The organism is Photobacterium sagamiensis (genome assembly GCF_050337085.1).
GTDB classification, from domain to species: domain Bacteria; phylum Pseudomonadota; class Gammaproteobacteria; order Enterobacterales; family Vibrionaceae; genus Photobacterium; species Photobacterium sagamiensis.
In genome coordinates this window covers 1-50,114 of the sequence record NZ_JAKJSP010000053.1, presented here as the reverse complement: position 1 = coordinate 50,114, position 50,114 = coordinate 1, and the positions used below count along the sequence as shown (strand labels likewise).

Annotated in this window: 46 protein-coding genes, 8 tRNA genes, 2 rRNA genes and 1 pseudogene; 20 read left to right on the top strand and 37 right to left on the bottom strand. The window is 47.2% G+C overall.

Annotation, left to right across the window (positions count from 1 at the left end):
• The 5 genes from L4D76_RS22390 to L4D76_RS22370 form a co-directional block, all read left to right on the top strand.
• Nucleotides 1–213: ribosomal RNA gene (locus L4D76_RS22390) — 23S ribosomal RNA — on the top strand; the annotation flags it as partial.
• Nucleotides 214–388: 175 nt separating this feature from the next.
• Nucleotides 389–504 (top strand): 5S ribosomal RNA (gene rrf / locus L4D76_RS22385).
• Nucleotides 505–603: 99 nt separating this feature from the next.
• Nucleotides 604–680, top strand: a tRNA-Asp gene (locus L4D76_RS22380).
• Between the two features lie 38 nt (nucleotides 681–718).
• A tRNA-Trp gene (locus L4D76_RS22375) sits at nucleotides 719–795 on the top strand.
• Nucleotides 796–1,678: 883 nt separating this feature from the next.
• Complete coding sequence (locus tag L4D76_RS22370; RefSeq protein WP_428443085.1) at nucleotides 1,679–2,521, top strand: endonuclease/exonuclease/phosphatase family protein; 843 nt, start codon at nucleotides 1,679–1,681, stop codon at nucleotides 2,519–2,521.
• Here L4D76_RS22370 and L4D76_RS22365 read toward each other — a convergent pair.
• The 3 genes from L4D76_RS22365 to gloB all read right to left on the bottom strand — a co-directional run bounded on the left by L4D76_RS22365 (nucleotide 2,511) and on the right by gloB (nucleotide 5,594).
• Entirely contained in the window at nucleotides 2,511–3,200 is a 690-nt protein-coding gene (locus L4D76_RS22365; RefSeq protein ID WP_428443084.1) for a Yip1 family protein, read from the bottom strand. The two genes, L4D76_RS22370 and L4D76_RS22365, sit on opposite strands and share 11 nt — an antisense overlap.
• The gene (locus tag L4D76_RS22360) at nucleotides 3,197–4,765 is read right to left on the bottom strand and encodes a LysM peptidoglycan-binding domain-containing protein (protein ID WP_428443083.1); all 1,569 of its coding nucleotides are present in this window, start codon (nucleotides 4,763–4,765) and stop codon (nucleotides 3,197–3,199) included. Before L4D76_RS22360 ends, L4D76_RS22365 begins: the two co-directional genes overlap by 4 nt.
• A gap of 70 nt (nucleotides 4,766–4,835) precedes the next feature.
• On the bottom strand, nucleotides 4,836–5,594 hold the full coding sequence (gene gloB / locus L4D76_RS22355) for a hydroxyacylglutathione hydrolase (protein ID WP_428443082.1): 759 nt from the start codon (nucleotides 5,592–5,594) through the stop codon (nucleotides 4,836–4,838).
• A 41-nt stretch (nucleotides 5,595–5,635) separates the two neighbouring features.
• Here gloB and L4D76_RS22350 point away from each other — a divergent pair, with 41 nt between their 5' ends.
• Nucleotides 5,636–6,379 (top strand): methyltransferase domain-containing protein, encoded by a 744-nt coding sequence (locus L4D76_RS22350; RefSeq protein WP_428443081.1) that lies wholly within the window; start codon nucleotides 5,636–5,638, stop codon nucleotides 6,377–6,379.
• A 31-nt stretch (nucleotides 6,380–6,410) separates the two neighbouring features.
• Here the strand turns inward: L4D76_RS22350 and rnhA are convergent, their stop codons facing one another.
• Nucleotides 6,411–6,875 (bottom strand): ribonuclease HI, encoded by a 465-nt coding sequence (rnhA, locus tag L4D76_RS22345; RefSeq protein ID WP_428443080.1) that lies wholly within the window; start codon nucleotides 6,873–6,875, stop codon nucleotides 6,411–6,413.
• 51 nt (nucleotides 6,876–6,926) lie between these two features.
• On the opposite strand from rnhA, the gene dnaQ reads away from it, so the two are divergent.
• Complete coding sequence (dnaQ, locus tag L4D76_RS22340) at nucleotides 6,927–7,655, top strand: DNA polymerase III subunit epsilon (protein WP_428443079.1); 729 nt, start codon at nucleotides 6,927–6,929, stop codon at nucleotides 7,653–7,655.
• Nucleotides 7,656–7,662: 7 nt separating this feature from the next.
• Entirely contained in the window at nucleotides 7,663–8,904 is a 1,242-nt protein-coding gene (locus L4D76_RS22335) for a TIGR03503 family protein (RefSeq protein ID WP_428443078.1), read from the top strand.
• A gap of 64 nt (nucleotides 8,905–8,968) precedes the next feature.
• On the opposite strand, the gene fadE is transcribed toward L4D76_RS22335, so the two are convergent.
• Complete coding sequence (fadE, locus tag L4D76_RS22330; RefSeq protein WP_428443077.1) at nucleotides 8,969–11,425, bottom strand: acyl-CoA dehydrogenase FadE; 2,457 nt, start codon at nucleotides 11,423–11,425, stop codon at nucleotides 8,969–8,971.
• Nucleotides 11,426–11,634: 209 nt separating this feature from the next.
• On the opposite strand from fadE, the gene L4D76_RS22325 reads away from it, so the two are divergent.
• From L4D76_RS22325 to L4D76_RS22310, 4 genes are all read left to right on the top strand, one after another.
• On the top strand, nucleotides 11,635–11,805 hold the full coding sequence (locus L4D76_RS22325; protein WP_428443076.1) for a hypothetical protein: 171 nt from the start codon (nucleotides 11,635–11,637) through the stop codon (nucleotides 11,803–11,805).
• Nucleotides 11,806–11,853: 48 nt separating this feature from the next.
• Nucleotides 11,854–13,581: a C4-dicarboxylic acid transporter DauA gene (gene dauA / locus L4D76_RS22320; RefSeq protein ID WP_428443075.1), complete on the top strand. Its 1,728-nt coding sequence runs from the start codon at nucleotides 11,854–11,856 to the stop codon at nucleotides 13,579–13,581.
• Nucleotides 13,582–13,643: 62 nt separating this feature from the next.
• Nucleotides 13,644–14,222, top strand: coding sequence for a D-sedoheptulose 7-phosphate isomerase (gene lpcA, locus L4D76_RS22315; RefSeq protein ID WP_428443074.1), 579 nt, complete (start codon nucleotides 13,644–13,646; stop codon nucleotides 14,220–14,222).
• A 158-nt stretch (nucleotides 14,223–14,380) separates the two neighbouring features.
• Nucleotides 14,381–15,160 (top strand): class II glutamine amidotransferase, encoded by a 780-nt coding sequence (locus tag L4D76_RS22310; protein ID WP_428443073.1) that lies wholly within the window; start codon nucleotides 14,381–14,383, stop codon nucleotides 15,158–15,160.
• A 98-nt stretch (nucleotides 15,161–15,258) separates the two neighbouring features.
• Here L4D76_RS22310 and purN read toward each other — a convergent pair whose 3' ends face one another.
• The gene (purN, locus tag L4D76_RS22305; RefSeq protein WP_428443072.1) at nucleotides 15,259–15,903 is read right to left on the bottom strand and encodes a phosphoribosylglycinamide formyltransferase; all 645 of its coding nucleotides are present in this window, start codon (nucleotides 15,901–15,903) and stop codon (nucleotides 15,259–15,261) included.
• A gap of 4 nt (nucleotides 15,904–15,907) precedes the next feature.
• Complete coding sequence (gene purM, locus L4D76_RS22300) at nucleotides 15,908–16,948, bottom strand: phosphoribosylformylglycinamidine cyclo-ligase (protein WP_428443071.1); 1,041 nt, start codon at nucleotides 16,946–16,948, stop codon at nucleotides 15,908–15,910.
• Nucleotides 16,949–17,144: 196 nt separating this feature from the next.
• Between purM and upp the strand changes: the two genes are divergently transcribed.
• On the top strand, nucleotides 17,145–17,771 hold the full coding sequence (gene upp, locus L4D76_RS22295; RefSeq protein ID WP_428443070.1) for a uracil phosphoribosyltransferase: 627 nt from the start codon (nucleotides 17,145–17,147) through the stop codon (nucleotides 17,769–17,771).
• A 158-nt stretch (nucleotides 17,772–17,929) separates the two neighbouring features.
• Here the strand turns inward: upp and L4D76_RS22290 are convergent, their stop codons facing one another.
• Complete coding sequence (locus tag L4D76_RS22290) at nucleotides 17,930–19,183, bottom strand: uracil-xanthine permease family protein (protein WP_428443069.1); 1,254 nt, start codon at nucleotides 19,181–19,183, stop codon at nucleotides 17,930–17,932.
• Nucleotides 19,184–19,476: 293 nt separating this feature from the next.
• On the opposite strand from L4D76_RS22290, the gene L4D76_RS22285 reads away from it, so the two are divergent.
• Entirely contained in the window at nucleotides 19,477–20,709 is a 1,233-nt protein-coding gene (locus L4D76_RS22285) for a DUF2066 domain-containing protein (RefSeq protein WP_428443068.1), read from the top strand.
• 108 nt (nucleotides 20,710–20,817) lie between these two features.
• Here L4D76_RS22285 and L4D76_RS22280 read toward each other — a convergent pair whose 3' ends face one another.
• The 4 genes and pseudogenes from L4D76_RS22280 to bepA all read right to left on the bottom strand — a co-directional run bounded on the left by L4D76_RS22280 (nucleotide 20,818) and on the right by bepA (nucleotide 23,287).
• The gene (locus L4D76_RS22280) at nucleotides 20,818–21,255 is read right to left on the bottom strand and encodes a DUF2069 domain-containing protein (protein WP_428443067.1); all 438 of its coding nucleotides are present in this window, start codon (nucleotides 21,253–21,255) and stop codon (nucleotides 20,818–20,820) included.
• Between the two features lie 46 nt (nucleotides 21,256–21,301).
• Nucleotides 21,302–21,409 (bottom strand): annotated as a pseudogene (locus L4D76_RS22275) (transcriptional regulator); the annotation flags it as partial.
• The gene (gene arsC, locus L4D76_RS22270) at nucleotides 21,409–21,759 is read right to left on the bottom strand and encodes an arsenate reductase (glutaredoxin) (protein ID WP_428443066.1); all 351 of its coding nucleotides are present in this window, start codon (nucleotides 21,757–21,759) and stop codon (nucleotides 21,409–21,411) included. The gene arsC and the pseudogene L4D76_RS22275, both read right to left, overlap by 1 nt.
• Nucleotides 21,760–21,832: 73 nt before the next feature.
• Nucleotides 21,833–23,287 carry a beta-barrel assembly-enhancing protease gene (bepA, locus tag L4D76_RS22265; protein ID WP_428443065.1) on the bottom strand — a complete coding sequence of 485 codons (1,455 nt, stop codon included), beginning with the start codon at nucleotides 23,285–23,287 and terminating at the stop codon, nucleotides 21,833–21,835.
• 363 nt (nucleotides 23,288–23,650) lie between these two features.
• Here bepA and L4D76_RS22260 point away from each other — a divergent pair, with 363 nt between their 5' ends.
• Nucleotides 23,651–23,878 carry a sulfurtransferase TusA family protein gene (locus tag L4D76_RS22260; RefSeq protein WP_428443064.1) on the top strand — a complete coding sequence of 76 codons (228 nt, stop codon included), beginning with the start codon at nucleotides 23,651–23,653 and terminating at the stop codon, nucleotides 23,876–23,878.
• Nucleotides 23,879–23,886: 8 nt separating this feature from the next.
• A complete protein-coding gene (locus L4D76_RS22255; RefSeq protein ID WP_428443063.1) occupies nucleotides 23,887–24,963 on the top strand; it encodes an AI-2E family transporter in 1,077 nt (358 codons plus the stop codon).
• Nucleotides 24,964–25,045: 82 nt separating this feature from the next.
• Here L4D76_RS22255 and bcp read toward each other — a convergent pair whose 3' ends face one another.
• Both bcp and L4D76_RS22245 read right to left on the bottom strand, forming a co-directional pair.
• Nucleotides 25,046–25,516 (bottom strand): thioredoxin-dependent thiol peroxidase, encoded by a 471-nt coding sequence (gene bcp / locus L4D76_RS22250; RefSeq protein ID WP_428443062.1) that lies wholly within the window; start codon nucleotides 25,514–25,516, stop codon nucleotides 25,046–25,048.
• Between the two features lie 11 nt (nucleotides 25,517–25,527).
• Nucleotides 25,528–26,067, bottom strand: coding sequence for a glycine cleavage system transcriptional repressor (locus L4D76_RS22245; RefSeq protein WP_428443061.1), 540 nt, complete (start codon nucleotides 26,065–26,067; stop codon nucleotides 25,528–25,530).
• Between the two features lie 161 nt (nucleotides 26,068–26,228).
• On the opposite strand from L4D76_RS22245, the gene dapA reads away from it, so the two are divergent.
• The gene (dapA, locus tag L4D76_RS22240; protein ID WP_428443060.1) at nucleotides 26,229–27,110 is read left to right on the top strand and encodes a 4-hydroxy-tetrahydrodipicolinate synthase; all 882 of its coding nucleotides are present in this window, start codon (nucleotides 26,229–26,231) and stop codon (nucleotides 27,108–27,110) included.
• A 30-nt stretch (nucleotides 27,111–27,140) separates the two neighbouring features.
• The gene (bamC, locus tag L4D76_RS22235; RefSeq protein WP_428443059.1) at nucleotides 27,141–28,169 is read left to right on the top strand and encodes an outer membrane protein assembly factor BamC; all 1,029 of its coding nucleotides are present in this window, start codon (nucleotides 27,141–27,143) and stop codon (nucleotides 28,167–28,169) included.
• A gap of 75 nt (nucleotides 28,170–28,244) precedes the next feature.
• Here bamC and lipA read toward each other — a convergent pair whose 3' ends face one another.
• The 12 genes from lipA to leuS all read right to left on the bottom strand — a co-directional run bounded on the left by lipA (nucleotide 28,245) and on the right by leuS (nucleotide 41,197).
• Nucleotides 28,245–29,213: a lipoyl synthase gene (gene lipA / locus L4D76_RS22230; RefSeq protein WP_428443058.1), complete on the bottom strand. Its 969-nt coding sequence runs from the start codon at nucleotides 29,211–29,213 to the stop codon at nucleotides 28,245–28,247.
• Nucleotides 29,214–29,858 (bottom strand): lipoyl(octanoyl) transferase LipB, encoded by a 645-nt coding sequence (gene lipB, locus L4D76_RS22225; RefSeq protein ID WP_428443057.1) that lies wholly within the window; start codon nucleotides 29,856–29,858, stop codon nucleotides 29,214–29,216.
• A gap of 164 nt (nucleotides 29,859–30,022) precedes the next feature.
• Nucleotides 30,023–30,301 (bottom strand): DUF493 family protein YbeD, encoded by a 279-nt coding sequence (gene ybeD, locus L4D76_RS22220; protein WP_428443056.1) that lies wholly within the window; start codon nucleotides 30,299–30,301, stop codon nucleotides 30,023–30,025.
• 215 nt (nucleotides 30,302–30,516) lie between these two features.
• Nucleotides 30,517–31,692, bottom strand: coding sequence for a serine hydrolase (locus L4D76_RS22215; RefSeq protein WP_428443055.1), 1,176 nt, complete (start codon nucleotides 31,690–31,692; stop codon nucleotides 30,517–30,519).
• Nucleotides 31,693–31,895: 203 nt separating this feature from the next.
• Nucleotides 31,896–32,699, bottom strand: a complete 804-nt coding sequence (locus tag L4D76_RS22210) for a septal ring lytic transglycosylase RlpA family protein (RefSeq protein ID WP_428443054.1) — start codon at nucleotides 32,697–32,699, stop codon at nucleotides 31,896–31,898.
• Nucleotides 32,700–33,821, bottom strand: coding sequence for a peptidoglycan glycosyltransferase MrdB (mrdB, locus tag L4D76_RS22205; RefSeq protein ID WP_428443053.1), 1,122 nt, complete (start codon nucleotides 33,819–33,821; stop codon nucleotides 32,700–32,702).
• The gene (gene mrdA, locus L4D76_RS22200; RefSeq protein WP_428443052.1) at nucleotides 33,818–35,764 is read right to left on the bottom strand and encodes a penicillin-binding protein 2; all 1,947 of its coding nucleotides are present in this window, start codon (nucleotides 35,762–35,764) and stop codon (nucleotides 33,818–33,820) included. Before mrdA ends, mrdB begins: the two co-directional genes overlap by 4 nt.
• A 6-nt stretch (nucleotides 35,765–35,770) precedes the next feature.
• A complete protein-coding gene (rlmH, locus tag L4D76_RS22195; protein WP_318927499.1) occupies nucleotides 35,771–36,241 on the bottom strand; it encodes a 23S rRNA (pseudouridine(1915)-N(3))-methyltransferase RlmH in 471 nt (156 codons plus the stop codon).
• A 6-nt stretch (nucleotides 36,242–36,247) separates the two neighbouring features.
• Nucleotides 36,248–36,565, bottom strand: coding sequence for a ribosome silencing factor (gene rsfS / locus L4D76_RS22190; RefSeq protein ID WP_428443051.1), 318 nt, complete (start codon nucleotides 36,563–36,565; stop codon nucleotides 36,248–36,250).
• A gap of 129 nt (nucleotides 36,566–36,694) precedes the next feature.
• Complete coding sequence (gene holA, locus L4D76_RS22185) at nucleotides 36,695–37,726, bottom strand: DNA polymerase III subunit delta (RefSeq protein WP_428443050.1); 1,032 nt, start codon at nucleotides 37,724–37,726, stop codon at nucleotides 36,695–36,697.
• Nucleotides 37,723–38,448 (bottom strand): LPS-assembly lipoprotein LptE, encoded by a 726-nt coding sequence (locus tag L4D76_RS22180; RefSeq protein ID WP_428443049.1) that lies wholly within the window; start codon nucleotides 38,446–38,448, stop codon nucleotides 37,723–37,725. The genes holA and L4D76_RS22180 overlap by 4 nt, the downstream gene beginning before the upstream one ends.
• Before the next feature lie 172 nt (nucleotides 38,449–38,620).
• A complete protein-coding gene (leuS, locus tag L4D76_RS22175; RefSeq protein ID WP_428443048.1) occupies nucleotides 38,621–41,197 on the bottom strand; it encodes a leucine--tRNA ligase in 2,577 nt (858 codons plus the stop codon).
• 185 nt (nucleotides 41,198–41,382) lie between these two features.
• Here leuS and L4D76_RS22170 point away from each other — a divergent pair, with 185 nt between their 5' ends.
• A complete protein-coding gene (locus L4D76_RS22170) occupies nucleotides 41,383–41,865 on the top strand; it encodes a zinc ribbon-containing protein (RefSeq protein WP_428443047.1) in 483 nt (160 codons plus the stop codon).
• A 99-nt stretch (nucleotides 41,866–41,964) separates the two neighbouring features.
• On the opposite strand, the gene lnt is transcribed toward L4D76_RS22170, so the two are convergent.
• The 5 genes from lnt to miaB form a co-directional block, all read right to left on the bottom strand.
• Nucleotides 41,965–43,518, bottom strand: a complete 1,554-nt coding sequence (gene lnt / locus L4D76_RS22165; RefSeq protein WP_428443086.1) for an apolipoprotein N-acyltransferase — start codon at nucleotides 43,516–43,518, stop codon at nucleotides 41,965–41,967.
• Nucleotides 43,519–43,520: 2 nt separating this feature from the next.
• Nucleotides 43,521–44,393, bottom strand: coding sequence for a CNNM family magnesium/cobalt transport protein CorC (gene corC, locus L4D76_RS22160; protein WP_428443046.1), 873 nt, complete (start codon nucleotides 44,391–44,393; stop codon nucleotides 43,521–43,523).
• Between the two features lie 80 nt (nucleotides 44,394–44,473).
• Nucleotides 44,474–44,938 (bottom strand): rRNA maturation RNase YbeY, encoded by a 465-nt coding sequence (gene ybeY, locus L4D76_RS22155; protein WP_428443045.1) that lies wholly within the window; start codon nucleotides 44,936–44,938, stop codon nucleotides 44,474–44,476.
• On the bottom strand, nucleotides 44,938–46,104 hold the full coding sequence (locus tag L4D76_RS22150) for a PhoH family protein (protein WP_428443044.1): 1,167 nt from the start codon (nucleotides 46,102–46,104) through the stop codon (nucleotides 44,938–44,940). Before L4D76_RS22150 ends, ybeY begins: the two co-directional genes overlap by 1 nt.
• A 74-nt stretch (nucleotides 46,105–46,178) precedes the next feature.
• Nucleotides 46,179–47,603 (bottom strand): tRNA (N6-isopentenyl adenosine(37)-C2)-methylthiotransferase MiaB, encoded by a 1,425-nt coding sequence (gene miaB / locus L4D76_RS22145; protein WP_428443043.1) that lies wholly within the window; start codon nucleotides 47,601–47,603, stop codon nucleotides 46,179–46,181.
• Nucleotides 47,604–47,854: 251 nt separating this feature from the next.
• Between miaB and L4D76_RS22140 the strand changes: the two genes are divergently transcribed.
• Nucleotides 47,855–49,015: a 2-octaprenyl-3-methyl-6-methoxy-1,4-benzoquinol hydroxylase gene (locus L4D76_RS22140; RefSeq protein WP_428443042.1), complete on the top strand. Its 1,161-nt coding sequence runs from the start codon at nucleotides 47,855–47,857 to the stop codon at nucleotides 49,013–49,015.
• Between the two features lie 160 nt (nucleotides 49,016–49,175).
• On the opposite strand, the gene L4D76_RS22135 is transcribed toward L4D76_RS22140, so the two are convergent.
• The 6 genes from L4D76_RS22135 to L4D76_RS22110 form a co-directional block, all read right to left on the bottom strand.
• Nucleotides 49,176–49,260, bottom strand: a tRNA-Leu gene (locus L4D76_RS22135).
• Between the two features lie 46 nt (nucleotides 49,261–49,306).
• Nucleotides 49,307–49,381 (bottom strand) — tRNA-Gln (locus L4D76_RS22130).
• 43 nt (nucleotides 49,382–49,424) lie between these two features.
• A tRNA-Leu gene (locus L4D76_RS22125) sits at nucleotides 49,425–49,509 on the bottom strand.
• Nucleotides 49,510–49,645: 136 nt separating this feature from the next.
• Nucleotides 49,646–49,730 (bottom strand) — tRNA-Leu (locus L4D76_RS22120).
• A 69-nt stretch (nucleotides 49,731–49,799) separates the two neighbouring features.
• Nucleotides 49,800–49,874 (bottom strand) — tRNA-Gln (locus tag L4D76_RS22115).
• A 44-nt stretch (nucleotides 49,875–49,918) separates the two neighbouring features.
• Nucleotides 49,919–50,003: transfer RNA gene (locus tag L4D76_RS22110), tRNA-Leu, on the bottom strand.
• Nucleotides 50,004–50,114: the final 111 nt, after the last annotated feature.

Sequence of the window (50,114 nt, the reverse complement as noted above, 5' to 3'; positions counted from 1 at the left end):
GGGTTGTTACGCCAGTAGCATTGCCCGGTAGCTAAGTTCGGAATCGATAACCGCTGAAAGCATCTAAGCGGGAAGCGAGCCCTGAGATGAGTCATCCCTGATACTTTAAGTATCCTAAAGGGTTGTTGAAGACTACGACGTAGATAGGCAGGGTGTGTAAGTGCTGCGAGGCATTGAGCTAACCTGTACTAATTGCCCGTGAGGCTTAACCATACAACACCCAAGGGGTTTTGTACTGAAATCGTTCCAGACGATTATCAGTATATCCTACATCCTTGTAGGTCACGGACTCCATAAGCACTTGAATGGTGTTTGAGAACGATTTGAAAAACTAGTTAACTTTCCAAGATTGCTATTTTCGGCTATTGCCGGGAATAAACAGAATTTGTCTGGCGACCATAGCGCTGTGGCCCCACCTGATCCCATGCCGAACTCAGAAGTGAAACGCAGTAGCGCCGATGGTAGTGTGGGGTCTCCCCATGTGAGAGTAGGTCATCGCCAGGCGCCAAATTTAGACTTTCATGTTGAACTGTGAAAGTTGCATGCGGTGTTATCGCTCCTAGCCATCCATGGCTTTGCGATATTAGAACATCCATGTTCGTCGGAGTGGTAGTTCAGTTGGTTAGAATACCGGCCTGTCACGCCGGGGGTCGCGGGTTCGAGTCCCGTCCACTCCGCCACTTATTTAGAGTCGTATCGCTCTTTAAACTCATACGATAGGGGTGTAGCTCCAATTGGCAGAGCAGCGGATTCCAAATCCGCGTGTTGGGAGTTCGAATCTCTCCACCCCTGCCACTTTAGAAAGCCTCAGCAGAAATGCAGGGGCTTTTTTCGTTGTATCGCTTCAATTGGCAGAGCAGCGGATTCCCCTAATACCAAAACAGCGCGTGTGGGAGTTCGAATCTCTCCACCCCTGCCACTTTAGAAAGCCTCAGCAGAAATGCTGGGGCTTTTTTCGTTGTGTATTCCAATTGGCAGAGCAGCGGATCCCCCTCATACCAAAACAGCGCGTGTCGGGCGTTAGAATCTCTCCCCCCCTGCCACTTTAGAAAGCCTCAGCAGACATGCTGGGGCTTTTTTCGTTGTGTATTCCAATTGGCAGAGCAGCGGATCCCCCTCATACCAAAACAGCGCGTGTGGGAGTTCGAATCTCTCCCCCCCTGCCACTTTAGAAAGCCTCAGCAGAAATGCTGGGGCTTTTTTCGTTGTGTATTCCAATTGGCAGAGCAGCGGATCCCCCTCATACCAAAACAGCGCGTGTCGGGAGTTCGAATCTCTCCACCCCTGCCACTTTAGAAAGCCTTAGCAGAAATGCTGAGGCTTTTTTCGTTGTGTAGCTCCAATTGGCAGAGCAGCGGATCCCCCTAATACCAAAACAGCGCGTGTTGGAAGTTCGAATCTCTCCACCCCTGCCACTTTAGAAAGCCTCAGCAGAAATGCTGGGGCTTTTTTCGTTGTGTGATTCCAATAGGCAGAGCAGCGGATCCCCCTCATACCAAAAACAGCGCGTGTTGGGCGTTCGAATCTCTCCCCCCCTGCCACTTTAGAAAGCCTCAGCAGACATGCTGAGGCTTTTTTCGTTTATTCCTTTCCCAACATATCCTGCCCTTCTATCACGACAGTGGTATGATTTCAGATATCAGTGTGTTTATACTTATAACTGTCGGAAATAATCGAAATGAAGCGTGGGCTTAAGGTTTTTGTTGGTGTTTGCATCCTTGTAACAAGCATTGGATTAGGGTTTATTTCCTGGTCATTTGATGTTGCCAAGGCCCCGGAAGTAACGGCAGAGATCGCGAAACCCAATTATTCCTATCATTGTATTGATGGTGCCTCCGACCAGCCTTTAGATCAAGATGGTGTGTTGACTGTTTCTGTTTGGAATATCTATAAACAGCAACGAGAAAATTGGCTCCAGGCGATGGAATTGTTTACGGCTGATAGTGAACTGGTCTTATTGCAAGAAGCGAGTTTAAATACGTCATTAAAGAACTATTTAGATACATCACAGTGGCAAGTGGCAATGGTAAATGCCTTTAAATTCTTAAATACGTCTGCCGGTGTTATGAATCTGTCGTCTGTCGAAGCCATTGAAACGTGTGCTTATCTTGCTATGGAGCCCTGGCTGAGGTTACCTAAATCAGCCCTGCTAGCGCGCTTTTCTCTTTCTAATGGCCAGACACTGGCTGTCGTTAACTTGCACGGTGTGAATTTCACGTTAGGACTGGAAGAGTATAAGGCACAAATGGACCGGCTGGCTGAGGTACTCAGTAAACATCAAGGGCCAGTGATCTTAGCGGGTGATTTTAATAGCTGGAGGCAAGAGCGGATAGATGTCGTCAGAGATTTTGCTGAAGGTTTGCGGCTGAAAGCCGTAGTGCTGAGTATAGATCAGCGGATTACGGTACTGGGCAAGCCGCTTGATCATCTGTATTACAGAGGTTTGAGGTTAATGGAAGCAGAGGCACCCAAAACGGAAGCCTCTGATCATAACCCGATTATTGCGACATTCAGGCTGTAATAATCATTACCGGCCAGACAATTAAAGTGAGTATCCAGGGCAGGATGGCAACGATAATCGCCTTAGCACGGTCAAAGTCAGTCCAGGCCCCTACTGCCGCATAGGTCAGGGCTATATACCAAGGTGCCAATAGCGGTACCGTGGTGGCAAACGGTGACCATGGGTGGTTGAGTGGCAGTTTTAATAATCCGTTCAAACTATTCAGATCGGCGGCATTAGGCAAAATGTCACTTGGGTTAAACATGATATTAGTATAACTCGCAATATCACCGATGATTGCAGGCAGCATAATAAAGCATGATGCTGCAAGCCATTTACCGAAGCCGTGTTGATAGCTGTTTCCTTTGGTTGCTAGATTTAACCAAAGGGCTAGAACAAAAATACAAGCTGTTCGGCCTAAAATGTCACTGAATACTTCACCCGCGAGTAAAACTTCTTTAGTTAGCCAGGCTTCCTGAACGTCTTGTTCAACATTAGATAATTGAACAGTCAGTTCCTGCTGCAGCCATGCCATATTGACGTGATCAAAGTATGTTCCCCAAAGGATAAAAGAGCCTAAGAGAATGACTAAATAAGGAAGAATCGCCCACTTAGGGCGTTCGTGTACTGCAGCAAAGCAGTCAATGGGTGATCGGAACAGATCCCATAAAGCGATTAATGGGTTTTTTGACGGTGTCATACACTTACCTTGGTTACATCAATGTACAATTTCAGCTTTTGTCCAGGTTTTAAATACTTGCTGGAACTGATTTTATTCCATTTTACAACATCAGAAACTTTTACTTTATAACGCTGAGCAATTTTACTGAGGTTATCACCCTGGCGAATTTCATAATATACCGTGCGAATTACGCCGCCATTACTATTGGTTTTCCAGATATTCAGTTTCTGACCGATACGAAGAGATTGGTTTTTAGAGATGCCATTCCACTTTGTTAGCTGGTCGATAGTCACTTTCTGACTGCGAGCGATGGTCCATAGGCTGTCGCCTGACTTGACCTGATAAACGGTTCGGTAGCCACTGCCGTGGCTCTTCTGGGTGCGAACTTGCTGTGCCTTTCCTGCTGATGGGAATCCGTCACCGTCTTTCATCGCGACCGGGATCAGGATGTGCTTACCAGCCCGAATACTGGTTCCGGTTATTTTGTTGGCACGCTGGATTTGCTTCACTGTCGTTTTATGTTTGGTCGCCAGTACGCTTAAACTATCACCGGGTTTCACCTGATAACGGACCACATTCATTCCCTGATGGCCATTTTTAGCCAGCTGAGTATTGAAGGCATCCACTTTGTTGGTCGGCAGGAGTAAATGGCTCGGACCATCCGGTGCGGTAGCCCACTGGTTATAGGCCGGATTCAGGCTTTGCAGTTCCGATAGCTTCAAATTGGCATATTGTGCTGCCATAGCCAAATCCATCTGGATACCGGGTTCAACAAGTTTGACTGCCGGTTTATTGGTAATGGCCGGGATCTCTATACCGTATGTTTTATGATTTCTGATGACATCAGCTACGGCATACAGTTTGGGTACATAACCGCTGGTTTCTTTCGGTAAGTCCAGTGACCAGAAATCGGTAGGTTTACCCGCCGCTTTATTTTTCCGAATGGCTCTGAATACCCGCCCTTCGCCGGTATTATACGCGGCTAACGCATGCTGCCAGTTTCCGTCGAATTTACGATTCAGGTATTCCAATAAATCCAGCGCGGCGCGAGTTGACTCCACCACATCACGGCGACCGTCATACCACCAGTTTTGCTCAAGACCAAAGCTGCGGCCTGTTGGTGGCGTAATTTGCCATAAACCAGCAGCTCGGCCATGCGAGTAGGCAAATTGATCAAAAGAGCTTTCAACAATAGGCAGTAAAGCGAGCTCTAGAGGCAGTCCACGCTTTTCAATTTCTTCAGTGATGTAATAAAGAAAGGGTTCGGCACGCTTAGAGACAGTTTTCAGATGCGCAGGATACTTCAAGTACCAGTTACGATAATACTGAACCTGCTTGTTGTTTGGGATCTCAGTCGTGATTTGCATACTGATCCGCTGCCAAACATCATCTTGTTCCTGAGGCGTCGGTATTTTTTCTTCTTTTACAATAGGCTTAGCAGCAACTATCTGAACAGGTTTTTCTGTTACCTGGGTTTGAGTTGGCTTTTCATTTTTATTGGTACTTGCTTGCTCTTCTACTGTATTCGTTATTTGGCAACCAGCCAGTAATAGCGCACTCGCTAATAAAATTCGTGACTTCATGACACCTGCCTATAGCCAAAATGGTTGATGATAATACTTGTCCAACCACCTTGGTTACAAGTGACCTGGGTCAAAATTTGTCCTTCCATCTTCTCAGTGCGGCAAATGTCTCCAGATCACTATCGTCAAATGCTTTATCTGCAACGGATTTTTTGATACTTGGCTGATCGCAGCGCAAAAACGGATTGACCAATTTTTCTTGCCCCAGCGTTGATGGAATGGTGCTAATACCTTGTGCTCGCGAGCGACTGACCTCTTCTCTGTAACGCTGCAGGTGAGGGTTGTCTTGTTCTGCAACTAACGCGAAAGATAAGTTACTGGTCGTATACTCGTGGGCACAGTAAACTTCGGTTTCATCCGGTAGCGAGGCAATTTTCTGCAGTGAGCTGAACATCTGAGCCGGAGTGCCTTCAAAAAGGCGTCCACAACCTGCTGAAAAGAGAGTATCGCCACAGAAGAGTTTACCATCGCCTACGTAAGCAATATGTCCTAACGTGTGGCCCGGAACGCCAAGGACCATAAAACGCTCGCCAAATAACTCGACCTGATCGCCATCTTCAACCGATTGGGAAATACCGGGGACAGGCTCAGCTGCCGGGCCGACAATATTGATTTGCGGATAGCGGCGTTTTAGTTCGCTAATACCACCAATATGATCATGATGATGGTGAGTGATTAATATTGCCTCAAGGGTGAGTTGTTGCTCTTCTAATGCCTTGATAACCGGAGTTGCATCACCAGGATCGACAACGACACAATGATTATCCGGACTGTGAATCAGCCAGATGTAATTGTCATTAAATGCGGGTATGCTTTGAACAGTTAGCATGTATTTCGTCTCCAGCCTTTGAAGGTGTTGAGCAATAACGTATGAAGCCAGCACGCACATTAAAACATATTGAAGCGCCTAACACCTGGTCACAAATAACAAATGGTGAATGGGCGGCTGAATTACTTCAGGCACAGCTCGATGAATGGTGTCCGAAGCTGTTTGGCTATCATATGTTGAAACTGGGTGGTTTAAGCTGTGAGTTAGCGAGCGGCCATTGTAACATCCAGCATCAGATATGTATTGATAAGTACAATCCTCTGCATAACTTGATTGCCGAGCCTTTTGAGCTGCCTTTTATCGAAAAATCATTTGATGCTTGTCTCATTGCTCATCAACTTGATTATTGTCCCGATCCCCACCGTTTACTACGTGAAGTAGACCGAGTGACGGTTGATGACGGCTATATGCTGATCAGTGGTTTTAACCCGGTAAGCCTTCTTGGCCTAAAGGGATTGTTGCCATGGAACCGTAAAAAGTATCCCTGGTCCGGACGGATGTTTATGCCGATGCGGATAAAAGACTGGCTAGGGGTGTTGAATTATGAAGTGGTTTATCAGGATGACTTTGCGGTTTTGCCGGCAACGAAACACCGGGCATGTGCGGCCTGGGCCGAAAATATGGTTGCGGATCCACTTTCAGTTGTTGGGAGTATGTATTTTATTGTCGCCCGCAAGCGTACGTTTCCGTTAAAGCCAATTAAACCCAGCTGGAAATTACGCCGTCAGTTAGCGCCGATGGGGGTTAATTGCCATACCAAGGCCAGTCAAAAAGTGAAAAGTTAGCCAGATGTCATCTGACTAACCTAACTGTTGTTCAGGCTTGATAACCGACATCGTCCTTGGTCGGTGATTCTGCCGCGCTACGCGCCAGTTCGTCGCAGCGTTCATTCTCGGTATGGCCAGCGTGACCTTTTACCCAATGCCAGTTAACTTCGATATGACGCTGAGTTTCTTTATCCAGGCGCTGCCAGAGATCGGCATTTTTTACCGGTTGCTTACCCGCTGTTTGCCAATTGCGTTTTTTCCAGTTATGGATCCATTGAGTGATCCCCTGACGGACGTATTGACTGTCAGTGGTCAGGTCAACGTTACATGCCTCTTTTAAACTGGATAGACCAACAATGGCCGCCAGTAATTCCATTCTGTTATTTGTTGTCATGAAAAAGCCTTCGTTAAGCTCTTTTTCATGTTGCTTGTAACGTAAAACAGTACCGTATCCCCCGGGCCCCGGGTTACCTAAGCAAGAACCATCGGTGAAAATCTCTACCTGCTTCGTCATATTTGGTAGTATTCGTTTTAGGGAAAACTTGAGTCTGACATGATCGCTACTATGAAAGCTACTAACGAACGAATTATTGTACTCGATACCGAAACCACGGGTATGAATATGACCGGCCCTCACTATGAAGGCCATCGTATTATTGAAATTGGCGCGGTTGAAATTATCAATCGTAAATTGACGGGAAATACCTTCCACGTTTATATCAAACCTGATCGCACCATTGAAGATGAAGCGGTTGGTGTCCATGGTATTACCGATGAGTTTCTGCAAGATAAACCCGTTTATAAGGAAGTCCATGATGAATTTCTGGAATTTATTCGTGGTGCAGAGTTAGTCGCCCATAACGCGCCCTTCGATGTGGGCTTTATGGACTATGAGTTTCGAAAGCTTAACCGTTCAATAGGTAAAACAGAGGATTTCTGTAAAGTTACCGATACCCTGGCCATGGCGAAGAAAATCTTCCCGGGTAAACGTAACAACCTCGATGTGCTTTGCTCTCGTTATGGTATCGATAACTCGCACCGTACACTCCACGGCGCTTTACTCGATGCCGAGATCCTGGCCGATGTTTACCTGTTGATGACGGGTGGACAAACGTCTTTGGCACTTAATGCCGGAAGTGGAGAGAGTGACGCTGGTGCAGAAAGTGGGATCAAACGTCTTGCTTCAGGACGGAAATCATTAAAGATCATCCATGCCTCTGCCGATGAAATACAAGCGCATGAATCGCGTTTAGATATTATTAGCAAAAAAGGTGACGTCCTGTGGCGTCAGTAGGAGATCTATGCTGCAACGGTTATTACTACTGGTGATGTTATTACCTGTACTCTCTTGGGCAAAAGAGAGTACAGCAATGTCGTGGCTGGATAACCGTTTTCGTGTTGATCCTACGGTGGATCAGGTCTCATTTATGGTGCAAAGAGAAAAGCAGAGTAGCGCTGTGGTACTTGTGCGTCCTGATGGCACGAAATATTACCCCTGGCGTCATCCGGAGAATGTCTCATGGTATGAAGAGCCAGAGATGGACATTATTTCCATTGAAAATCCAATGCCGGGTCCCTGGCAAGCTGTTGGCAAGATAACACCGAACAACCAGGTGAAAATATTATCGAATTTGAAACTAGAAATCGATGATTTGCCTTCCAGATTATATCAGTCAGAAACCCTTAAATTTACCGCTCGGCTGAAGCAAGATGGCAACTTGCTGACGTTAAGAGATTTTCTAGATCGCATTAAGCTCACTGTGGTTTTTTACGAATACGTTGAAAATGTAGAATTATTGCCGAAGGATGCATTGCCCGGCCCGATTAAGCTCGGTGAATTTGCCGATGATGGCTTAGGGCTTGATGAAGAACCTGGAGATGGCATTTTTACTGTCGCTTTGCCGGTCGAGACCCTTCCCGGCAAATACAGGGTAAAGATAACATCCAGTAACGGGATCTTCCTGCGTACGGTCGAGCAAGAAGTATTAGTTTACCCGCCACCACTGACGGTTAGTTTTATCCAGGGACGAGACCGCAACGAATCTCACGAGGTAGCCGTAACGGCTGAAGAAGGGACGTTAGTGCCTGGATCGTTTGCCGCTCATATTGAGCAAAAAGATCCGGAAGGACACGTTACGATCAGTCAGGGGCATGCGCAGGTTGATGAAGATGGTTTGCGAGTTCCTATCCCGCATGGGAAAATACCGGGACGTTATAGCTGGTCAGGTTGGTTATATGCGACTGATACCCTGAGTGAGCGAGAGTTGATTTTTAAATTACCGAAAAACAACTTTGCGGTGGTGGCTGAATTACAGCTTGATAAGAACCTGGAGGTTTTCCGTTCTCAGCAAGAAGCAAAAGCACAAGCTGAAGAGCAAAGGCGTAAGGATGAAGAGCAGAAAGCGGCTCGATCTAAAGCCATGAAGATTGTGCTGGGAAGTAATTTAGCCGTTATATTGCTGGTTGTAATCGGGGTTTTTCTCTGGCGTAAGCGTCAGGTTAAAAAAGCGCTAGCTGAAGAATTATTAGTGATCCCAAGTTAATCTCATAAAAATCAAACAAAAAAGGGAAGCAAGATGCTTCCCTTTTGTTTTACGTCGATTAGGGCTAGGCGGCATTACCGATATCGTCTTCGATAGACTGGTAAGGTTTGGCAGCAAGCTCTTCCGAGGCGAAGTCATCGACATTGATTGTACGTAAACGACCTTCTTCCGCTTTACGTAACAGATCAGCTTCTTCCTCATTGATGGCGTTAAGCTCTAAACCGGTCGCCGCAACCTTATCAAGCTGCATGAACGGTAGCTTTTTGCCTGCGGCCTGGCAGACACGATCATAGATGGGTTCAGCAGTCAGAATATCTATCAATGCCAGCTCAATCATACCGACTGGATTATTTTCCGTCGCTTCCAGGAACTGACCTTGACCAATTCGGCTACGTGTATCACAAGGGGTCTGGATAATACGAGCCACTTTATGATCAAGCTTGTCACTTGGTTTTACTCGACCCTGACCCAGCGGGAAAATAATGGCACGCAGCATACCTGCAATAAAGCGATTCGGGAAGTTAGCCAGGAATTGATCCAGTGCTTCTTCGGTCTGATACAAGGAATCCTGCAGTCCCCAATGAACAAGTGGCAGATCTTCTTGTTTACAGCCGTCATCAGCAAAACGTTTTAGCGTCGCTGAGGACAGATAAAGCTGACTTAACACATCTCCCAAGCGAGCAGACAGACGTTCTTTTCGTTTCAGTGAACCACCCAATACAGCCATTGAAATATCGGCCAGTAAGGCGAGGTTAGCACTGTAGCGATTCATTTGCTGATAGTAACGGACTGTTGGATCTTTTCGTGGTGCTACAGAGCCACGACCATCCGTTAAGCCTAGCCAGAAAGAACGAACCATGTTGCTTATCACAAAGCCGACATGACCGAACATGGCTTTATCAAAATCAGTTAACGCCTGCTCCTGATTGTCATTGTAGGCTGCATTCATTTCGTCCAATACATATGGATGGCAACGGATAGCACCCTGGCCAAAGATGATCAATGAGCGAGTAAGGATATTAGCGCCTTCAACGGTAACGGCAATGGGCGCCCCTTGATAACCACGAGCCAGGAAATTACTTGGCCCCATACAGATCCCTTTACCACCGACGATATCCATTGCATCGATAACACTGCGTTGACTGCGGTGAGTACAGTGATATTTGACAATGGCTGAGATCACCGATGGTTTTTCACCTAAATCGATGCCCGCGACAGTGAGATTGCTAGCAGCATCCAGGACATAAGCATTACCGGTCAGACGTGCAAGCGGCTCTTCAATCCCTTCCATTTTACCTATCGGCAATTTGAACTGGCGGCGAATACGGGCATAGGCACCGGTTGCCATTGCGGCTGTTTTAATTCCCCCGGTAGAGTTTGACGGTAAGGTAATACCGCGGCCGACAGACAGGCATTCAACCAGCATACGCCAGCCCTGTCCCGCCATTTCTTGGCCACCAATGATGAAATCAATCGGCACAAAGACTTTGTTACCCAGAGTTGGACCATTCTGGAAAGGAACATTCAGAGGGAAGTGGCGTCGGCCGATTTCAACGCCTTGGATTTCGGTTGGGATCAAGGCACAAGTAATGCCGGGCTCTTCTTCATCGCTAAGTAGATGGTCAGGGTCAAAGAGCTTAAATGCCAGACCCAATACTGTCGCTACAGGCGCTAAGGTGATGTAACGTTTATTCCAGGTCAGCTCCATGCCCAGCACTTCCTCGCCTTGCCAGATCCCTTTTTTCACGATACCGAAATCAGAAATCGAGCCGGCGTCAGAACCCGCTTCAGGGCTGGTCAGGGCAAAACATGGGATCTCTTTTCCTTCCGCCAGGCGAGGCAGGTAATGATCTTTTTGACTTTGGGTGCCATAGTGCTGCAGCAGCTCGCCGGGGCCTAATGAGTTCGGTACACCGACTGTCGATGACAGCACGGCAGAAACTCCAGTCAGTTTTTGTAACACAAGGGATTGCGCATAAGCAGAAAACTCCAGCCCACCGTATTTTTTCTTGATGATCATCGCGAAGAATTTATGGTCTTTCAGATATTGCCAGACTTCAGGAGGTAGATCGGCCAGTTCATGGGTTACCTGGAAGTCGTTAACCATGCGGCAGACTTCGGTAGCAGGCCCTTCCAGAAAGGCTTTTTCTTCTGCGCTTAGACGCGGCGCCGGGATGTCATGTAGTTTGTTCCAATCAGGATTTCCACGGAACAGATCCGCTTCCCACCAGACAGTACCCGCATCAATGGCCTCTTTTTCGGTGCGGGACATTTCAGGCATGACGCCTTTAAACAGTTTTAAAGCGGGCTGGCTGAGGAAACTTTTGCGCAGGGAGAATATATTGATTGGTACCGCAATGATGAGGAACACCAGCCAGCTATATTGACCAATCACATCAAGTACAGAGCCGATTGCCAGTACCGCAGCCAGGGCCAGAGTAAAGGTTTTCAGACTTGTTCTATGGTAGGCGAGTATGCCTGTTATACCTATGAATCCTAGTAGGTACATGAGTGTTACCATGGTGATTCTCCTTATTGGTGGAGCGTTGATTTTTTATTATCGGGCACATTCTATGCAAGGTAAGAGGTCTTACCACTTGTTACCAGTGTAAGTCCTTTTTTAATGAAATGTAAAATATTTTTCTATTTGGAAATAGTCCGGTTACATAGTGGTGACTTCTTATTCATTGATATAATTGGGGTTGATCAAAATCAGTGAGTTGCATTTTTGTGCTTGCGAAAATAATCCAGCCTATTAATATAGGAGCATATTGCGATGTTGTTCACGTTAATATCACGGCTATCGACTTCCGTCTGGCAGTGGTGAGCAACATTCTGTCATCTGTTGCCTTTCCCGATCTCCGACTGACACATGCCCGCCGGATCCCTCTTTCGGGTTGACAGCTATTCCTGTTTTTTCTTGTGTACGTAAAAGTGCAGGGGTTTGTCGTGTTGCTATTTCATGCTTTATCACAAGCGTGGAAGGATGGTTATTCCTTCTCTAAATTTCGTTCTGATATCGTTGCGGGTGTGACGGTCGGGATTGTTGCTATTCCTCTTGGCATGGCTTTGGCTATTGCCGTTGGTGTGCCGCCACAACATGGCTTGTATACCGTTATCGTAGCGGGTTTTCTGGCGGCATTATTCGGCGGCTCTCGATTTAACATCACAGGTCCAACGGCGGCATTTGTGGTGATCTTGCTACCTATCACCCAGCAATATGGCCTGAGCGGTTTAATGCTGGCGACATTAATGTCGGGAGTGATCCTGGTTTTGATGGGCATTTTGCGCCTTGGTCAGCTGGTGGCTTATGTCCCTTACCCGGTGACAACGGGTTTTACTGCCGGTATTGGTCTGGTTATTGCCTTTCTGCAATTAAAAGATCTGCTGGGATTATCGGTGGCAGGAAATCCTATTCATTTCCCGGAAAAAGTGATGGCTTATGCCAGCGCATTACCAAGCGTGAATTTTGCCGATACGACTGTTGGCCTAATTACCATCACCGTTTTTATTGGCTGGAGTAAATTAAAGACCCGCATTCCGCCACATGTTGTTGCCCTGGTGAGCGGTACATTGCTGGCTTTGCTGATGAATCATTTCGGCTCCTCTCACGTTGGATTACTGGGTGAAAAATTCCATTATCAGATCGGAGATTTGATTGGTCAGGGGATCCCTCAGGTCTTGCCTCAATTTAATCTGCTCTGGCACAACGACAGTGTGAATTGGTCGCTGGTCGTCGAGTTGCTGCCTGCCGCTTTTACTATTGCGATGTTAGGCTGCATTGAGTCGTTGCTCTGTGCCGTTGTTGCTGATGGTATGACGGGCAAGAAGCACAATCCCAATGCAGAGCTCGTTGGCCAGGGTTTGGCGAATATCGTGGTGCCATTTTTCGGCGGTATTCCGGCAACGGCTGCTATTGCCCGTACCGCAACCAATATCCGTTCAGGCGCCTTCTCTCCGGTTTCAGCGATCATTCACGCCCTTTTCGTGCTGGCTGCAATGATTGCTCTGGCGCCAATGTTGTCTTATGTGCCAATGAGTGCGTTAGCTGGCCTGTTGATCATGGTCGCCTGGAATATGTCAGAAGCCCCGCACTTTGTGCATACCCTGAAAGTGGCGCCGCGTCGTGATGTCGCAGTACTGTTAACCTGTTTTACACTGACCGTCGTGTTCGACATGGTGATTGCTGTGGTGGTGGGGTTGTTGTTAGCCGGGGTGTTGTTTATCCAGCGTATTGCCAGCCTGACCACCGTTACCGTGGTAGGTGATCAGCATGAACATCTTGATCTTGGTTCTGATGTGGTTGTTTACGATATTAACGGTCCGCTCTTTTTTGCAGCGAGTGAAAAAGCATTTTCAGTGATTGATCGTTCATCGATTGATACTCGTGCCGTTGTATTGGATTTCACGGATGTTTCTACCATTGATATTACGGCGATTCATGCATTTGAAAATGCATTAGATCGTATTCGTCATTATCCGGTGTACTTATTGGGAGTGGCCCCGCATGTTAAGACTAAGCTGGTGAATGCGGGCGTTTTGGCGGCAGACAATATTACTCTTTATGCTTCTGCTCCGTCATTACGTGAGCATTTGGCAATAAACCATCACAATGTGTCCTTTCAGGAGTCGACACCCTCGACCGTTTCTTTGTACACTGCAGATACAGGCGTATAGCAATTCAGGTGTGCAGAATGTGCCCTGAAAAATCTATTTAATGAATAATCAGAGATAAGCCTATGTATCAAGATATGATTCGTGCAGAGTTAAGCGAAGCTGCCGAAGTGTTAAACCGCTTTTTGAGCGACGATAAAAATATTGCTGATATTGAAGCGGCAGCAAAGTTGCTGGCTGATTCATTTAAGCAGGGTGGTAAAGTATTATCATGCGGAAACGGTGGTTCTCATTGTGATGCGATGCATTTTGCAGAAGAACTGACTGGCCGTTACCGAGAGGATCGTCCTGGTTATCCGGGTATTGCGATTTCGGATCCAAGTCATTTGTCATGTGTCAGTAATGACTTTGGCTATGATTACGTGTTCTCTCGTTATCTTGAAGCTGTTGGCGCTCAGGGTGATGTGCTGTTTGGTTTGTCGACCTCAGGTAACTCTGGCAATATTCTTAAAGCGATTGAAGCCGCCCATGCAAAAGGCATGAAGGTGATTGCGCTGACGGGGAAAGACGGTGGCAAGATGGCGGGTTTGGCCGATGTGGAAATTCGCGTTCCGCACTTTGGTTTTGCCGATCGTATTCAGGAAGTGCATATTAAAATTATTCATATTTTGATCATGCTGGTGGAAAAGGAAATGGCTGCGTAACTCTCCATTTCATTGCCATTTCGCACAATTACAGCGTCAAAAGTGCTCATTTATACTTATAAACTCCGCGCTTTTTCCTTGTTCTTGCACGAAATGGCTGCGAATGGGATAGTTACTTATGTTTATACTTCGGCTTAAATATATAGGGCATAAGGAATATGTGTGAATTGCTTGGCATGAGCGCAAATGTGCCAACAGATATCTGTTTTAGTTTTACTGGCCTGATGCAGCGAGGCGGAAAAACGGGCCCTCATCGTGATGGTTGGGGGATCGTCTTCTATGAAGGTAAAGGGTTCAGAACATTTAAAGACCCTAATCCGAGCTATAAGTCTCGTATTGCCGAGTTAGTACAGGAATACCCGATCAAAAGCTGCGCAGTGGTCAGCCATATCCGGCAGGCTAATCGGGGAGGGGTCAGTTTAGAAAATACCCATCCTTTTACCCGGGAGCTATGGGGGCATTACTGGACTTTTGCCCATAATGGTCAGCTGACAGGCTATGACGCGCTTGATACCGGACGCTTTAAACCCGTTGGGGATACCGATAGTGAAATTGCTTTTTGTTGGTTGCTAAACCAGTTAGAAGCAAAATTTCCAGATCTGCCCGATGACTTAGCGCCGGTGTATGACTATATCGCACAGTGTTGCGATCGCTTGCGCCAGCTTGGTGTGTATAACATGCTGCTAAGCAACGGTAGCTGTGTTGTGACTTACTGTACCAACAACTTGCATTGGATCACCCGCCGCGCCCCATTTGGGCAGGCATCGTTGATCGATGAAGATGTCACGATTGATTTCCATAAGGAAACAACACCCAATGATGTGGTCACCGTGATTGCGACTCAGCCTCTTACCAATGATGAGCGTTGGCATAAAATGCAGCAAGGGGAGTTTAGCGTGTTCCACTTTGGTGAACTCGTGCATAACCGGACCCTGTAGACGACAGTTGCCGCTCAAGGCGTTGTGATGTAATAGCTAATGTCGGGTCTGAACAATTTGGCGAATAAATAAAAACGCGGCCAGCTGGCCGCGTTTTTTTATTCGTCGGCTGCGTAGCCTTGGGGAGGCAGTGGTTCACGGTCTAATACCGCGGCTTCATTCTCCATCACTAAACGATCTTGCAAGAACCAGTTCGCAACTAAAGGATAAATGCGATGCTCTTGCTGCTGTACTCTGGCTGTTACTTCTTCAACCGTATCCTCAGCAAAAATAGGCACTTTTGCTTGCAGGATCACCGGGCCACCATCTAACTCTTCGGTGACAAAGTGGACACTGGTACCATGTTCTTTATCACCAGCATCTAAAGCGCGCTGGTGGGTATGAAGACCGGTGTATTTCGGCAACAAAGAAGGATGGATGTTAAGCATTTTGCCCTGATAGTGACGAACAAACTCATCACTGAGGATACGCATGAACCCGGCCAATATGACAAGTTCTGGCTCGAAGCTATCGATTTGCTCTGCCATTGCCTTATCGTAAGCTTCGCGATCAGCGTAGTCACTCGCGGCAAGAGGCACCGCTTCAATTCCGGCCTGGCGAGCGCGCTCAAGACCATAAGCATCAGCTTTGTTTGATAGCACGGCCGCGACTTTTGCGTCTTCAATGGTCCCATTCTGACAAGCATCAATGATGGCTTGAAGATTTGAACCATTACCAGAAATTAGGACAACGATGTTTTTCATCGACTTACTTGATCTCCACCTGCTCTTCGTTGGCGTCAGCGTTAGCAATTTCACCGAGTAGCCAGGCGTTTTCGCCTTCCGCCTTCAGAATTTCAATTGCTTGTTCTGCTTGGGCTTGTGGTAGGGCAATCACCAGGCCTACACCACAGTTGAAAGTACGGTACATTTCGTAGGTTTCAACATTGCCGGCTGTTTGCAGCCAGTTGAAGATTGCAGGCCACTGCCAGCTGTTACCATCAACAACCGCTTTAGTTCCTTTTGGAAGTACACGTGGAATGTTCTCCCAGAAACCACCGCCAGTGATATGAGAAATCGCGTGAACGTCACAGGACTCCATCATTTTCAGGGTTGATTTCACATAAATCTTAGTTGGGGTTAGCAGGTGATCCGCGAGTGATTTACCTTCCAGCTCCTGGGTAAGATCAGCTTGTGACACTTCGATGATTTTACGGACGAGTGAATAACCGTTTGAGTGCGGGCCACTTGAGCCAACAGCGATGAGTGCATCGCCAGCTTTCACTTTAGAGCCGTCGATGATGTCAGCTTTCTCAACAACCCCAACACAGAAACCAGCAACGTCGTAATCTTCGCCATGGTACATGCCCGGCATTTCAGCTGTTTCACCGCCGATTAACGCGCAACCCGCCAGGATACAACCTTCACCGATACCCGCAACAACAGCGGCTGCCGTATCAACTTCCAGCTTGCCTGTTGCGTAGTAGTCAAGGAAGAACAGAGGTTCGCCACCTTGAACAATCAGGTCATTGACACACATTGCAACGAGATCAATACCGATCGTGTCATGCTTGTTCAGATCCATCGCTAAACGAAGTTTAGTGCCCACGCCGTCGGTGCCTGATACCAATACAGGCTCTTTATATTTGGTTGGTAGCGAGCATAGCGCCCCGAAACCACCAATGCCGCCCATTACCTCAGGACGGTGGGTGCGTTTTACCACCCCTTTAATACGATCTACTAATGCATTACCTGCATCGATATCTACACCAGCATCTTTGTAACTAAGAGAAGAGTTATTGCCGCTCACAGGAGGTCCCTCAACGTATTAAAGTAAAAAAGCGAGGGTATGATAACAGCAGTCAGGGCGGAAAGGGAAACGTTTGCGTCAATAAATCTTGCTGGCTATTTCCTGAGCAAACGATACCTATTCCCCTATCAGAAGGTTAATGGTCTAGTGTATAATGGTTCGATTTTTTTAAATTTTGTTTGCTTAGGAGTCAGAAATGAAAGTCGTTGAGGTTAAACACCCACTGGTTAAACATAAGATTGGTCTTATGCGCGAAGGCGACATCAGCACTAAGCGTTTTCGTGAGTTAGCAACGGAAGTAGGCAGCCTACTGACGTATGAAGCGACTTCAGACTTCGAAACAGAAAAAGTTACCATTGAAGGTTGGAATGGTCCAGTTGAAATTGACCAGCTCAAAGGTAAAAAGGTAACGGTTGTACCTATTCTTCGTGCCGGTCTTGGTATGATGGACGGCGTGCTTGAGCACGTACCAAGTGCACGTATCAGCGTGGTCGGTATCTACCGTGACGAAGAAACATTAGAGCCTGTTCCTTACTTCAACAAGCTTGCATCAAACATTGATGAGCGTATTGCTTTGGTTGTTGACCCAATGCTAGCGACTGGCGGTTCAATGATAGCAACACTGGACCTGCTAAAAGAGAAAGGCTGTAAGCAATTTAAAGTCTTAGTACTTGTTGCTGCGCCTGAAGGGATTGAAGCACTGGAAAAAGCGCATCCAGATGTTGAGTTGTACACAGCTGCTATCGATGAGAAGCTAAATGACAAAGGCTACATCGTTCCTGGTCTGGGCGATGCGGGTGACAAAATCTTCGGTACTAAGTAAGACCGAAGTCTTGATAGAAAAAAGCCGAACGTAGTTCGGCTTTTTTATTCTCGGTGTAAACCCAAATCTATTAATTATCAGAGTAGTCAGAAAATTAATGGAATTGGTAGAAAGGCTGCAATTAAGATTGCGGCCTTTTTTGTTATAATTACAACGTCTTAACTCTCTGTGGTGTTTTCCATCTGAGCATTATCAACAACGTGATTCTCACCCAGATCGTCAGGCAGGATCAGGTTCAGCAAGATGGCAACAATACCGCACAGGCTCACACCCTGCAGGCTGAATTCGCCGATACCGAAAGCCATCCCGCCAATACCAAATACCAGTGTTACCGCCACGATAACCAGGTTACGTGCTTTGTGCAGATCAACCTGATTCTTGATTAGCGTATTGAGACCAACGGTTGCAATTGAACCAAATAGCAGGATCATGATGCCGCCCATAACCGGGACCGGAATAGTTTGCAGTATTGCCCCTAGTTTGCCGACAAAGGCCAGTACCAGTGCGGCTACTGCAGCCCATGTCATGATGATTGGATTGAATGCTTTGGTTAGCATAACTGCGCCAGTCACTTCTGAATAAGTGGTGTTAGGCGGTGCACCAAACATTGATGCGGCAATCGTTGCTATCCCATCGCCCGCCATTGTGCGGTGCAAACCCGGTTTCTTCAGGTAGTCTTTACCCGTTACGTTAGATATTGCCAGTATGTCGCCCACGTGCTCTACCGCAGGGGCAATAGCGACAGGGATCATGAACAAGATGGCGTTGATATTAAACTCTGGGAATGTGAAATTAGGTAAAGCCAGCCAGCTTGCCTGCGCAACAGGCGTAAAGTCCACAACACCAAAACCAAGGCCTACGCAGTAACCTGCAACAACGCCGGCCATAATTGGCATTAGCTTTAGGAAACCTTTCGCAAAGACACTAAAGGCAATGGTTGTCAGTAGTGATACTGCTGAAATCCATAGGGCGGCATCGTCATTTACTAACTGCACCGCACCATCGCCGGTTTTTCCTAATGCCATGTTTACGGCTACTGGTGCTAAACCTAAGCCAATGACCATGATCACCGGGCCAACGACAACGGGTGGCAGGACTTTATGGATAATCGCAACGCCACGTACTTTGATGATGGCTCCCATCAGCACATACACGACGCCAGCCATCATCAGGCCGCCCATAGTGCCAGCTATCCCCCAAGTTTGGACGCCGTAAATAATTGGAGCAATGAATGCAAAGGAGGAAGCGAGGAAGATAGGAACGGAACGTTTAGTGATGACTTGAAAAAGAAGAGTACCAATACCCGCACCAAAGAGGGCGACACTAGGATCCAGCCCGGTAAGTAACGGAACCAGAACCAACGCACCAAATGCGACGAATAGCATTTGTGCACCTTGCAGTACCTGCATCATTGTATATTCCATCCTGTCTGAAAAAAAAATCGCGCAATCCTAGCATGGAAGCAAACGATTACCTAGCGGAGTTTGTGAGTTAAATCTCACTTTTTCTCGGGTTTGTCTGAAATTGCTTGATACCTCATCTTTTCATGAAAATTCATCCATGTTTATCATTAGGGACGGTTTATCTTTCATCATTGCAGCAATAATGTTGAAAGATAAACAGCCTCTAGTTCATATGGCAATAAGAAACAGTTACACTTGCTGAACATTACCTGATCCCATTATGATCAGAGACTAACTAAGTTATGAAAGAGTTTACTATGTTGCGTTGTGCTTTTTTATTTTTGGCTTTATTAGCCTTGCCGCTTAAAGCCGCAACGGTCACTAATTTATATCAGGCGCAGGTTGTCTTGCCTGATACGGATAAGCAATCAGAGCAACATGCTCGTAAAAAGGGGCTTGAGCAGGTTTTGATTAAAGTGTCAGGACAGAGTTCGGTTGGCCAAAATGACGTTATTCGTAAAGCGATGGCGAACAGTAGCCCTTATATCAGTCAGTTTGGTTACGGTAACTTAAACGGTGAGCGAACCTTAGAGCTGACGTTTAATAGCGGCCAGATCCGTAATCTGTTAACTCAGGCCCATTCCACACTATGGAGTGAGCAGCGCCCAACCATTCTGGTCTGGATGGTGGAAGATGCTAATCGCGAGCGTGAAATCCAATGGGATCAGTCAGGTAATTCTCTGGAATTACAGATGAAACGGGCCGCCGACAGGCGAGGCTTACCCGTGATGATGCCAATTGGTGATTTTGATGATGTGACAGCGATCAATATCCCTGATTTGTGGGGGGGATTTGTTCGGCCGATTGCTGATGCGAGTATACGTTACCATCCGGATGCGGTGCTGGTGGTACGTGCCCGTCAGAAGGGCTCTGATGATAATGTTGATCTGGCATGGCAACTATTCACTCAAAAACCAGAACAACTGGTTAACTCTCAACAGGTACCCTCGGAAGGTCAAGCCGGAGGGTCGGTTGCTACCGCGACCACTGAGATGATTAATGAGGTTGCAGATAGGCTGGCAGCTAAATATGCCGTTCCATTAAATGGTATCAGTGAGGGTAAATTCGCCATTCAGCTTGCCAATGTGCAGACGACAGAAGATTTTTTTGCCCTGGAAAGAATGCTGACAAATCTAACGTCCGTGGCTTCGGTGAATGCTAACCGTCTGCAGGGGGATAAAGTCGTCTTTGACGTTAATTTACTCAGTACTGAAGATGCTTTTCGCCGTGAATTGGGTCTGGATGATCGTATCAGCCAGCAACCTGTTGATGGGCAGAGTGCGGTTGATTTCGGTGATGGCACTGTGGCGATTGCGAAAGATACCACTGCAGACACTGAATTACTGATCAAGCCAGTAGATCCTCAGGCGGGTGAAAATGAACAAGAGGCATCCGTCGATCCGAGCCTGGTTGACGTGAGTGCGACGATGGAGCCAGTTTCCGCTCAAATTGAGACCTATTATTGGCAACCGTAATTATTCCGGTTGCGATCACCTCGATGGTGTCGTTAGGGTTTTATGCTTCGATCTAAAAAGGCGCCGTCAGGCGCCTTTTTTTGTAAGAGAGACTGGTTGGAATAACGATTACTTTTGTCCGTGAGCTTCTTTTTCTTCTTTTTCGACCTGAGAGAGACGTTTTAATCCCGTCCCTAATTCTTTGCCGCGAATACGGGCAAACAGGATATTGGCGACAAAAGCCCAGGATACCAAGCCTAATTCAATCCAGGCTAACCAGCGCTCCCCACCATCAATCCATAAAATGGTCAAAGCATGAAGGAAATAGAACATCAGAATGAAGTTAGCCCAGGCATGGGTATAGGGTTTTCCTTCAAGGATGCCTTTTAGAGGTAATAACAGCGGTAACACCCACATAATCGCAATCACATAGCTGTTCAGGTGCGGATGAGGCGAAATCATACTTTGCCATAATCCCACCCATAGAATGAGAGATAGGTTAGCGATTAAAGTGATATACCGCAGGCTTTGTGTTTTTGAGCTCATTTTAGTCATGTCGTCATCCATTTAGCTTATGTGCTGTCCATGCCAGTCTTTTTCCGATGGCTTGCGCTAATGCTGCCTCACAACCATCAACCTGTTCAATACCACGCGCGATATGGCGTGCTAACTGACGGGTATTGCCGTGGCGGCTGTAGTAGAGCACTAGGATTTTTAGCATTACAGAATGTCCAGCACTTGCTCCGGAGGGCGTCCCATTGCGGCTCTGTCACCATTAACAACAATCGGGCGCTCGATAAGTATTGGGTTCGCTGCCATTGCGTCAAACAGTTGTTCTTCTGTTACGCCCTCTTCGCCCAGAGATAGCTCTTTATAGATATCTTCTTTGGTACGCATCATGTCACGAACCGAGTGATAACCCAGCTTGGCGAATAAGCCTTTCAGTTCATCAGCAGAGGGTGTGTCATCAAGGTATTTCACAATTTCTGGTGCAACGCCTTGCTCTTCAATCAGAGCAAGAGTCTGGCGACTTTTTGAGCAGCGCGGGTTGTGGTAGATAGTGACTGACATATTTTTCTTCCTTTTATAATAATATGTTGCAGTCCCATTGTAGTGGAACTGCAATATATAAAAAATGAAGGATTTAAAGATTTGCGAAGCGCTCGCGGGAAAGACGAAGCTGGTCGATCCGGGCGTCGTAACGTGCTTGATCCAGTGAATCAACATCAACAATCTGGCTTGCCTGGATATAGTGATTGATCGCTTTGTCCCACTGTGCACGTAATGCCAGTAATTCGGCACGAGCGGCCAGTTCACCGTCTCGTTTTCCGCTATAGGCATAGGCTTTTGCCAATAGGTTCCAGCCATTGGTATCCTGAGGATTGTCATAGGTGTAGCGGGTCAGAATAGAAATACTTTCCGTCGTACGTCCAGCCTCCTGTAGGGCATGAGCCTGATTTAAGCGCAATACTTTATGGTTCGGGTTCTGCTTTAAAGCGAGCTCTAACCGGTTGACAGCAGAATCATATTTTTTCTGGAACAGATCGAGATCGGTTGCTGAGTCAATGAAAAAGCGGTTATTGGGCTCGGCGGCAATTAATGGGCCAAGTAGCTGATGTGCCTGGTCATACTTGCCAGAGTCCATATAAACGAGAGCTTTGCCGTAGTTTAAGGCGGCTTTTTGACTGGGATTGGCCTTTTTCAGCTGACGATTAAACCAATCTAATGCTGCGTCGCTGTCAATACCGGCAAAGCGCGCAACAATGCGGGCGCGGGCTAGCTGGTAACGGTCAGAGGTATTTACCCTGACTGTCGGATACTGATTTGCACGGCTACGAGTATCTGAGACACGCGCTTCAGGTAATGGGTGAGTCAGCAACATTGCTGGTGGTTTGCTGGCATAACGATACTGATCGGCCAAGCGGCCAAAGAAACGCGGCATTGCCTGTACATCGAAGCCTGATTTCGCGAGTGTTGCAATACCAATACGGTCAGCTTCTTTTTCATTACTGCGGGTATAGTTGATCTGACCTTGCATTGAAGCGGCGGTGGTCGCATGAATGGCGGCGATACCGGCTTCCGGTGAAGCAATAGCCAGCATCAGAGAACCAATCAGAGCTGCCATTGTCGCAGGGGATTTTTTCGCCTGATCTTCCATACTTCGAGCAAGATGGCGCTGGGTGACGTGAGCAATTTCGTGAGCCACAACAGAGGCTAATTCACTTTCTGTCTTGGCATGTAAAAACAGCCCGCTGTGCAGAGCAACATAGCCACCAAAGAAAGCAAAAGCGTTAATTTCTCGACTTTGGATCATGATGAAATTAAAAGGGGTGCGAACATCCTCGGCATTGGCGACTAAGCGATGACCTAAGTCCAGTACATATTCTGACAGTAAAGGATCACTGATGACAGGTTTACTGGCCCGCAGCATACGCATGTATGCATCACCGTATTCCTGCTCTTTTTCTATCGTTAACGTTGATGCTGCTGCTGTGCCGATTTCCGGTAGGGTGTTGAAGTTATCAGCATTTACCGTAAAACTTGAGCCCAATAAAGCACTTATTAAGAGATAGGTTGGCGCTTTAGCAAATCGAAACATGTTAATAATACAACCGCCTTCTGTGGTGATTCCAATACATTATACTCACGACATTAATAGCTGGTGAATGATCAATTATTTGATGCCATTGAAAGTAAGACAACAAAACTTATGCCGGGTTTCTTTTTTCATTGAACCGGATGTCATTTATACCCAAATCACCTCAAGAAGTGATTTTTCAAAGGAGCTCCCAAAGAGCAAGTTAAGAGGCTTTTATTCTGTGTGAACCGTTCTCGAAATAGAATCATGATTCACTCAAATGGCTGCCTTGACTAGAAGCCAATAAATTCTCGCTGATACGAGCATCTTGAGGTCACTTGGGTATACAATACCCTGATGGATAATAACTGTCAGTATACTGGAATGGAAATCCAATCGCTTGATTTGACATCAGAACGTTGCCCTATGGCACTTTTATTGGCGAAACGCGTAAGTAAAGGCCTTCGTTTTGATCAAATTTTGCAGATCCACATTTCAGATCCCGGTGGCAGACAAGATATTCCCCGTTATTTGTTAAACCATGGGTTTAATATTGAGGTACAAGCTGATAGTAATCAAGAGCTTGTAATTATTGTGACAAAAAGGCTGTAAATATATTTATGCTGGATATGCTAACTCGCTGGTATCAGCGACGATTTTCTGATCCCCACGCTGTAAGCCTGGTTGCTATTCTGTTAGGTGGTTTTCTAACGATCTACTTTTTCGGACATCTTATTGCGCCATTATTGGTGGCAATCGTACTTGCTTACCTACTTGAATGGCCAGTCATGCGATTAAGTCGCTTAGGGTTGCCTCGCTCGTTATCGGTGATTTTAGTATTGCTGATTTTTGCAAGCTTAATGGTACTGGCAATTTTTGGTCTGGTACCGACTATCTGGCATCAGATTGGCAACCTTGTTGCTGACGTGCCAAATATGTTCAATGGCCTGCAGGAGTATGTATCCAGCCTGCCAGAGCGTTATCCTGAGATTGTCCAGCCGCATCAGGTGGTGACATTCATGACGACGCTGCGTGATAAAGTTCTGGGAATGGGGGAGAGTGTCGTAAAAGGCTCACTAGCCTCGTTGGTTAGCCTGGCAACACTGGGAGTGTATCTGATCCTGGTGCCGTTATTGGTCTTTTTCCTTTTGAAAGATAAAGAGGAAATGCTTGAAACTCTGAGTGGCCTATTGCCGAAAAATCGCCGTTTGGCGAGCAAGGTCGGCGTTGAGATGAATGAGCAGATCACTAACTACATTCGCGGTAAAGTGACTGAAATTGTCATTGTCGGGATCACCAGCTACATCACCTTTGCCTTGATGGATTTACGTTATGCCGTGCTACTTGGGGTACTGGTTGGTTTTTCTGTCTTGATCCCATATATCGGCGCGGCGGCCGTAACTCTACCTGTGGCGATGGTTGGTTTGTTTCAGTGGGGCTTAACCCCCGATTTCTGGTGGTTGTTAGCTGCTTACGGCATTATTCAAGCATTAGATGGTAACGTTTTAGTGCCGGTTTTATTTTCGGAAGCCGTTAACCTGCACCCTGTTGCAATTATCGTTGCAGTATTGGTCTTTGGTGGTTTATGGGGTTTCTGGGGCGTATTTTTTGCGATTCCGTTAGCGACTCTGGTGAAAGCAGTATGGAATGCCTTGCCTGCCACTGAACTCGACGATGATGAGAAAGTCAGTGAATAATGCCGATTGGCATTTTCTTTGAACAATAAAAAGGCCGCGTTTGCGGCCTTTTGTTTAAAGTCAGTGATTATACCGATTGGTATTACTTATCATTGTTTAGGTAGCTAAGCACGACTTCGTGGTGATCTTTGGTTTTGAACTTGTTGAAGACATGTTCAATAATGCCATCTTCATTGATCAGGAAGCTGATGCGGTGCAGACCGTCGTATACCTTACCCATAAACTTTTTCTCGCCCCAGACACCAAATTGCTCTGCGACAGCGTGGTCTTCATCGGATAAGAGGGTGAAATTAAGGTTATCGCGTTCAATGAATTTAGGCAGGCGTTTAACCGCATCAATGCTTATCCCTAAAACCACCACATTTTTTTCGTCTAATTCTGTTTTGCTATCTCGCAGCCCACACGCTTGAACGGTACAACCGGGGGTCATGGCTCTAGGGTAAAAATAAGCCAGTACTTTCCTACCTTTAAAATCAGTCAAGTTGACAGGTTGGTTATCCTGATTCAGCAGGGTGAAGGCTGGAGCTAACATACCTGCGGTCAGAGTCTGCATGTTATTGTTCCTTATTGATTATGACCGATGAAATTGACGGTACCGGTGGCAAGGAGATCATGACAAAGGGCTTCGAACTCTTCTTGCAGTGACATCAAATTACAGCCTTCAGGCAAATTGGTGCTGATCTGTAAAATGAAACGATTCGTTAAGTCGTGATTGGGCGATTCCTGGGTATGCGCACTTAAGGATGAAATGTCAATTTTACGCATGGCAAAGAAATGAGTGAATTGTTCGATAATTCCATGAGTGTCATCGGCTTCGATGTGAAAATCAGCCGTGTAAGGAAAGAAGCGATCTTTGTGTTTCGTCGTTCTTTTCATCACCGTGACTAAATCATGTTCTTGTGCTTTTAATGGTAATGTCGATTCCACGCGAGAAATGGCATTACCATTACCAGATAGCAACATAATTAAGGTGAACTCAGTGCCGAACAAGGCTAGACGGCTATCAACAATATTGCAATTACATTGCGTGATGACTCGGGTAATTTCATCTGAAATACCGGGGCGATCCGTACCAACCGCAGTAATGACAAGGTAATGTTCCATATTTATTCACATCGTTTTGCTATCTTCCCTGCATGTTAGCACACGAAGCAGGCCGGGATAATAACCCAATCTATTTAGTTCACTGTTTTACCTGCGATCGTGCTTGAGTTTACGGTCACTGAAAAGTACCATGAATACTTATATAAAAAGGGGAGATGGACATGTTTTCAGGAAGCATGGTAGCGCTAATAACACCATTAGATGAGGCTGGGGAAGTAGATTATGCAAGCCTGGCCAGTTTGGTGGAATATCATATTGCCGCTGGCACGGATGCAATTGTCGCCGTTGGTACGACAGGCGAGTCGGCAACGCTGACCGTTGATGAGCATGTGAAGGTTGTATTAAAAACATTAGAATATGCCAAAGGTCGTGTGCCAGTTATTGCGGGTACCGGGGCGAATGCAACTCATGAAGCCATCACCTTCAGTAAACTTTTTTCTGGTACGGGGGTTGCTGGCTGTCTGTCCGTCACACCGTATTACAATAAACCGACACAAGAAGGTTTATTTCAACATTATAAAGCCATTGCGGAAGCGACAGAACTGCCTCAAATTCTGTATAATGTGCCGGGTCGAACTGCGGTTGATTTATTGCCGGAAACCGTTGCTCGTCTTGCAAAAATAGACAACATCGTTGCGATTAAAGATGCTACAGGCGATTTATCCCGTATACAAAAAACTCGGGAACTTTGTGGCGAAGATTTCATCCAACTAAGCGGTGATGATGCAACAGGTTTAGATTTTGTTGCTCAAGGCGGACAAGGTGTCATTTCTGTAACGGCAAATGTAGCGGCTGCAGATATGGCAAAAATGTTCAAGCTGGCTCTTAGTGGCCAGTTTGAGGCCGCGAAAGAAATTAATGAACGCTTAATGCCGTTGCACAAACACCTTTTTGTCGAATCGAATCCAATTCCAGTCAAGTGGGCTGCCCACAAACTGGGGTTGATTGAGCATGGGTATTTGCGTTTGCCGCTTACAGAATTAAGTGAGTCAGCACATCCAGTGGTTATTCAGGCTCTTAAGGATGCCAATGTGCTGCTGTAGTTTGCAAAAGCGTAGGAGCGCGAAGCATAAATGAATTGTAATTACAGGCTTGTATTAACTGCTGTTATGGTTGCCAGCTTGGCTGCCTGTTCTGGTGGTGCCGAGCGACGTCGTCAAGCAAATCAGGATTTTACCTATCTTGATTCAAAGCCATTAGAAAACTGGACTTTACCTGCGGGAGCGGAACCATTCGCTGCCACAGATTACGCTATTTCTAATCAAGCGTATCAAGGTGAAATTGGGTCAGCCGTTGATATTCGTCCACCGCAACAGGTATTAGATCTTATTCCTGGTGCCCGAAGTGTCCAAGATGCCGAAGGCGTCACGTTGTTACTGCCTAAACCGGCTGTTTTAGCGCGAGTATGGTCGTTAACTCAGCATATTATCGCTGAGAAAAATATCACTCTTCGTAGCCAGTCAGCGAATGCTATTGAAACCGATTGGGTTAAATGGGTGAGCGATGACGAAGAAACTGAAGTCGGTAGTCGTTATCGGATTGAAAAATCCTCCGATCCTGAGCGTAATAGCTTTAAGATTTCGCTGATTGACTGGCGGGAAGCTGGGGTTGAAAAAGCCGTCTCGGCTGTTAATAAAGAGCGTTACAGCATTTTAATGACGAACCTGGTGACATCGAAATATGATCAGCAGCTTCGTGATGAAGCTCGTGCTCGTGCTGAGGAGCTGGTTAAACAGATCCCGATCTCAATAGGTAAAGATCGCAGTGGTCTGCCCGTGATTATTGCGCGTGCACCTTATAACGTGTTCTGGGAACGTCTGCCACCACTAGTCAGTGAGCTTGGTTTCACGGTTGAAGGCCGTAACCGTTCACAAGGTGCGGTGGAAGTGAAATTCCGCTCTCCGGATGATGAGTTCTGGACCGAACTGGGCGTTAGACCCATTATGCTGGATGACAGTACTTATAAATTACAACTGGGTGATTTAGGTAACCGTACATCAATGAGTGTGACGGATTCAAATGGTAAACCGATCACCGAAGAAGCATTAAATACGCTAGCACTTGTATTTGCTACCGCCATTGAGCGCGACAATAGCCAATAGTACAAGCATAGCGAGGTATAAAAAAACCGCTTTGGCTCTCGCCTAAAGCGGTTTTTCTTTTTAAGAAGCCAGAAGCTACTTAATCTCAACACCTTTTGCCTGCAGATCGGCATGGTAAGAGGAGCGAACAAACGGACCACATGCCGCGTGAGTAAAACCCAGCTCTAATGCGATTTCTTTTAGCTCATCAAACTCAGATGGCGGAACATAACGTTCGACTGGCAGGTGATGACGGCTTGGTGCCAGGTATTGCCCCAGAGTCAGCATGGTAACGCCATGTGCACGTAAGTCTGTTAAGACCTGGACGATCTCTTCTTTGGTTTCCCCCAGACCCATCATCACGCCTGATTTGGTTGGGATCTCCGGGTGTATTTCCTTGAATTTTTTCAGTAGATCCAGAGACCACTGATAGTTCGCTCCCGGACGCGCTTTACGGTACAGGCGAGGGGCTGTTTCAAGGTTATGGTTAAAGACATCTGGCGGATTATCACGCAGGATCGCCAGTGCATTATCCATACGACCACGGAAATCAGGTACCAGTGTTTCAATTCGAATCTCAGGGTTTTTCAGTCGAATTTCACGGGTACAGTCAGCAAAGTGTTGGGCACCGCCATCTCGAAGATCATCGCGGTCAACAGAGGTAACCACGACGTATTTAAGCTTCATATCTGAGATGGTTTGAGCTAGCTGCACGGGCTCTTCAGCACTTGGCGGCAGCGGTCGGCCATGGGCAACATCGCAGAATGGGCATCGGCGAGTACAAATGGCACCCAGGATCATAAAGGTTGCAGTACCGTGGTTAAAACATTCAGCCAGGTTAGGGCAAGAAGCCTCTTCACAAACAGAGTTTAGATTATTCTTACGCATTGCGGCTTTAATGTCTTGAATACGCTTGCTGTCTGATGGAAGCTTAATTTTCATCCATGCAGGCTTGCGTAATACTTCTTTTGGTGCTTCTTCTGCAACATGACGTACAGGGATCAGAGCCATCTTGTCGGCATCACGGTATTTGACACCCTGTTCGATTTTAATTGGTTTGCTCATTTAACTGCTCTCCGTTATCCACTCAATGCTCTGGTAATCGAGCAACTTTGTCAACTCTTCAACAAGTACAGGCTGAACTTCCAGCAGTTCAGAAGGGCCATTCAACAAGGATAACTGAGTCATTTCCATACCAGCATAACCACAAGGGTTAATGCGCAGAAATGGTGTCAGATCCATATTGATATTGAGCGCCAGACCATGAAAAGAGCAGCCACGCCTGATACGTAACCCGAGTGAACATATCTTCTTACCGTCGACATACACACCAGGGGCATCTGGGCGGGCATTAGACTCCACCCCAAAATGGGAAAGCGTATTAATGACGGTGTTTTCAATATGTGTAACCAGTTCACGTACACCTAATTTGATCCTTCTGAGATCAATCAGGATATAAGCGACTTGCTGGCCCGGACCATGATAGGTTACCTGCCCGCCACGATCGCTTTGTACCACAGGGATGTCACCTGTATGCAATAAGTGCTCGGCTTTACCGGCCTGCCCCTGAGTAAAGACAGGGTTGTGTTCAACCAGCCAGACTTCATCAGGCGTTTCTGGTGAACGTTGATCGGTAAACTCATGCATAGCCTGCCAGGTCTTTTCGTAATCCCGGCGGCCAAGGTTTCGAATGATGAGACTCTTTTGCAATTTATCACACCCATATGGTAACCAGGCAAAGCCTGAATGAATTAACCCAGCATAACACACTGCATAGGGCAAAGCTTATGGGGGATTATAAAGCTTGGCGGCTGAATTATCAGCCGCCAATTTTGTAGGGGGATAGGTTTACTTGATCGCTGGCTAACCCAGAATCAGAGTACCACGCGAACGATGTCGATTTCACCAAGCTCTTTATATAGCGTTTCTACCTGCTCGATAGAGGTAGCGGTAATGGTCACTGAAACGGCACTGTAAGTGCCTTTACTACTTGGCTTAACCGATGGCGAATAGTCGCCTGGCGCGTGGCGCTGAATGACTTCTACAACCAGATCGGGTAATTCTGGTTTATTAAACCCCATCACCTTGTAGGAGAACTTACAAGGGAATTCAAGTAGGTCTTTTAGTTTTGGTTGCGCTTGTTGCTGTTGCATTCTGAACTCCAGGGGTCCGCATTCGGTATGTCTGAATGTAATATCAGGCTGATTATTTTCTGTGGGTACACGTAACCACTCAGATTGATATCAGGCGAGCATAGTAATGTGTCATTAACTAGAAAACAAGCATCGAGGGATCAGGCTGTCGGAAGGTGTGTAAAGAAAAAGGCGACCATTGTGGTCGCCTTTGTACGGTTCTGTGTGGGATTTGATTAACTTAACCAGCTTTTAAACAACATCATGATGTAGTCAATCAAACGGCTGAAAATTCCGCCTTCATTGACATCGTTAAGAGCGAGTAGTGGATATTCAGCGATATCTTCCTCGCCAACACGGTAATAAAGTTTACCCACCACATCGCCTTTCGCGATTGGTGCCTTCAAATCTTTTTCAAGTATAAAGCTGGCTTTTAAGTCTTTTGTCTGACCGCGCGGCAAAGTGACAAAGGTATCTTCACTGACACCCAGTGATACTTCATCAATGTCGCCCATCCAGACTTTTTCCGTCACAAATGTTTCGTTGGCTTTGTGTGGAGAAACCGTTTCAAAGAAGCGGAAGCCGTAGTTAAGAAGCTTTTTACTTTCGGCTTTACGTCCATTGGCGCTTTTGGCTCCCATTACCACAGCAACCAGGCGCATTTTGCCTTCAGTTGCGGTACTTACCAGACTATAGCCTGCATTGTTGGTATGGCCCGTTTTCATGCCATCAACATTTAAGCTTTTATCCCATAGCAGGCCGTTGCGGTTGTACTGGGTAATACCGTTATAAGTGAATGACTTCTCTTTATAGATAGCAAACTCGTCTGGTACATCACGGACCAGAGCCTGACCAAGCAGCGCCATATCATAAGGCGTGGTGTACAGGTTGTTATTATCTAAGCCATGGACATTGGCGAAATGGGTGGAGTCCATACCAATGTTTTTCGCCCATGCGTTCATCAGATCAACAAAGGAATCTTCTGAGCCGGCTACGTGCTCAGCCATAGCCACACACGCATCGTTACCCGATTGGATAATGATACCGCGGTTCAGATCAGCGACTTTGACTTCACTGCCGACTTCGATGAACATTTTCGAAGAGCCCGGGAAATTCTTAGCCCATGCATTTTTGCTGATAACAACAGTGTCATCCATGGAAATATTGCCACGCTTAATTTCCTGGCCGATGACGTAACTGGTCATCATTTTGGTCAGGCTGGCTGGCGGTATTTGATCGTTCGCTTTGTTGCCGGCTAGGATTTTACCTGAATGGTAATCCATCAACACATAGCCTTTTGCGGCAATTTGAGGTGGATCAGGTACCACAGCGGGTGCAGCGGCTGCAAAAGCAGAGGCCAGCATCAGCGTTGAGATGGCTAAAGTTCGGGAAGTTGCAGCAAATTTATTCATGATTGTTGTAACTTAATTTGTCGATTACAAAAAACTGCACACACTATATCAGATTGAAAATTCTGAACCAGTTGAGAAAGGGCGAGATGTCGAAATCCTGACATTAATCATTTCTGGTATTGAATTATTTGAGACGTTGCTCTTCCTAAACGGCTTCACTGATTACTGTGTGTGATAGTCGGTGGTTGTTTGATACTGATTTTCTATTTTTGTTCCAACTCACGTTGAGTTGTGATGATAAAAGCTTTCGGATAGTTGTTTGCCTTGGCTTTATCCCGTAGACCAATTGCTTCATCACGATCAAGGTAAGGGCCTAAACGTACCCGATAGACGGCAGCCGACTCGGATTTTTTCAGATCAACGGATGTCGCAAAGGTTTCCGCTATTTTTTCGGCTACCAGCCTGGCCTTATTTTCATTGCTTACCGCCGCTAACTGTACGTAGTAATAGTTAGGATTTGCCGTTTGCCATTCATCGGGTGAGGCGGGTTTTGCCACCTGGATCAACTCTATTTTCACCGGGGCGGTGCCGTCTTTGATTACGTCCAGTTTCGATGCTGCGGCCATGCTTAAATCGATGATCCTGCCATCATGAAACGGGCCCCGGTCGTTAACTCGCACGATGGCTGTTTTACCGTTTCTCTGATTGGTCACTTTGACATAACTCGGTAATGGCAGGGTCTTATGGGCTGCTGTCATCGAGTACATGTCGTAGATTTCACCGTTCGAGGTCTTATGACCATGGAACTTCTTGCCATACCAGGAAGCATGACCTTCTTGGGTGAAGCCTTCCTGGTCGGTCACGATCGTGTAATCCTGACCGCGTAAGGAGTAATTTTTATTGCCCGCCAGGCTGATGGGTTCATAGCGAGGCTGGGCATCTTCAATATGCTCGAGGGTCGGTGAATTCTCCGGAGCGATATCGTCAGCGATATCGTAGCGCTCTTTGCTTGGCGTTGAGCTACAGCCGGCAAGCAGTACTAAAAAAAGAATTGGTATTACACGCATTTAGGTCGCCTTCGACAACATTTTTCTATGAGTATGAATAGACATCAGGATGCCAAAACCAGCCATCAGGGTCACCATGGATGTCCCGCCGTAACTTATTAAAGGTAGTGGTACCCCAACAACAGGTAATATGCCGCTCACCATGCCAATATTGACAAAGATGTAAACGAAGAAGCTCAAAACGATACTGCCGGCCATCATTCGTCCAAATGCCGTTTGGGCACGACTGGCCAGCAGCAACCCCCGGCCGATAATAAACAGATAGATAGCCAGTAGGCAAGCGACGCCGGTTAACCCCCATTCTTCAGCAATCACGGCGAAGATAAAGTCAGTGTGGCGCTCTGGCAAAAATTCAAGTTGTGATTGTGTGCCTTGCAGCCAGCCTTTTCCGGCGAGACCACCAGAGCCGATGGCGATTTTGGATTGAATAATATGATAACCGGCCCCCAATGGGTCGGACTCTGGATTAAACAGGGTCAGTACGCGGGTACGCTGGTAGCCGTGCATTAAGAAAAACCACAGGACCGGAATAAAGGCCCCGAGCAGGACGGCGGCGGCGGTGATGATCCGCCAGCTAATGCCTGACAGGAACAGCACGAATATACCGGATGCGGCAATCAGAATGGATGTACCTAAATCAGGCTGTTTCGCGATCAGGATCGTCGGCACAAAGATCATTATCAAAGCCACGATAATGTTGCGGAAACTTGGCGGAAGCGGTTTATTACCAATGAACCGGGCGACCATTAAAGGCACGGCCAGCTTGATGAGTTCTGACGGCTGGAAACGGACAAAACCGAGGTTCAGCCAACGCTGTGCGCCTTTTGATGCTTCGCCGAACACCAGCACCCCAAGCAACAGTATCAATCCGACCCCGAACAGGTAAGGTGCCCAGGCTTCATAATGGCGCGGGGCGACCTGGGCTAAGATAAACATAATGCCAAGGGACAAACACATACGAACGGCCTGACGTTCCATCATTGGCAGGCTCTGGCCGCTGGCACTGTACATCACTAATAAGCCGAACCCCATCAGGGCTAAAAGACCTAACAGTAGCGGCATGTCCAGATGTAAGCGGTCACTGAGGGAGCGTTTATTCCCTGTTGTAGCCATCACACTCATTGATTAACCTCGGCTAGCTGGGATTGTTTTTCTGGCTCGGGTTGCTTGGGTTTCAGCAATACATGGTCGAAAATCTTACGTGCCACCGGGCCTCCATTGGATGAACCGCCACCGGCATTTTCCAGCACCATAGACACCACGATTTCTGGCGCTTCAAAAGGGGCGAAAGCGGTAAACAATGCGTGATCTCGCAGGTGCTCTTCGAGCTCTTCAGCGTTATATTTCTGATCTTTCGCTAAACCGAATACCTGGGCAGATCCCGATTTACCACCCGCTTGGTAAGGCGTGCCGTAGAATGCACGTCTTGCGGTACCTCGGGTACCGTAAAGTACGCGATTCATGCCTTTTTTCGCGACATCCCAATGCTTTTGTTCGACACCGGTGATTGGCGGATATTCATCGAAGACGGCAGGCGTCTCATTGTCATCATCAATGATGCTTTTTAACAGGTGAGGCGGACGAACAATCCCATTGTTAACCAGTACTGTTGTTGCTTTGGCAATCTGTAATGGCGTCGATGTCCAGTAGCCTTGCCCGATACCGACCGGAATGGTATCGCCTTGGTACCAAGGCTGACGGAAACGGGCTTGTTTCCATTCACGCGTCGGCATATTGGCTTTACTCTCTTCGTGTATATCGATACCGGTGTATTCACCGTAACCGAATTTAGTCATCCAGCTCGACAGGCGATCAATGCCCAAATCGTAAGCCACCTGATAGAAGAAAGTATCAACGGATTCTTCAAGTGCTTTTCCCAGGTTCACTTTACCGTGCCCCCAACGTTTCCAGTCACGGAATGGACGGCTGTTTGTATTTGGGATCTTCCACCAGCCCGGATCGTTACGGGTGGTTCGGGTGGTGATCACCCCTTCGGTCAATGCGGCCACGGAGATCATCGGCTTAACGGTTGATGCCGGCGGATAAATACCCAATGTGGCCCGGTTAACCAAAGGGCGGTTTATATTGTTAAGCAGCGCATTGTATTTCTTACTGGAGATACCATGAACAAACAGGTTTGGATCATAGCTCGGGCTGGACACCATGGCTAATACGGCAGAATCGCGAGGATCCAGCACCACCAGGGAACCGCGTTTATAGGTTACGGCTTCTTCACCGGTATCCGGATCCAGTTTACGTACGGTCAGCAGTTCTTTCACATACAGCTGTAACTCAATGTCGATATTGAGTTTGATATCTTTGCCTGGAATTGGCGGGACGTATTTCAGAGTACGAATAATACGGCCACGGCTATTGACTTCGACTTCCTGGTAACCGGATGTACCATGAAGCAGATCTTCATAATATTTCTCGATGCCGAGCTTGCCGATATCCCGTGTGGCTTTGTAGTTGTTGAGTTTTTCTTTTCGTTCCAAACGCTGGAGATCACGGTCGTTAATTTTAGCGACATAGCCTAAAACGTGAGTTAGTGAGTCACCGTAAGGATAATGGCGCTTGAGGTAAGCTTTAACTTCTACCCCGGGGAAATTGTGTTGATTGACAGAAAACAGCGCAACTTGGTGTTCCGATAACTGATTTCGAATCGAGACAGATTTAAAGCGGCGGCTACGTCGGCGCTCTTTTTTAAAGTTCTCAATTTCTTCGTCAGTGATCCCCATCAGAGATTGCAGGCGAGCAAAAGTCTCTTCGAGATCGGATACTTTTTCTGTGGTAATTTCGAGGGCGTAAATCGGGCGGTTTTCAGCCAGCAGTACACCGTTGCGATCGTAAATCAGGCCGCGGTTAGGGGCAACCGGGACGATTTTGATTCGGTTGTCGTTAGAGCGTGTTTGGTAGTCGGCATGTTGGCTGACCTGAATGTGATACAGGTTAGTAAGCAGCACACCGACCAGTACGACGATGCCGATAAATGAGACAAGAGCCCGGCGAAAAAAGAGTGCCGACTCAGCCCGGTGGTCGCGGATCTGGGTTCGCTTTTGTCTCATTGACACTTATTCCCTGTGATAAGGATGGTTGGCGGTGATACTCCACGCGCGGTATAAACTTTCTGCCATTACAACCCGTACTAACGGATGCGGTAGTGTTAACGGAGATAAAGACCAGCTTTGCTCTGCTGCGGCTTTACAGGCCGGAGACAGCCCTTCCGGACCGCCGATCAGAATTGACACATCACGTCCGTCAAGCTTCCAGCTGTCAAGTTGCTGGGCTAATTGCTCGGTATCCCAGCGTTTACCCGGAATATCCAGGGTGACAATACGGTTACCTTTAGCAACTGCGGCTAACATGGCTTCGCCTTCTTTTTGTAAGATGCGGGCAATATCAGCATTTTTCCCTCGTTTTCCGGCAGAAATTTCAATCAACTCTAGTGGCATATCTTTAGGGAAACGACGGCTATATTCTTTATAACCGTCTTCGACCCATTTTGGCATCTTAGTGCCAACGGCAATCAGTTGAAGCTTCATGGTTGGTTAGCTCCAAAGCTTCTCCAGCTGGTAAAGTTCACGCGTATCTTCTTGCATCACGTGTAGCATTACGCTGCCCATATCAACAATCACCCACTCAGCATCATCTTCACCGCAGATACCAAAAGGAGGGTAGTCAATCAATTTAGACTCTTTGTCTACATTATCGGCAATAGAAGCCACATGGCGGTTAGATGTACCGGTACAGACAACCATCAAATCGGTGATGCTTGATTTACCTCGTACGTCCAGTGTCACAATGTCCTGGGCTTTCATATCGTCAATCTTATCAACAATAAAGTCGTGTAGTTCTTGAACCTGCAAAGGTATCCCCTCATTTGAGTGAAATGTGAAAATAATTCGGTGTCAGATAGATCTGAGTCACAATTTAGCGGCGCAGTATATCACTCGCGATAAAGTCATTAAAAGCTTTACTGGCTTTCGGTGCCATTCTTAAAATTTAGCCATTGTCGTGTGGGTCGGGATACCGCACATTTCAGCACATAATGCACTTAACGCTGGCCAGGGATTGCTGTCAAAATCCGTTTTCACTTGTACTTCGAGCAAGGCTAATCGTTGCAGGAGCTGGATCAATGTTGCCAGCGGCAGCCGATGTAACGCGCCAATAAAGACTTCGCGACGGCTTTGCCACACTCTGAACTGTTCAAAAATGATGTTCAGAGGGGTCCCTTTTTTACCCATTTCCTGCATTTTGTACAGCTGGGTTAATTCACGCTGTAAGGTGCGCAGTAAGATGGTGGCTTCCACTCCTTCGCCTTCCAACTGTCTTAATATCCGCTGACTGCGTTTGGCCTGGCCGGCGAGCAGTGCATCGACCAATTGAAATGGCGTGTAGTGATTATGACGGCTCAGGGCTTCTTCCAAGCGTAAAACAGTCAGTTCACCATCAGGATAGAGCAAGGTGAGTTTCTGCAGGCTTTGAGCCAGCGCAAATAAGTTACCTTCGTGCCACTGTGCCAGCATGAGTACGGACTCATGATCGGGCTTTAACCCTAATGACTGACAACGGGCTTGAATAAAGCGAGGTAAATGGCGAGGATCTGGTGTGTTACATGGAATATAAAGGCCGGTATCTGCTAAGGCCTTAAACCATTTTGCACTTTCTTGCTTTTTATTCAGGCGAGGACCATGCAGCAGCAATAAAATATCGCGGTGTAAACTGGCTGTAACTTCCTGCAGGGCTTTGGCCTGGGTGGGATTAAGGCCAGAATCCGGGATTTCAAGCTCAATAATTTGTTGATCGGAGAACAGACTCATTGCATTGCAGCAATCGAGAACCTGATTCCAGTCTAACTGGTTATCAATGGTGAAGGCATGCCGCTCAGTAAAGCCGGCTTGCTGAGCATGGTGTTTGATCTGATCGCCACATTCTTGCTTAAGCAGTGGCTCGTTGCCGAAAAGAAGGAAAGCCTGACGCAACCCTTTTGTCAGTTGCTGCGCCAGTTGTTCTGGGTAGATTCTCATTCCGCGTTGTTGTCTAAGTGATTATTATCTAAGTGAGTGCTATCTAATTGGGTGTTATCCGCGCCGTTAAATATAGCCTTGGCTGCTTGCGTATCTTCTACCGCTTCTGTCGTGATGGTGCTCGATCCTTCTGGCGTCGTATCCAGTGTGTCTGCTTCGCTATTCATCCCGGTATCCAGCTCTGCTTCGAGCTCTTCTTCTGTCATTTTGTTGAGCACCGCCGTTAAGCGGGCAAGCTGACGCATGATTTGTTGTGCGGCCTGTTTGCGCATAACATCTTCAAGCTCATCTTGTTCAACAGATTTTGCCAGAGCAGTGAGTGGGTTATCCAAAAAGGTACGGGTGACTTTGGTGCTAAACGTCTGTGAGCCTTTTTCCGGTACAACGACTCGATAGCTAACCGTGTAGATAAGCTCATACTCAGCCTTACCACTATTTTGATACAGCGATAAGGTACGCTCACCCGTTGATTCACCGATCAAATGCAGGTTAGGGACATTGGCCGCGGGTGGAACCGATTCAATGCCATGCAGTTCAAACTGCGATTCGACCAGACGCGTCAGCTGACCGTATTTATCAAAGCTGGTGAGTGACAGTTTGGCGATATCGTCAGGCAACATATAGTTACCCCGAAGGTGAAAACCACAAGAAGCCGTGGCCAGGGCTAGTACTGCAACAAACAGGGTTCGGATGGCGCTTTGTAGAGAAAATAAAGCTTTCACCGAGTCAGCTCCTTGAAAAAGTTAGTGAAAACCGATCGATTACAGTAATGACCGTCTCGATTAAGACAAAAGCGGTCATTACTGGTTCAATCAATAGCGCGGCAGAAAGATCCCCGCATGAGCGGGGATCATATCTTAAGGCTTTTTAGTTGTTACTTTTGTTTACGTAAAACTAGTTAGCAACAATGTTGAGTAGCTTACCAGGAACGTAAATCACTTTACGGATGGTTGCCTCTGCGGTGAACTTCGTCACACGCTCATCGTTTAGCGCAAGCTCTTCAACTTGTTCTTTGGTTGCATCTGCCGCTACGGTCAGTTTTGCCCGTAGCTTACCGTTAACCTGAACGATGATTAGCTTCTCGTCTTCAACAAGGGCTTTTTCGTCAGCAACCGGCCATACCGCGTGATCAACGTCAGACTCACCTAATGCTTCCCACATTTCAAAACAGATGTGCGGAGTCATTGGGTAAAGCATCGTCACAATGGCTTTTAGCGCTTCATCAAGAAGAGCGCGGTCTTGTGCGTCTGCTTGCGGGGCTTTAGCAAGCTTGTTCATCAATTCCATGATTGCAGCAATCGCGGTATTGAAGGTCTGACGACGGCCGATATCATCACTGACTTTGGCAATTGTTTTGTGAACATCGCGACGTAGTGATTTCTGACCGGCAGTTAGCGCAGCAGCATCCAGTGCTTCAACAGCACCTTTCGCGGTGTGTTCGTGAACCAGTTTCCAAACACGTTTCAGGAAGCGGCTAGCCCCTTCAACGCCAGACTCCTGCCATTCAAGTGTCATGTCGGCAGGCGCTGCAAACATCATGAACAGACGAACCGTATCAGCACCGAATTTATCCACCATCTCTTGCGGGTCGATACCGTTGTTTTTCGACTTCGACATTTTCGTCATGCCGGTGTGGACAACATCATGGCCTTCGTTATCGGTCGCTTTAACGATGCGTCCTTTCTCATCACGCTCGATCGTTACGTCAGCAGGGGAAACCCATACTTTCGTGCCTTTCTCGTTGTTATAGTAGAACGCATCAGCCAGTACCATGCCTTGGCAAAGTAGCTTTTTGAACGGTTCTGAACTTTCAACCATACCTTCGTCACGAAGTAGTTTATGGAAGAAACGAGAGTAAAGCAGGTGCATACATGCGTGCTCGATACCGCCAACATACTGATCGACCGGTAGCCAGTAGTTAGCCGCCGCCGGGTCTAGCATTTCGTCTGCCTGTGGCGAACAGTAACGTGCGTAGTACCAAGATGATTCCATGAAGGTATCGAAGGTGTCTGTTTCACGAAGTGCAGGTTGACCGTTGTAGGTGGTTTCTGCCCATGCCTTATCTGCTTTGATAGGGCTGGTTACGCCGTCCATCACCACATCTTCAGGAAGAATAACAGGCAGTTGGTCTGCCGCGACAGGATGCACTTCACCGTCTTCAGTGGTTACCATTGGGATAGGCGCGCCCCAGTAACGCTGGCGAGAAACACCCCAGTCACGCAGACGGAAGTTAACGGTTTTCTTGCCTTTACCTTCTGCTTCCAGTTTCGCTGCAATGGCGTCGAAAGCCGCTTGGAATTCAAGACCGTCAAATTCGCCAGAATCAAACAGGACACCTTTCTCGGTGTAGGCCATTTCTGAGACATCTAACTCGCTGCCATCTTCAGGTTTGATAACAGGAACGATGTCCAGGCCGTACTTGGTTGCGAACTCATAATCACGCTGATCGTGAGCTGGTACCGCCATTACCGCACCTGTGCCGTAATCCATCAGGACAAAGTTAGCCACGAAAATCGGTACACGACGACCGTTTAACGGGTGAGTCGCGTAAAGGCCTGTTGCCATGCCTTTCTTTTCCATTGTTGCAAGTTCAGCTTCGGCAACTTTGGTGTTTTTACATTCATCAACGAAAGCTGCAAGCTCTGCATTGTTCTGTGCGGTAAGATCAGCCAGAGGGTGACCCGCAGCGATACCCACGTAGGTCACACCCATAAGGGTATCAGGACGCGTGGTATACACTTCTAGTGGTGAGTCCTGACCTTCAACGTCGAAAGACAGCTCCACACCTTCAGAACGACCAATCCAGTTACGCTGCATGGTTTTCACCATTTCAGGCCACTCATCCAGGGTATCCAGATCGCGCAGTAGCTCGTCAGCGTACTCAGTGATTTTAATAAACCACTGCGGGATTTTTTTCTGCTCTACCGGGGTATCACAACGCCAGCAGCAGCCATCTTCAACCTGCTCGTTTGCCAGAACGGTCTGGTCATTCGGACACCAGTTAACAGAAGAGGTTTTCTTATACACCAGGCCTTTGTTGTAAAGCTTTGTGAAGAACTCTTGTTCCCAACGGTAGTACTCAGGGGTACAGGTGGCGAATTCACGCTTCCAGTCGTAACCAAAGCCCAGCAACTTAAGCTGGTTCTTCATGTACTCAATGTTTTCGTAAGTCCATGGCGCTGGCGCGGTATTGTTTTTTACTGCCGCATTTTCTGCGGGCAGGCCAAATGCATCCCAACCAATTGGTTGCATTACATTTTTACCTTGCAAGCGCTGGTAGCGAGAAACAACATCACCGATGGTGTAGTTACGAACGTGACCCATGTGCAGTCGACCACTTGGGTACGGGAACATGGAGAGACAGTAGAATTTTTCTTTATTAGGGTCTTCACTTACAACAAAGGTCTTGTTGTTGTCCCAATGTTCTTGAACTTTCTGTTCAATGTCCTGCGGGCGATATTGTTCTTGCATCGATGACATCCAGGATTTTGTGAGTTGAGTACAAACACAGTCAATATAATCGACATAGAATAACTAAAGGTAAAGGTGTCAACAATAGCTGATGCCAATTCGGGGTATTTATTGTTGGTTTTAGCCGGAAGTTTGCAGGGTTTCAGCCAATAATCAGCCTATGATTATTGGAAAGGAGGTGATTTATGACGAAGCAAAAGACTGAATATGAAGCCTTACTGGAAGAGGTGACAGAAACATTAAAGCACAGTCCCGATGAGCTCAAGCAGTGGATTAAAACGACGGAGCTGTATCGTGAAGCCGCCAGTGACATGACCAAAGATGAATGGGCACTGATTGCAGCCTATCTGAAACGCGATCTGAAAGAGTTTGGACGGAATGTGGAAGAAAGCCCTGAACCGTTTTCAGAAAGCCCTTTTTATAAGCTGGTCTCTGAATCGGTGTGGGGAGGGTTGGCTGAAATTACCGATAAAACGCAGCTTGAATGGCATGAAGTGATGGATGATCTTCAGCATCAGGGGGTCTATCTGGCGGGTGAAATTGTCGGGCTGGGTCACCTGGTGTGTGAAAAATGTGGCCACCATGAGATCTACACCCATGTGAAACGCCTTGAGCCCTGTAGTAAATGCGGTCACGTTCAGTTTACTCGCCAGCCGCTGGCACCTTAATCTTTATCGATAGTATAATTTTTGGCTGAACGATAAAGAAACGGGCAAGGAGGGTATCCTTGCCCGTTTTTTGGTTTGCGGTCGGCAACCTGTCAGTCACTATTCAGTCTCTTGCGGCCTGTTATCCCGGAATCCCCCTTCATGGCGCCTGATCAGGATCGCTGACAGTGTCAAAGACCACAGCACGTAAAAGTACAACGGCCAGTTACCCAAGGTTGTATAAGGGGTAACGCCTTCAGTCAGTGTTACCGTTGCTCTTAATACAGCGGTTTTGAACTGAGGCAACTGGTCGGTTATTTGGCCATTATGGTCGACGACGGCTGTAACACCGGTGTTGGTTGCCCGCAACAGAGGCTTGCCAAGCTCCAGAGCACGCATCTGAGCGATCTCCATATGCTGGAATGGCCCAATCGAAGTGCCAAACCAGGCATCATTAGAGAGGGTCAGTAGCAGCTCGGTATCAATATTTACATTTTGCCTGACTTGTTCGCTGAAGGCGATTTCATAGCACAAGGCAGGTGCAATGGAATATCCGTTAGCTTCCAGGTTTGGCTGTACGAAGTCACCGCGACTGAATGAAGACATCGGCAAGTTAAATAACGGTGCAATAGGACGCAGCAGCTCACCAAACGGGACAAACTCACCAAAAGGCAATAGGTGATGCTTGCTGTAGCGAGTCGCTTTATCGTACTGATATGGCCCGTCGGTATTGACCCCTAACGCCAGAATATTATTAAAGTATTCGCCGCCTTCTTTTTGATCTAAGACACCTGTGATGATCGTGCTGCTATTACTGCGCGCGGCACTGTCGAGGTTCTGTAAAAATGTCGGTAAATATGCCTCTAAGGCGGGGATCGCCGCTTCAGGCCAGATAATCAGATCCGCATCCCAGTTCTCGCGGCTGAGATCGGTGTATTTCATCAGGGTCGGCCAGCGTTGGCTGGGTAGCCACTTGAGCTCTTGCGGTACATTACCCTGAATTAAGGCGACATCAACAATTTTTTCGGGTTCGGGAGTGACCCATTGAACGGAACCCGCCAGCCAGATCAGCCCCGTGATCATGGCCGGAACCAGCAAGGGTCTCCAGTTACGACTGTACCAGGCCGCGACGAAAGCACCACAGCCCAAGACCAGTGCCAGGGTGATCCCTTGAACGCCCAGGACAGGTGCGATGGCTGATAACGGGCTGTCGATTTGGCCGTAGCCCATCCATAACCAGGGAAATCCCGTTAATGCCCAGCCCCGCAGCCAGTCCAGCAATAGCCAGATAACCGGGCCGCTTAACATCAGCTGGTGGAAGGGGCGACCGCGGTTAAACCGGTTAAACAGGGCACCGAAAGCCGCAGGATATAAGGCCAGGTAGCTGATCAGTGACAGCATTAAAAAGACGCTGGCAATCTTCGGCATTCCGCCAAAGGTATCAATGCTGACATGTACCCAGCTGATCCCGGTGCCGAATAAGCCTAAACCCCATAAAAAACCGACTAAGCCTGAGCGTTTAATGCTCTGGTTTTGCAATAACCCGAGTAATAAAACAATAGATACAGGGGCCAGCAGCCAGTAGTTATAAGGCGCAAATGAGAGTGTGGCGATAGCGCCGGCCGGAACGGCCAGAAGCAGCCGTCCCAACGAGAGGAATGATTTTTTTGTCATCATTAAGAAGTGGTTGTCGGTTGATACGCTTCGTGGGGAACCGTTACCTGTAACTGGATAACCCGGCGGCTATCGGCAGAAGTCACTTTAAAGGAGTAACCATCCAGCTTGACAATTTCACCACGGGAAGGCAAATGACCAAAGCTGGTCATCACGAGCCCGCCGACGGTATCAACTTCCTCGTCACTGAACGTGGTTTGGAATAAGTCGTTAAAGTCTTCGATAGTTGCCAGTGCTTTTACCGCATAGGTATGTTTGCTTAACTGACGGATATCCTCTTCTTCCTCATCGTCGAATTCATCTTCGATTTCGCCTACGATTTGTTCAAGAATATCTTCAATGGTGATAACCCCTGACACCCCGCCAAACTCATCGACAACGATAGCCATGTGATAGCGTTCTTCACGGAACTCTTTCAGCAGGCGATCGACGCGCTTACTTTCCGGCACAACAACCGCCGGGCGCAGCACTTTCTCCATGTCGAACGGCTCACTTGTCGGCAGCAGGTAACGCAGCAAATCTTTTGCCAGCAGAATGCCTTCGACATGATCCTTGTCATCGCTGATAACAGGGTAGCGTGAGTGTTGGGCGTCAACAATTAAATCAATCAGATCTTCTAACTTCTGAGAACGTTCGATGGTTGTGATCTGAGAGCGCGGGATCATGATGTCACGAACACGCATCTCTGATATTTCCATCACACCTTCGAGCATGTCGCGGGTGTCGTGATCAATCAGATCGTTTTCTTCCGAATCACGGAATACTTCGACCAACTCTTCGCGATTTTGTGGTTCGCCTTGAAACAGTTGACCGATACGTTCAAAGAAGGACTTTCTACTCGGACCTTCAGAATTTTGGGGGTTATCTTCGTTCATTACTTTCTTTAGTCAGTTAAGTGGAATCATCCACGAAAATGTTACACATCAATACAAACGGGCAACGGTTATCTGTGATGTTACAGTTTTTCTTCGGCATACGGATCGGTAAAACCCATTTTTACCATGATTTCCGTTTCCAAAGACTCCATTTCTTCTGCTTCATCGTCTTCGATATGATCATAACCTAGCAGATGAAGACTGCCGTGTACAACCATATGTGCCCAATGGGCATTCAGCGGTTTCTTCTGCTCAGCCGCTTCTTTTTCAACAACCTGACGACAAATAATCAAGTCGCCCAGCAGATCTAGCTCTATTCCAGGAGGGGCTTCAAATGGAAAAGATAACACATTGGTCGATTTATCTTTGCCGCGATACTCATGGTTTAACGTATGGCTTTCTTCTTCGTCAACTAAACGAATGGTCACTTCTGCATCAGCCTGAAATGGTGTGACTGCGGCATCTAACCAGCGCTGGAACTCAGCGTCGCTAGGCAGGCCGTCTTGGCTTTCAGTGGCGTGTTGCAGATCTAGGTAAATTGCCATTAATTACTCTTTTCTGTTTTAGCTTGGTTGGCCATCGCTTGGGTTATTGCCGCTTGTGCTAGTTGTTCGTCAAGGCGGCTACGTTCTTCACGGTGCCTTTGTTCAGCCAGCTTTTTTTGTTTCTGATCTTCATTTTCCCAGACTTCATAAGCCTGAACGATACGTGCGACAACGGGGTGGCGTACTACATCATTAGCCTGGAAAAAGTTGAAGCTTATTTCATCGACATCGGCCAGCACTTCAATGGCATGACGAAGGCCAGAACGTGCCCCACGCGGTAAATCAATCTGGGTAACGTCACCGGTGATCACGGCGCGTGAATTAAAGCCGATACGGGTTAAGAACATTTTCATCTGCTCTACCGTGGTATTCTGGCTTTCATCCAAAATGATAAAGGCATCATTTAAGGTGCGTCCGCGCATATATGCTAATGGGGCAACTTCAATGACGTTCCGTTCGATTAATTTCTCAACCCGTTCAAAACCGAGCATTTCAAACAAGGCATCGTAGAGTGGGCGCAGGTAGGGGTCGACTTTCTGGCTTAAATCACCAGGCAGGAAACCGAGCTTCTCACCCGCTTCAACCGCTGGGCGAGTCAGTAGAATACGTCGGATCTCCTGACGTTCCAGTGCATCGACGGCTGCCGCAACGGCAAGATAGGTTTTACCGGTACCGGCAGGGCCAACACCGAAGGTGATATCATGGGTAACCATGTTAGCAATGTACTGAGCCTGATTCGGCGTACGCGGCTTGATCAACCCTTTTTTGGTTTTGATGTGGATCTCTTTGCCGTAAGGAATAGAAGACTCTGTACTTTGCTCTAAAACACCAGATTCTTTGATAGCTAAATGGATTTGATCCGGTTCAATATCAGGGGTGCCCTTGTTAGCCGAGCCACTGCGAACGGGGGCGGTATCGACATACAGGTTTTTGATGATTTCGGCTGTTGCGCGGGCGGTATGAGGCTGGCCGACAACACTGAAGCTGTTGCTGCGGTGGTTAATTTCAACACCCAGACGGCGCTCTAATTGTTTGATATTATCGTCGAAAGGGCCACAAAGGCTGGAAAGACGCTGGTTATCGGCGGGTTCCAGATTAAACTCTACAGTGATAATTTTGCTCAAGATTTGCCTCTCATTGAGGTCGCCCGGCGAGCGGGCAACCATGTCTTTCAGGGCATGCGTCCTACTGGTTATTTTCAGACATACGTCATACTAGTTGTTTTTAGACGCCGGTCTTACTACGGAGTATATACGCCAACACCCAATTCATCTTCTTTACGTGCTTTTTCCATCACCTCAGTCGGTGATATCGCAACACGAAGGTTCATTTCGGCTTCTGTACGTACCAGCTCTCCACGAAGAGAGTTGGTGAACACGTCAGTGATCTTCACATCAACAAATTGGCCGATGAGATCGGCTGAGCCTTCAAAGTTGACTACTCGGCTGTTTTCAGTACGGCCGCGAAGCTCCATGATGTTCTTTTTCGAAGGACCTTCAACCAGAATACGCTGCTCAGTATCAAGCATTTGACGCGAGTAACGCATCGCCTGAGTATTGATCTGTTGCTGCAGTTCATACAAGCGTTGTTTTTTCACTTCTTCTGGCAGATCACACGGATAATCAGCTGCCGGCGTACCAGGACGCGCAGAGAAGATAAAGCTGAAGCTCATATCAAAATCAATATCACGAATTAGCTTCATGGTATCCTGGAAGTCCTGATCGCTTTCTCCCGGGAAAGCAACAATAAAGTCAGAACTGATCGTAATGCCCGGACGTGCTTTTACGAGCTTACGGATTATTGACTTGTACTCAATGGCCGTATGCGGACGCTTCATCATTGTCAGAATACGGTCTGAACCGCTTTGTACCGGCAGGTGAAGGAAGCTAACCAGCTCAGGCGTGTCTTTGTACACTTCAATAATATCGTCAGTGAATTCGATAGGGTGACTGGTGGTATAACGAATACGGTCGATACCATCAATGGCAGCCACTAAACGTAGCATCTCGGCAAACGTGGCGATTTCACCTTCATAGGTATTACCACGGTAGGCATTGACGTTTTGACCCAGAAGGTTGACTTCGCGAACACCTTGTTCAGCAAGCTGCGCAACTTCGTACAGTACGTCATCAAGTGGACGACTGACTTCTTCACCGCGAGTATAAGGTACCACGCAGTAGGTACAGTATTTTGAACAACCTTCCATGATAGATACAAATGCGGTTGCACCATCAGCTCGGGGCTCAGGCAGGTTATCGAACTTCTCAATCTCAGGGAAAGAGATATCCATAACCGGCGAGTGATTAGATTGAGAATCCTTAATCATCTGTGGTAGACGGTGCAGGGTTTGCGGGCCAAAAATAACGTCAACAAATGGCGCACGCTTGCGAATGGAATCGCCTTCCTGGGTTGCTACACAGCCACCGACGCCAATCACAAGATCAGGCTTTTTATTTTTTAATGTTTTCCAGCGGCCTAGCTGATGGAAGACTTTTTCTTGCGCCTTTTCACGGATAGAGCAGGTGTTAAGCAGCAGAACATCTGCTTCTTCTGGGACTTCCGTAAGCTCGAAGCCGTTGGCAGCATTAAGAAGATCGGCCATTTTTGATGAATCGTATTCGTTCATCTGGCAGCCCCAGGTTTTAATAAGCAGTTTCTTAGCCATGTCTAACTCTTCGCTCGTAGTGTTTATTTCATTGCATTCAACATTGCATCTAACGTTGCTTCTCATCAGTAATTGCGGGTCTATCTGTGGCAGTTACCAATAGCAAGCCGCGTATTGTACTGCTTTACGTTCTGTCTGACTAGATCATCACCACCCTGAATAAAATGTGGTTATGGACAGATCCCTGCTTTCCATTCGCAAAAATAGACAGGCGAGGTAGAATAGTGATAGCCAAACAAAGAGATATGAGCATGGAACAGTTTGATGTAGTGATTGCTGGTGGTGGTATGGTAGGTGCTGCGACCGCATTGGGGTTAGCACAGCAAGGGCTAACCGTCGCCGTTTTAGAAGGACAAGCCCCGGGATCGTTTGACCGACAGCAAGCTATGGATCTGCGTGTCTCGGCCATCTCCCCCCATTCTGTCGCCTTACTGACACGCCTCGGAGCGTGGGACAGCATCATGCAGATGCGAGTCTGCCCGTTTAAGCGTCTGGAAACCTGGGATCAGCCAGAATGTCGTATCCGGTTTAATGCCGATGAGATGAAGATGGATCGGCTGGGTTTCATTGTTGAGAACCGGGTTATTCAGCTTGGACTGTGGCAACAATTTTCGTCTTACCACAACTTAACCTTATTGTGTCCGGCACGTATGGTTCATTCTAAGGTTTGTGAAAATGGTTATCAGGTCGAGCTGGATGATGGTCGTCAGATACAGACTAAGTTGTTAGTGGGGGCCGATGGGGCGAATTCACAGGTTCGTCAGCAAGCGGGGATTGGGGTAACAGCCTGGGACTATCGCCAACACTGCATGCTCATTAATGTCGAAACGGAATTGCCGCAACAAGATATTACCTGGCAATGGTTTACCCCTCGCGGCCCTCGCTCGTTTTTACCGCTGCCGGGCCATCAGGGTTCGTTGGTCTGGTATGACAGCCCGAAGCGAATAAAACAGTTAAGCACAATGTCTCTGCAGCAGTTGCAAGCGGAGGTTGAAACGCATTTCCCCGCGGAATTAGGGAGCGTTAAGGTACTCAATTGGGGAAGTTTCCCACTGACACGCCGTCATGCTCAGCACTATTTTAAACCCGGTGTCGTTTTACTGGGGGATGCCGCTCATACCATCAATCCATTAGCGGGGCAGGGCGTCAACCTTGGTTTTAAAGATGCGGATGTATTGCTGCATGAAATAGAAAAAGCCGGAAAAGAGTGGGCCCGATCATCGGTACTGAAAGCGTATGAACGTCGCCGCCGCCCAGACAATTTGTTGATGCAAAGCGGAATGGACGTGTTATACACCACCTTTAGCAACTCGTTATTCCCGATTAAACTAATCCGTAATCTTGGTCTTAAAGTCGCGGAGCATACCGGGCCGATAAAAAAACAAGTGCTGAAGTACGCGATGGGGATGTAATGCTTTGTTATAGAAAAAGAAAAAGCCGAATGCTATCAAAAGTATTCGGCTTAACAACCAGAGAGATACGATCATTTTTTAGGTTGTAAAATCTTTATTGCTACAGTAATTATAATACTGCAGAAAAAAGAAAACCCACCAAAAGGTGGGTTTCTAAAGATGGTGCGGAAGGAGAGACTTGAACTCTCACACCTTGCGGCGCCAGAACCTAAATCTGGTGCGTCTACCAATTCCGCCACTTCCGCATACTTATCGTACTCAACAGAAACAGTCAGAACGCAAAGTAAAATATGGCAGGGCTACCTGGATTCGAACCAGGGGATGGCGGCATCAAAAGCCGCTGCCTTACCGCTTGGCGATAGCCCTACAGGTTTTATCTTAAAAGATAAAGAATAAGTCACAGAGAGAATGGTGCGGAAGGAGAGACTTGAACTCTCACACCTTGCGGCGCCAGAACCTAAATCTGGTGCGTCTACCAATTCCGCCACTTCCGCATATTGTCTCAATCGAATAAATCGAGTGAGTATTTCTCTGGAGCTTATTATACAGATCTAAGAATTGGTAAAACTCAATCTGTATTTTTTGTTAATTACCCATGAAGATAATTAACGAYCTCTTATTTAAAGAGRATGGTGCGGAAGGAGAGACTTGAACTCTCACACCTTGCGGCGCCAGAACCTAAATCTGGTGCGTCTACCAATTCCGCCACTTCCGCATTTATACTGTTTGCCCTATAAGAGCTTTATGCCGATAAACCTATCGGTTGTACCCACATACTAAAATGTGGCAGGGCTACCTGGATTCGAACCAGGGGATGGCGGCATCAAAAGCCGCTGCCTTACCGCTTGGCGATAGCCCTACAGGTTTCATCTCGAAAGATAAAAAAATAAGTCACAGAGAGAATGGTGCGGAAGGAGAGACTTGAACTCTCACACCTTGCGGCGCCAGAACCTAAATCTGGTGCGTCTACCAATTCCGCCACTTCCGCATATTGTCTCAATCGAATAAATCGAGTGAGTATTTCTCTGGAGCTTATTATACAGATCTAAGAATTGGTAAAACTCAATCTGTATTTTTTGTTAATTACCCATGAAGATAA

Coding starts and splice junctions, on each gene's coding strand:
- lipA (WP_428443058.1), bottom strand. CDS start 29,213: ATGAGCAAACCAATTAAAATCGAACAGGGTGTCAAATACCGTGATGCC.
- bcp (WP_428443062.1), bottom strand. CDS start 25,516: ATGCAGACTCTGACCGCAGGTATGTTAGCTCCAGCCTTCACCCTGCTG.
- L4D76_RS22245 (WP_428443061.1), bottom strand. CDS start 26,067: ATGGAACATTACCTTGTCATTACTGCGGTTGGTACGGATCGCCCCGGT.
- L4D76_RS22290 (WP_428443069.1), bottom strand. CDS start 19,183: ATGATGCAGGTACTGCAAGGTGCACAAATGCTATTCGTCGCATTTGGT.
- bamC (WP_428443059.1), top strand. CDS start 27,141: ATGAATTGTAATTACAGGCTTGTATTAACTGCTGTTATGGTTGCCAGC.
- L4D76_RS22285 (WP_428443068.1), top strand. CDS start 19,477: ATGAAAGAGTTTACTATGTTGCGTTGTGCTTTTTTATTTTTGGCTTTA.
- ybeD (WP_428443056.1), bottom strand. CDS start 30,301: ATGCAACAGCAACAAGCGCAACCAAAACTAAAAGACCTACTTGAATTC.
- bepA (WP_428443065.1), bottom strand. CDS start 23,287: ATGTTTCGATTTGCTAAAGCGCCAACCTATCTCTTAATAAGTGCTTTA.
- L4D76_RS22215 (WP_428443055.1), bottom strand. CDS start 31,692: ATGAATAAATTTGCTGCAACTTCCCGAACTTTAGCCATCTCAACGCTG.
- L4D76_RS22255 (WP_428443063.1), top strand. CDS start 23,887: ATGCTGGATATGCTAACTCGCTGGTATCAGCGACGATTTTCTGATCCC.
- L4D76_RS22210 (WP_428443054.1), bottom strand. CDS start 32,699: ATGCGTGTAATACCAATTCTTTTTTTAGTACTGCTTGCCGGCTGTAGC.
- purN (WP_428443072.1), bottom strand. CDS start 15,903: ATGAAAAACATCGTTGTCCTAATTTCTGGTAATGGTTCAAATCTTCAA.
- ybeY (WP_428443045.1), bottom strand. CDS start 44,938: ATGGCAATTTACCTAGATCTGCAACACGCCACTGAAAGCCAAGACGGC.
- dapA (WP_428443060.1), top strand. CDS start 26,229: ATGTTTTCAGGAAGCATGGTAGCGCTAATAACACCATTAGATGAGGCT.
- L4D76_RS22260 (WP_428443064.1), top strand. CDS start 23,651: ATGGAAATCCAATCGCTTGATTTGACATCAGAACGTTGCCCTATGGCA.
- rlmH (WP_318927499.1), bottom strand. CDS start 36,241: ATGAAGCTTCAACTGATTGCCGTTGGCACTAAGATGCCAAAATGGGTC.
- miaB (WP_428443043.1), bottom strand. CDS start 47,603: ATGGCTAAGAAACTGCTTATTAAAACCTGGGGCTGCCAGATGAACGAA.
- L4D76_RS22350 (WP_428443081.1), top strand. CDS start 5,636: ATGAAGCCAGCACGCACATTAAAACATATTGAAGCGCCTAACACCTGG.
- L4D76_RS22360 (WP_428443083.1), bottom strand. CDS start 4,765: ATGAAGTCACGAATTTTATTAGCGAGTGCGCTATTACTGGCTGGTTGC.
- leuS (WP_428443048.1), bottom strand. CDS start 41,197: ATGCAAGAACAATATCGCCCGCAGGACATTGAACAGAAAGTTCAAGAA.
- arsC (WP_428443066.1), bottom strand. CDS start 21,759: ATGTCAGTCACTATCTACCACAACCCGCGCTGCTCAAAAAGTCGCCAG.
- fadE (WP_428443077.1), bottom strand. CDS start 11,425: ATGGTAACACTCATGTACCTACTAGGATTCATAGGTATAACAGGCATA.
- lpcA (WP_428443074.1), top strand. CDS start 13,644: ATGTATCAAGATATGATTCGTGCAGAGTTAAGCGAAGCTGCCGAAGTG.
- rnhA (WP_428443080.1), bottom strand. CDS start 6,875: ATGACGAAGCAGGTAGAGATTTTCACCGATGGTTCTTGCTTAGGTAAC.
- L4D76_RS22170 (WP_428443047.1), top strand. CDS start 41,383: ATGACGAAGCAAAAGACTGAATATGAAGCCTTACTGGAAGAGGTGACA.
- gloB (WP_428443082.1), bottom strand. CDS start 5,594: ATGCTAACTGTTCAAAGCATACCCGCATTTAATGACAATTACATCTGG.
- dnaQ (WP_428443079.1), top strand. CDS start 6,927: ATGAAAGCTACTAACGAACGAATTATTGTACTCGATACCGAAACCACG.
- corC (WP_428443046.1), bottom strand. CDS start 44,393: ATGAACGAAGATAACCCCCAAAATTCTGAAGGTCCGAGTAGAAAGTCC.
- L4D76_RS22335 (WP_428443078.1), top strand. CDS start 7,663: ATGCTGCAACGGTTATTACTACTGGTGATGTTATTACCTGTACTCTCT.
- L4D76_RS22280 (WP_428443067.1), bottom strand. CDS start 21,255: ATGGATGACGACATGACTAAAATGAGCTCAAAAACACAAAGCCTGCGG.
- L4D76_RS22365 (WP_428443084.1), bottom strand. CDS start 3,200: ATGACACCGTCAAAAAACCCATTAATCGCTTTATGGGATCTGTTCCGA.
- mrdA (WP_428443052.1), bottom strand. CDS start 35,764: ATGAGACAAAAGCGAACCCAGATCCGCGACCACCGGGCTGAGTCGGCA.
- lnt (WP_428443086.1), bottom strand. CDS start 43,518: ATGACAAAAAAATCATTCCTCTCGTTGGGACGGCTGCTTCTGGCCGTT.
- holA (WP_428443050.1), bottom strand. CDS start 37,726: ATGAGAATCTACCCAGAACAACTGGCGCAGCAACTGACAAAAGGGTTG.
- upp (WP_428443070.1), top strand. CDS start 17,145: ATGAAAGTCGTTGAGGTTAAACACCCACTGGTTAAACATAAGATTGGT.
- L4D76_RS22150 (WP_428443044.1), bottom strand. CDS start 46,104: ATGGTTGCCCGCTCGCCGGGCGACCTCAATGAGAGGCAAATCTTGAGC.
- L4D76_RS22140 (WP_428443042.1), top strand. CDS start 47,855: ATGGAACAGTTTGATGTAGTGATTGCTGGTGGTGGTATGGTAGGTGCT.
- L4D76_RS22310 (WP_428443073.1), top strand. CDS start 14,381: ATGTGTGAATTGCTTGGCATGAGCGCAAATGTGCCAACAGATATCTGT.
- L4D76_RS22370 (WP_428443085.1), top strand. CDS start 1,679: ATGAAGCGTGGGCTTAAGGTTTTTGTTGGTGTTTGCATCCTTGTAACA.
- mrdB (WP_428443053.1), bottom strand. CDS start 33,821: ATGAGTGTGATGGCTACAACAGGGAATAAACGCTCCCTCAGTGACCGC.